Here is a 57671-nt window from a genome sequence, read left to right on the forward strand (position 1 = left end):
CGTCAAAGCAAACGGCGGCACGATCGTCGATCGTCAATTCACGAACGACAAGGCTGTGGACTTCAGCTCGCAACTCACGGCGATCAAGAGCAACAACCCCGATCTCGTGTTTTTTGGCGGCCTCGACGCCCAGGCGGCCATGCTCGTCAAGCGGATGCGCCAGCTCGGCATCAAGGCGCAGTTCCTCGCCGGGGGCGGCGTGATGGACGCCAACTTCATCAAGCTCGCGGGCGATGCGGCCAACGGCGCATCGGTGTGGGAATACGGGCAGCCGCTGGCCTCGCTGCCGAAGGGCAACCAGTTCGAAGCCAAGTTCAAGCAGAAGTTCGGCACCGACATTCTCGCGTACGCGCCTTTTGCCTATGACGCGACGTGGATTGCCATCAAGGCGGTCGAGAGCGCGAACTCCGCGGCGCCGGCCGATATCAACGCCGCGCTCAAGACGACGTCTTATGACGGCATTACCGGCAAGATTGCGTTCACGCAGACGGGGGATCTCAAGAATCCGAGTTCCACCCTGTATCAAGTGAAGAACGACGCATGGGTGCCTGTGACGACGAAGACCGGCGATTAAGCCGCAAAACGTCGCGATCGCAGGGCCCCACTTTCGAATTGGAAATATCGTAGAGGACCATCCGTGAAAGCATCGAACATTCTCTCTGAACTCGGCATTTCTCATCTCGCGGAGACGGGCGACATCGCCGTGCATTCGCCCATCGACGGCGAGCTCGTCGGCCGCGTGGCGAGCCATTCGGTTGCCGATGTCGATGCCGCGCTCGCGAAAGCGCAGGCCGCCTATAAGGTTTGGCGCAACGTGCCGGCGCCGCGCCGGGGAGAGCTGGTGCGCGTGCTGGGCAACAAGCTGCGCGAGAAGAAGCACGCGCTCGGCAGCCTCATCACGCTCGAAACCGGCAAGATTCTTCAAGAGGGCCTGGGCGAAGTGCAGGAAATGATCGACATCTGCGACTTCGCGGTGGGCCTGTCGCGTCAGTTGTACGGTCTGACGATTGCATCGGAGCGCCCGGGCCACCGCATGGCGGAATCGTGGCATCCGATGGGCGTCTGCACCGTGATCTCTGCGTTCAACTTTCCCGCTGCCGTGTGGTCGTGGAACGCAGCGCTCGCGCTCGTTTGCGGCAACGCGGTCGTGTGGAAGCCCTCGGAGAAGACGCCGCTGACGGCGTTGGCCGTGGACAAGATCCTGAAGGACGCGCTGAAAGCGTTCGGCGATGCGCCGGAAGGGCTCACGGGCCTCATCAACGGCGGTCGTGACGTCGGCGCCAAGCTGGTTGCCGATCCGCGTTCGAATATCGTGAGCGCAACCGGCAGCACCGAAATGGGCCGGGCCGTGGGCATCGAAGTCGCGCGCCGCTTCGGCCGCTCGCTTCTCGAACTCGGCGGCAACAACGCTGGCATCGTGTCCAATACGGCGGACATGGAACTGGCGCTGCGCGGCATCCTGTTTTCCGCCGTCGGAACGGCGGGTCAGCGCTGCACGACGCTGCGCCGCCTGTTTGTCCACGAGAGCGTCTACGATACGACCGTCGAGCGCCTGAAAGCGCTGTATGGCAAAGTCACCATCGGCAACCCGCTGGAGCAGGGGACGCTGATGGGTCCGCTGATCGACGAGGCATCGTTTAACCGCATGCAGGCAGCGCTCGCGCAAGCCAAGAGCGAAGGCGGCGCGGTGTTCGGCGGCGAGCGTCACACGGTGGCCGGCAACGAGAAGGGCTTCTACGTCCGTCCGGCGATCGTCGAAATGCCGTCGCAAACGGCGGTGGTGCTCAAGGAGACGTTTGCGCCGATTCTTTACGTCTTGAGGTACACCGAACTCGACGACGCCATCGGCGCCAACAACGCCGCGGCTCACGGGCTCTCGTCGTGCATCTTCACGACGGACATGCGCGAGAGCGAACGATTCCAGTCGGCGTCGGGCAGCGATTGCGGCATTGCCAACGTCAATATCGGTCCGAGCGGCGCCGAAATCGGCGGGGCGTTCGGCGGCGAGAAGGAAACCGGCGGCGGCCGCGAGTCGGGTTCGGATGCGTGGAAGGTCTACATGCGCCGCGCGACGAACACGGTCAACTACTCGTCGGCCTTGCCGCTCGCGCAAGGGATCGACTTCAACGTCGAGTAATCAACGTATCTGGAGCCAGTCGTGAGTTCTCAAGTCGTTATCGTCGGCGGCGGGGTCATCGGCAGTTCGATCGCTTACTTTTTGCGCGCGTCGGACCCGACCGTTTCAGTGACGGTCATCGAGCGTGACCCGAGCTATGCGAAATCGTCGTCGGCGCTATCGGCCGCTTCGATCCGGCAGCAGTTTTCCACGCCGCTGTCGATTCAAATGTCGCTTTACGGCATCGAATTTCTCCGCAACATCGGCGAGCTGCTCGAAGTCGACGGCAATCGACCGTCGATCGAATTGCACGAGGGCGGTTATCTGTTTCTCGCGACGCCGGCAGGTGACGCTACGCTGCGCGAGAATCACGCGTTGCAGAAGAGCCTGGGCGCCGACATCGACCTGATGTCCCAGGATGCGCTGAAGCGCAAGTTTCCGTGGCTGAACGTCGACGATCTGGTATCCGGTGCGTACGGCGTGAGCGGCGAGGGCTGGTTCGACGGCTATGGTCTGGTGCAAGCGCTGCGCAAGAAGGCTCAGTCGCTCGGCGCGCGCTATGTGCCCGCGGAGCTGACCGGCCTCGCGCGCGACGGCCGCAAGGTCACGCACGTGATGGCGAGCAACGGCGAACGGTATGCCTGCGATACCTTCGTGAATGCGGCCGGCGCTTGGACACGCAAGATATCGGAGATGATGGGGATCGAGATTCCCGTCTATGCGCGGCGCCGCAGCATCTTCAACGTGTCGTCGCCGGCGCGCCTGACGGATTGCCCGCTGCTGATCGACCCCACGGGCGTCTATTTTCGGCCGGAGGGCAAGACCTACATCACGGGTACGTCGCCGAGCCCCGATAACGACCCGGACGACCTGCCGCTCGACGACGTCGACCACGACCTCTTCGACGAGGTCATCTGGCCGACGCTCGCGCATCGCGTGCCCGAATTCGAAGCGCTGCGTGTCGAGAACTGCTGGTCGGGCTACTACGAGTACAACGTGTTCGATCACAACGCAATCATCGGCTACCACCCGGACATCGAAAATTGCGTGTTTGCAAACGGCTATAGCGGGCACGGGCTCCAACAGGGTCCGGCAACGGGGCGGGGCGTGAGCGAGTTGATTCTGCGCGGACGCTATACCTCGCTCGATCTCTCCGCATTGAACTGGGAGCGGGTACTCGAGAACCGGCCCATCGTTGAAAAGAACGTCGTGTAATTTCCGGTCGACGAAAACATGTACGCATTCACCGCCCCTTTTCAAAACCCTTCCGGTTCCCCGATTCGAGAGCTGTTCAAGTATCTGAGCGAACCGGGCATGATTTCCTTCGCAGGCGGTTACCCGGCCAGCGACCTGTTCGACGTCGAAGGCTTGCAGGCCGCTGCGGCGCGCGCGTATCGGGCGCCGAGCCGCTGCCTGCAATATGGACCGACCGATGGGCTTCCCGAACTGAAGAACGAGCTCGTGAAGCTGATGGCGAGCCGCGGCGTGACATGCGGCTCAGATGAGCTGCTGGCGACGACGGGCTCTCAGCAAGGGTTGGATTTGCTGCTGCGTGTCCTGGTCGAGCCGGGCGACGTGGTGCTCACCGAGCAACCCGCGTATCCCGCGACCTTGCAGGCGCTGAGGCTGCAGCAGGCTGACATCGTCACGGTGCCGGTCGACAGCGAAGGGCTCGACGTCGATGCATTGGCAGCGCTGCTGGCGTCGGGCGCGGTGGCTCGGCCGAAGCTGCTCTACACCGTGCCGACGTTCGCCAATCCGACCGGCGCGACCCTCACGCGCGAACGCCGCATTGCACTCCTCAAGCTGGCCACGAAGTACCGGTTCCTCATCGTGGAGGACGACCCTTACGGCGATCTTCGGTTTTCGGGCGAACCGGTCCCGTCGATGCTTGCACTGACCGCCGAGGTCGAAGGCTCGCGCGACTGGGTCGTGCATTTTGCGAGCCTGTCGAAGATCGTGGCCCCTGGATTGCGAGTGGGCTGGACGATCGCGCCCGCTGAAATCGTGCGTCGCTGCGTGATTGCCAAACAAACCGTCGACCTGTGCAGCGCGCCGTGGACGCAAGCCACCGCCGCCGAATATCTTGCCGATGGCGCGCTCGAACGGCACCTACCCGCCATTACGGCGAGGTACCGGCTCAAGTGCGAGACACTGTGCAGCGAACTTCGCGCGCAACTTGGCAACGCCATCGCGTTCCATCAGCCTGAAGGCGGCATGTTCGTGTGGGCGAGAATCGACGGCATCGACGCATCGGAACTGCTCAAGCACGCCGTGGAAAGCAAGGTCGTTTTCGTCCCGGGGAAAGCCTTTTTCGCGGACAAGCTCGATGCGGCGTCGCTGCGTCTCTCGTTTGCAGCGCCGGGTGTCGACGACATACGCGAAGGCGTGAAGCGGCTCAAGCGAGCGCATGACGCCGCGCTCGGCAGGTCCCTCATGCAGTAGCAAATTGATAGTCAGCGTCGAAAAATACGGGTTCGACAGAACCACGCACGGAGCATCTGCGCGATGCATGACGCTTACGCCGGCCTGAACCGGCTCTACCTCTCGATGCATCGTCCTGCCGCAGTCGCGGGGCAGGACATGAATGATCCGGTCATGTCGGAATGGATCGCGCGGAATGTGGGAAGCGGCGCATCGATTCTCGATGCCGGCTGCGGACTCGGTTTCGACGTGCTGGCGCTGCATAACGGTCTTCCGGCACGCGGGATGGAAAAGCAGTTCGTCGTGTACGGGGCGGACTACAGCGAGGACATGCTCGCCGACGCGCGGCGTACCGGAGCAAAGGCGGGCATTCCCGAAAGCCGGTACCGTGCCGCTTCATTCGCGGGGCTGGCCGATGTGCCGGCGTGGCGCGACAGCATGGACGTGGTAACGGTCAACTACGCGATCTATACGCAACCGTGGCGAGATGGCGATTACGACGCCTACCTCGCCGACTCCCTACAAGGGCTGAGCGCGGTACTTCGGCATGGCGGGCATCTTGCCCTGAATCTTCGCGATTGGGCCGCACTGAAAGCCGCTGATGCGGCTGGCGCAGCCCACTCAGGCGGAGCGACGCACGACGGCCGGACCTACTTCTACCGTTACACCTGGGCCTTCGGCCAAAATCGCCAGCATCGATCCACGTTGCGCATGTGGGAAGACGGCGGCCTCGAGCGGGAAACGGACATCTGGTTTGCCGAGCGCGAGCTGGCCGAGATGGTCGCTGCGTTGCAGCAGGCCGGGTTTTCGGTCGTTCACTCCGGCCGACATGGCCAAGGCGCATATGCGTTCGATACGCTGATCGCAAGGAAGGTGCGGTGAAAAAAGATTGAACCGCCCTTTGTGACAGCCACACCACGACAGCTTCCGAACCCCATCTCCTGTGCGCTCGCCGCACAAATGCGCTCATCGACGGATTGAATCCGCGGTTGACAAGCGCCCGTCACATCGCTTGTGAATTCTTGCCGAAATCGCGTGAGCGTTCTTAAATCCCTCAGTCGGCCCGAATTCAGAACGTTTCAACTCGTGTTAAGGCGCGCCTTCGCGAAAGGTGACACGATGCGAGCCGCTGCGTCGTTGACGTGTGAAAACTGATCAAGGAGAACCTTCATGGCAAGCGAAGCGAAGTGCCCGTTCAACCCTGCCGCCGGCGGCGGCACGACGAACCGCGACTGGTGGCCGAATCAGCTGCCGCTGGACCTGCTCAGCCAGCACTCGAGCAAGTCCAATCCGCTGGACTCGGCGTTCGACTACGCCAAGGCGTTCAAGAGCCTCGATCTGGCCGCGCTGAAGCAGGACCTCGCCGCGCTGATGACCGACTCGCAGGACTGGTGGCCGGCGGACTTCGGCCACTACGGCCCGCTCTTTATCCGCATGGCCTGGCACAGCGCGGGCACGTACCGCATCGGCGATGGCCGCGGCGGTGCCGGGCGCGGCCAGCAGCGTTTCGCGCCGCTCAACAGCTGGCCGGACAACGTGAGCCTCGACAAGGCGCGGCGCCTGCTCTGGCCGATCAAGCAGAAGTACGGCCAGAAGATTTCCTGGGCGGACCTGTTGATCCTCACCGGCAACGTCGCGCTCGAGACCATGGGCTTCAAGACCTTCGGCTTCGCCGGCGGCCGCGAGGACACCTGGGAGCCGGACCGCGACGTCTACTGGGGCAACGAGAAAACTTGGCTTGCCGGCGATCTCCGCTATGGCAAGGGCGCGGGCGGCAGCACGGGCGCCGAGCGCAACCTCGAGAATCCGCTCGGCGCGGTGCAGATGGGCCTGATCTACGTGAACCCGGAAGGCCCCGACGGCAATCCGGACCCGGTCGCCGCGGCCCATGACATCCGCGAAACGTTCGGGCGCATGGCGATGAACGACGAAGAGACCGTCGCGCTGATCGCCGGCGGCCACACGTTTGGCAAGACGCACGGCGCCGGCCCGGCGAGCAACGTGGGCGTCGAACCCGAAGCTGCCGAACTCGAAAACCAGGGGCTCGGCTGGAAGAACAGCTTCGGCACCGGCAAGGGCGCGGACACGATCTCGAGCGGCCTCGAGGTCACCTGGACGACCACGCCGACGAAGTGGGGCATGGGCTTCTTCGAGAACCTGTTCGGCTACGAATGGGAATTGACGAAGAGCCCGGCCGGCGCGCATCAATGGGTGGCCAAGAACGCCGACGCGACGATCCCGCACGCGCACGATCCGTCGAAAAAGATCCTGCCGACGATGCTCACGACCGACCTGTCGCTGCGCTTCGATCCCGCCTACGAGAAGATTTCGCGACACTTCATGGCGCACCCCGACCAGTTCGCGGACGCCTTCGCGCGCGCCTGGTTCAAGCTGACCCACCGCGACATGGGACCGCGTGCACGCTACCTCGGCGCGGAAGTGCCGGCCGAACAACTGATCTGGCAGGACCCGATTCCGGCGGTCGATCATCCGCTCATCGATGCGCACGACGTGGCGGCGCTCAAGGACCAGATCCTCGCGTCGGGGCTCACCGTTTCGGAACTCGTGTCGACGGCCTGGGCCTCGGCTTCGACCTTCCGCGGCTCCGACAAGCGCGGCGGCGCCAATGGCGCGCGCATTCGCCTCGCGCCGCAAAACGACTGGGCCGTCAACCAGCCCAAGCACTTGGCGAAGGTGTTGACGGTTCTCGAGGGCATCCAGAAGGCGTTCAACGGCGCGCAAGCGGGCGGCAAGAAGGTGTCGCTTGCCGACCTGATCGTATTGGCCGGCGGCGCCGGCATCGAACGCGCGGCGAAGCAGGGCGGCCACGACGTGACCGTGCCGTTCGCGCCGGGCCGCATGGACGCTTCGCAGGAACAGACCGACGTGGTGTCCGTCGCCGCGCTCGAACCGTTCGCCGATGGGTTCCGCAACTACGTCAAGGGCAAGACCGGCGTCCCGGCCGAGGCGCTCTTGATCGACAAGGCGCAATTGCTGACGCTGACCGCCCCCGAAATGACGGCGCTCGTCGGCGGCTTGCGCGTGTTGAAGGTTCACGCCGGCGAGAAAGCGCATGGCGTCTTCACCGACCGGCCCGAAACGCTGACCAACGACTTCTTCCGCAACCTGCTCGACATGGGCACGGAATGGACGCCGGTCTCGGCGGACAGGGAAGTGTTCGAGGGACGCGACCGCAAGACTGGGGCGGTGAAGTGGACCGGCACCCGCGTCGATCTCGTGTTCGGATCGCATTCGCAATTGCGGGCGCTGTCCGAAGTCTATGCAAGCGACGATGCCCAGGAGAAGTTCCTGCGCGACTTCGTCGCCGCGTGGGTCAAGGTCATGAACCTCGATCGATTCGATCTGGCCTGAGTTGCCGCATTGCCCCGCAAGCGTTGTCGGCTTGACGGGGCAATGCCTTCTCGCGCGAGACGCAACCCCTCATCACGAAATGGCGGCATGAAGCTGCTTCATGCCCCTTTCGAGCCAGGCAAGCAAGCCGAACGAGGCGCTGCCGTTTTCATCGTGCGACATCATCAGCTTCTCCTCCACCGCGCGATGTTTCGTGAGCGCCATGCACATCGACTGCCCAAGCTCCGGCTTCCGGCTGATCAGCGGCGAAAGGTCTTCGCTTTTCAACTGATAGGCCGTGACCGGCGTGAGGGCCCGCACGGTGGCGTGCAGCTTCGCTCCGGCAAGGACCACGGATTGACCGATGGCGTCGCCAGGCGCCATCCGCCGGACCTCCGCGTCGCCTGACGCGCCCGGCACGCTCACCGACGCGACGCCGGACTCCACGATGGTCAAGACACGCAGATCGGAATCGGACGCGTAGATCACTTCGCCCTTGTCGAAATGGTGTTGAGTCAACGCCGCTTCGAGCGGTGCGAGGTCCTCATCGTCGAGGTGACGGAAGAGCTCGACCGAGCCTAGCAAGCGCCGCCGATGCGAGACATGTGTCTGCGGGACGTGCGGCACGGAGAGCGAGCGCAGCCCGACTTTCGCGGCCGACAGATGTCGATGGACAAACTCGTACAGCTGATTTCGAACAGCAGTCTTCTTTTGCAGCGAATCGACGTAACAGACGAGCTCGTACTCGATCGAGTTCGGGTTGAACGCCTTGACGGCGACGATCGGCGCGGGACTGGCGAGCACATCGCTCGAACTCGCGGCGGCTCGCTCCAGCGCCTCCAGCACGATGGCCGGCCGCACTTCGGGGTCGATGTTCAGGACGAGCGTAATGCCGTGCGTGTTGGGCGGCTCGCTGAGATTGACGATGTTGGCCTTGGCGGCCGCGCTGTTCGGCACCACGACGAGATTGCCGAGACTGTTGATCAGCTTCGTTGCGCGCCAGTTGCTCTCGACGACGCGTCCTTCCAGGTCGCCGATGCTGACCCAATCGTTCAATTGGAACGGCTGCGTGGTGTTCAGAACGAGGCCCGAAAACATGTCGTTGAGCGTGTTCTGGATGGCGAGGCCGAACACGACGGCCATCGCGCCGGACGTCGCCACGAGGCCACTCACGGGAAGGCCGAGGACATAGCCCGCGGCGGCCACCGTCGCCGCGCCGAAAATCGCGCCTGCGGCGACGTCGTGGAAGAGCCGCTGCGTGTGCCACGATTTCGGCAGCAGCACGCGGTCGAGGAGCAGGGTGACGAAGCGCGCGCACTGGAACCACCACGCCACGCCGACCGCCTGGGTGGCGAAGCGTTCGAGCCGGCCGGACACCGCGGGAACGGTCAGCGGGCTGACGTCGTTGGCGAACAGCAGCCACGTCAGGGCCGCGAATACCGCGCATCGCCAAGCTGCTCGAAATGCGGAATCGCGGCGGCCGCACAGACGCCATACCGCGAAGTCCGCGAGCAGGATCGGCACGCCCCATAGGACTGCGTTGGAGAAGTTCGGCATGACTTAGGGTCCCGGTATCTGCCAGCCTCCGCCGAGCGACTTGTAGAGCGTGACGAGCGCGAGCGCCTCGTCGCGATCGGTCTGCGCGAGCTTGTCGTCGGCGGCATAGAGCGAACGCTCGGCGTCGAGCACCGATAGAAAATCGGCGAGCCCCTGTCGATAGAGCCGTGTCGCGACGTTGACCGCATCGCGATCGCTTGCGGTTTCGGCGGCGAGCCGGTCGCGGCGCACGCGCGACTGGCCGTACGAGACGAGGGCGCTCTCCACGTCGCGCAGCGCACCGAGCACGGTGCGCTGGTAGGCCGCCGCGGCTTGGTCGGTGCGGGCCTCTTCGGCGCGTACGGCGAAGCGGACCCGGCCTGCATCGAAGATCAGCCAGTCCACGCCGGGGCCGATCGAGAGGTAACGGCTCGGCGCCGTGAGAAACGTGGACGCGTGCAGGCTCTCGAGGCCCGCCGCGCCGGTGAGCGAGAAATGCGGATAGAGATCGGCCGTGGCGACGCCGATGCGCGCGTTGGCCGCCGCAAGCTGCCGCTCGGCGGCGCGGATGTCGGGGCGGCGCTGAAGCAGGTCGGACGGCAGGCCGATCGGCACGTCGGCAACCGGTGCGGGAATGGCGCCAGGCGTATCGAGCTGGGCGAGGAGGTCTTCCGGCGGGCGGCCCGCCAGCGCGCCGATCCGATAAATCGCCGCGCGCGCCTCGGCGGTGAGCGTCGGTATTTCGGCTTCGGTATCCGAGACCTGCGCTTGCGCCCGCAGCACGTCGAGGCGCGACGCGAGACCGGCATCGAACAGCGAGCGCGTGAGCGCGAGCGCATCCTGCTGGATGGCGAGGTTCTCGCGCGCGACGTCGAGCCGGCGCTGCGCGCCTCGCAGCTCGACATAGTTGCGCGCGATCTCTGCCACGAGCGTCAGCGTGACGTCGCCGCGCCCGGCTATCGCGGCCTGATACGACGCATCGGCGGATTCGATGCTGCGCCGCGTGCCGCCGAACACGTCGATTTCCCACGAGGCGTCGAAGCCTGCCTGCCAGAGATTGCCGTTGACGCCGGGTCCGAGCCCGCCGGGCGGCACGCCGACCGGCACGTTCGCGCTGCCGTGCGTGCGCTTGTATTCGGCGCCGGCGTCGACTTCGGGGAATTCGGCCGCGCCGGCAATGCCGCGCAGGGCGCGTGCTTCGCGCACGCGCGCCTCGGCTTCCCTGAGGTCCGGTGCGGATTGCAGCGCTTCGTCGATCAACTGGTCGAGCGTCGCATCGCCGAGGTTCTTCCACCAGGCGTCGAGGCTGGCCGCCGGCGCGGATGACAGGGCGCCCTTGGGTGCGCCGGACTGCTCCGAATAGCCCGTGGGCATCGCCGTTTTCGGCGCGACGTAGTCGGGTCCGACGGTGCATCCCGCCAGCATGAAGCCGGTCCACGCGAGCACGGCGGGCGCGAGAAGGTGGCGGCTCTTTCGCGGCATCGTTCCTGGCGGCGTGACGGACCTGCGGTATGCCGCTAGTTCAGGAAACCAAGCCATCGAGGCTGCTCCCTGACGAAGATTCGCGTTTCGACGGACATGCCCGGCGAGATCCATTTCAGCGCTTCGCCCGGATCGTCGAATTCGATCTTGACCGGCACGCGCTGCACGATCTTGACGAAGTTGCCGGTCGCGTTTTCCGGCGGCAGCAGCGCGAAGCGCGAGCCGGTGCCGCGCTGGATGCTATCGACGTGGCCGCGCAGCTCATGGTCCGCGAACGCGTCGACCGTAATCGTCACACGCTGGCCCGGCCTCACATGCGTGAGCTGCGTTTCCTTGTAGTTCGCGATGACGTAGAGATGCTCCGGAACGACCGACAGCAGCAGTTGTCCTGGCTGAACGTAGTTGCCCGTCTCGACGCTCTTGCGCGCCACGCTGCCCGCTTCGGTCGCGTAGATCTTCGTGTACGACAAGTTCAGCTCGGCCTGGTCCAGCGCGGCGCGCGCCAGCCCGACAGCGGCGTCGGCGGTCGCGGCCTGCGAGCGCGCCAGCTTGGCCTGCGCCTCGGCCGCCGCGATGCGGACCTGCGCTGCCTGCGTCTCTGCGTGTGTGCTCGTGGCGGCGGCTTTGCCTTCGTCGACGCGTTGGGAGGAGACGGCGCGCACGTCGGAGACGGACTGCAAGCGGCTCAAATTGATTTCGGCGAGCTTTTCGTTGGCCCGCGCGACATCGAGCTCGGCACGCTGACGCGCGACTTCCGCATCGGCCACGGGAATCTGGTCGCGGGCTTCTTGCAGCTTGCCTTCGGCGTTGGCGAGGCTCGCCTTGGCCTGCGCGAGCTGCACCGCGTAGTCGCGCGGATCGAGTTCGATCAGCAGCTGACCGGCTTGCACTTTGCTGTTGTCGTCGACGTAAAGCTTCTGCACGTAAGCGGGGACCTTGGGGATCACCGAGATGACATGGGCGTCGACATACGCGTCGTTTGTTTCCTTCGCGTAGAAGTCGGGCACGACGAAAACCAGCGCGAGGAGTAGCAGGACCGCGAGGCCCAGCGCGGCAAAGATCCATGGACGCCGGTTCGATTGAGCCCCTGCGGGCGGTGGCGGTGGCGGTGCGGCTGGCCCAGGCGCGGACGGCGTGCGCGCTTCCTGCGGCTTCGCTGCGGGCGGCGCTTCGTTCATCGTTGCCCCTGTTGGATGCTGCAAGGCAGCGCGGCAGTGCGCCGGTTACGGCGCGGCTTGTCGGTTTTTAAAGCCATTCTCTATTTGCCCTGAACGGGTTTGGGTGGAACGGGGGTAGGAGGAACGAGCGGCAGCACGCACAGCGCAAGCACGCCGACGGCCGCCATGAACGCGAACGCATCGGCGTAGGCGAGCGTCGCCGCTTGGCGTGCGGTTTCTTCGGCGAGCATCCGCATGGAGGCGTGCGCGCCCTCGAAAGGCGTTTGGCCGCCGTGACGCGTGAGCGTCCCGCCCATCGACGAAAGCCACTCGCGCGTAACCGCATTGTCGAGGCGAACGTGATCGAGGAGGCGCGACGAATGCAGCGTCTCGCGATGAGCGATCAGGATCGTGAGCAGCGCAACGCCGAGCGACGCGCCGAACTGGCGGAACGTCATATAGAGCGAGACGCCGTCGAGCAGCTTGTTCTGCTCGATTCTCGCGACGGTCCCGCTGCCTACGGCGGGCAGCAGCGGCGCGAGACAGCACGCATAGAGAACCAGCGGCAGCGCGAAGTAGGGGCCTGGCGTGCCCGTCGTGAGCAACCGGTGGAACACGAGCATCGACGCGATCAGCATGACGAGCGCGATGGCAATGGCCTTGCGCTGGCCGACGCGCGCGATGAGCCCCACCATCGCCGGACGGATCGCGGCGGCGGTGAGCGCATAGACGCACATGATCTGGCCCGTCTGCGTGGCGCTGTATGTGTGCTCGGCCAGATTGCGAAGAAATTCGGGCAGCACGAACACACTGCCCGACAGGATCATGCCGGTGAACACGCCGATCACGGCGGACGACAGCACGTTGCGGTCGCGCAGCAAGTCGAGGCACAGCAGCGGCGCGCGGTTCGCGGAGCTGGCCTGCCATGCGACGAACAGAATGAAGGCCGCGGTGCCGACGAGTGCCAGCACGCGCAGGTGCGCTGAGCCGAACCAGTCGTCGATCTCGCCGCGATTGAGGATCACCTGCAGCGAAACGAGCGCGATGGCGATCAGCGCGATACCGGGCCAGTCGGTCTCGACCACGCGTCCGGTCGGGGGCGGCAGTGTCGGAAAGTGACGCGCGAGCAGCCACAGCGCACCGGCCGCATACAGCAGGTTCGGCAGAAAGATCAGACGCCAGTGGTAGTGATCGGTGATGTAGCCGCTCGCCAGCAGGCCGGCGGCGCTGGAGAGATAGAGCACCGTCGACACCCGCATCAGCGACGGGCTGCGTTGCGGTTTCGGCATCAGCACGTAGATGCTCGCGCGCCACCAGACCACGAGGCCGGCGCCGGCAAGCCCCTGGAGCACCCGCCAGAACAACATCGAATCGAGGCCGGGCGAAAGCGCGCAGCCGATCGACGTGGCGGCGTACGCGACGATCGTCGCGAGCAGGAAGCGCTTGTAGCCGACGTGGCCGGCGAGCCAGATCGACACGGGCACGCCGAGAAAGAGCGCGCAGCTGTAGACCGTGAGCAGCCAGCTCGCTTCGTCGGACGAAACGCCGAGCGAGCCGGTCAGGTCCGGCAGCACGAGATTCATGCTGTCGAACGTATAGAACTCCATCCCCGTTGCGAGGCCGAGCCCCATCAACAGCAGGGTGGTATTCATCGGCGCCGGTGCAGCGGCCGCGGACGGCCCGCCCGGCAGCGGTGGCGCGACAGGTTTGGGCAGAAGTGATTCGTTCATTGCGGATAGCCGGAAACCCGTGCATGGAAGCGAGGGCGAGCTGGCGCGCCAGCCCGCCCGTTCGTCATCCGATGCTGTCGACCCGAGCCGGCGCCCCAACGCTGACTCGGGTCCCATGCAACGCTGGCGATCAATGACCTTCGCTTGCGCCGAACATCGTCTTCGCGTAGATCAGGCCGAGGCCGTAGGCACCGCCGTGAGCGATCGACACGGCAACCGTTTGATTGTACGTTTCCGCGCGCGCCCAGTCACGTTGCAGCTCGAGCAGATACTGGAGCGACGTCATCGGGCGTGCGCCTGCCTGGACCATGCGCTCGATTGCGCGCTCGTGCGCTTCGTCGGAGACGTCGCCGCACGCATCCGCGATCACGTAGACTTCGAAGCCCTGGTCGATCGCCGACAGCGCCGGACCGACGATGCAGACCGAAGTCCACAGGCCGGCCAGGGCGATCTTGTCTCTACCGATGGCGTTCACGCGCTCGGCGATGCGCGGATCTTCCCACGTGTTCATCGAGGTGCGATCGATGAGCTTCTCTTCCGGGAACACCGACGTGATCTCCTGGTACATCGGGCCGGAGAACGTCTTTTCCGCGACGGTGGTGAGGATCGTCGGGACGTTGAATTCCTTCGCGGCCTTCGCCACGAGCGATGTGTTGTTGCGCAGCGAGACCGCGTCGATGGACTTGGTTGCGAACGACATCTGCGACTGGAAGTCGATCATGATCAACGTGTGGTTGGTCGGATCGAGCAGGGTCTTGCCGGGTTGTGCTTTGGCGGTGGGCATCGTTGCCTCCATTGAATGGCCTGTGGGTGAAACGGTGAATCGGGTACTGCCTGGTGTTACTCCTTCCAGTTCGACCCGAGAATCAGGCCGCAGAAATTCCTGCGCCGATAGTTCGGATCGCATCGCTCGAGGATGTCGGCGTTGACCGTGCCGAACGTCGTGGCGGGACGCCACGCCATGCCCTGCGCGAACGTGTCGATGATCTGCTCCTTGAAACGCGGTCCGCGAGGGAACTCGAGCAGCACGGCCTCGCGCTCGGCCACGGTCAGCTCGTCCATGTGCATGCAGAGAAGGTCGGCCTCCATGCCCGCCGCGATCAGCGTCGCGAGCGCAGTATGCGAGGGCATGTCGGCGTGGATGCCGAAGGTCGTGTGAAGCGCCACGGCCCGCCATGCATCGGCGAGGTCCTCGCGCGGCACGTCATAGGCAGCCAGGAAGGCGTTAACCGCATTCGCGCTGTCCACTTCGAAACGCCGCGGCGAGCCGTGATAGGGCGCAGTCAAGCCGATGCAGCGAAACAGCGAAACGACGTAGAGCAGCTCCGCGTCGTACGCAAGTTTCCGGTACTGGGCGATCAGCGCCCCGAACAAAAACGTCCGTACCGAATGGCGATAGAGAATGTCGGGTTCGCCGGCGAGCACGATGGCGAGGGCGGCCCTTGCCATGGTGCTGTCCGGGATCGGGATGCCTGCGACGGTTCGGCTCATCGCATGTCCTCTTATGGGTTGATCAGCGCCGCCAGCGTGTAACGGCCGGGGCCCGCGATGGCTATCGTGCCGAACAGGATCAACAGCATCCAGGCGAACTGCCCTTGCTCGACGGTCCACTCCGGGTGCACGCGCAAGAGCGCGATGGCCGTGACGATCATCACGGGCAGCGCGGCGGGCCGCGTCGCAAAGCCGGCCAACACGAAGAGCGGGCACACGACTTCGGCGAAGATCGCGAAAGCGATGGTCAGCTTCTTGCCGAAGTGAAACGGGTCCTCGATGGCCGCCGCTTGAGCCGCGTAATGCCGGATCTTGGGCAGGCCGTGCACGATCAGCAAAAGCACGCTCGCGCCGACGCGCAAGAAGAGCAGGCCGAGGTCGGTCGAGTTCGCGGCGAGGCGGGCGAGCGTGGCGTCCATGGTCGATAGTCGGGCCGTCGGTTCAGAACGCGAAGCAGCTGCAGCCGAGCGCGCCCCAAAAGCTGTTGTCGTCGCTCACCGGCACGTTGCTGCGCCAGGCCCACATATGGCTGTGAGCATGGACGCCGCACAGGTTCGCGCAGCCGTCCACGCAGGCGCGCGCGGATGCGGCCGACGGCCGGTAGCGGCTGTAGCCGCCGAACTCCGCCACGGGCGACCACGAGGGGCTGACGGGCAGGTCGGCCGGCGCGAGCGGGCTGAACTCTTCGTCGGCATACACGACTTTGCCGTTGACGACCGTGAGCACCGAAGCCAGGTATTTGATCCGCTCTTCGTCGACGGTGAAGAAGTCGTCGGTCAGCGCGGCGAAGTCCGCGTACTGGCCGGGCATCAGCGCGCCCTTGCGGTCTTCCTCGCTGGAGAACCAGGCGCTGCCCACCGTGTAGCGGCGCAACGCTTCCATGCGGTCGAGCCGGTTGCGATCGGGGTAGAGCAGCGTGCCGCCCACCGTGCGGCCCGACACCATCCAGTACAGCGAGACGAAGGGGTTGAAGCTCGCCACGCGCGTCGCATCGGTGCCCGCGCCGACCGGCAGGCCCGCGGCCAGCATCTTCTGGATGGGTGGCGTGCGCTCGGCGGCTTCGGCGCCGTAGCGATGGATGAAGTATTCGCCCTGGTAGGCCATCCGGTGCTGCACGGCGATGCCGCCGCCGAGCGCGGCAATGCGGGCGATGTTGGCTTCGGAAATCGTCTCGCAATGGTCGAAGAACCAGCGCAACCCGTTGAACGGCACTTCGCGGTTCACCGCTTCGAACACGTTGAGGAAGCGGCCGATCGACTCGTCGTAGGTGGCGTGCAGGCGGAACGGCCAGCGGTTCTGCACGAGCAGCTTCACCACGTCGGTGAGTTCCGTTTCGAGCGTATCGGGCAGGTCGGGACGCGGCTCCAGAAAGTCTTCGAAGTCCGCGGCGGAGAACACCAGCATCTCGCCCGCGCCGTTCACGCGCAGGAATTCGTCGCCGTCGCCGGGCTTCGTCATCTTCACCCACTTCGCGAAGTCTTCGATCTCCTTCTTCGCGTTCTGTGTAAAGAGGTTGTACGCGATGCGCATCGTGAGCTCGCCGCGCTTCGCCAGTTCCATGATGACCGCGTAGTCGTCCGGGTACGCCTGGTAGCCGCCGCCCGCGTCGATCGCGCTCGTCACGCCAAGGCGGTTCAACTCGCGCATGAAGTGACGCGTGGAATTCACCTGATCGTCATAGGGCAGCTTCGGACCTTTGGCGAGCGTCGCGTATAGCAACCCGGCGTTGGGACGGGCGATCAGCATGCCGGTAGGGTTGCCGCTCCTGTCGCGCTGGATCTCGCCGCCCGGCGGGTTGGGCGTGTCCTTCGTGTAGCCGACCGCGCGTAGCGCGGCGCCGTTCAGCAGCGCGCTGTCATAAAGGTGCAGGAGGAACACCGGCGTGTCCGGCGCGATCGCGTTGATTTCTTCGAGCGTCGGGCCGCGCCGTTCCGCGAACTGCAGCTCGTTCCAGCCGCCCACCACGCGAACCCATTGCGGCGCGGGCGTGCGCGCCACCTGGCGGCGCAGCATGTCGAGCGCGTCGGCGAGCGAGGGCACGCCGTCCCAACGCAGCTCCATGTTGAAGTTCAGGCCGCCGCGAATCACGTGCAGGTGCGAGTCGTTCAGGCCAGGGATGACCGTGCGGCCTTGCAGGTCGATGCGCTTCGTATTCGCGTCGGCGCGCTGCATGACGTTGTGATCGCTGCCGGTGGCGAGGACGCGGCCGTCCTTGACTGCGATCGCCGTCACGAACGAGCGCTTGTCGTCCTGGGTTGCAATCTTGCCGTTGAAGAAAACGGTGTCCGCTGTCGCTGCTTCATTCAGTTGGGCAGTCATCGCTCTTTCCTCTCGTTTGGTGTGTGAACTGGACAACGTTGTCCATGGATGGTGCGAAGGCAGTCCATCCGCAGGCGCCTTCCTCTTCCCCCAAGTTAACCCAACCCTGCGCTTAAAGTCCTGAGCCGCGCCTTAAGCGTTCTTAAAGCGTGCAGCCGTGCACGGCTGCCAGGAGATTTCAGAACGTTTAAATGCGCGTCTTGACGCGGCGTTGCTACGATGGTTCGAACCGGCAGTGGCGTCCCGAGCGGTCATGTCGACGACGCTCGAAAGCGCCACGCTCCATCACGAGGATTGAAGTCATGTCGTATGTCTATTCGCTCTTATCAGGGCTGCTCTTCGGTATCGGGTACGGTTTGCTGGGACTGAAGTCGCCGGCGCCGCCACTGATTGCGCTGGCCGGATTGCTCGGGATGCTGGGCGGCGACCAGTTGGTCACGCAGTTGAAGGAGCATCTCGCCGCGCGCAGCGCGCCCCCGGCTGTGAGCGCACCCGCGAAGCCGGGCGCAAGTCCCTCCGGCAGCGGCGCGGACGGGGACGGCACAGGCTCGGTCTCCGGCGAGACGAAGCCATAACGGCGCGCCGGAGAACAACCATCATGACGCTCATGCCACCGGGGATGCAAGCTGAAAATCTAGGCGCAAACTCCTTGCCCCAACGGCTCATCACGGTCCTTGCGTTCCTCGCCGGATACGTCGATACCTTCGGTTTTGTCGGACTATTCGGCCTCTTCACCTCGCACGTGACAACCAACTTCGTGCTGATCGGCGCCAACATCGTCGGGCAAGGGCAGGGCGTGTTGCTCAAGCTGTCGGCGTTTCCTGCGTTCATCGCAGGCGTCGCGGTGGCGAAATGCGCCGTGGAATTCAGCGTGCGCCGCGGCGTGTCCGCGGAGCGGGCGATCTACGTGCTGCAGGCCGTCTGCCTGAGCTTCATGATGTTTGCGGGTCTTGCCGCGTTGCCCGTGCATTCGGCGGACAGCGCCGCGGTCATCGTGGCCGGACTGTTCGGCGCGATCGCCATGGGCATTCAGAACGGCCATAGCCAACTCGTGCTGGCCGGAAAACCGCTCACTACGACGATGACGCAGAACATCACGCTCGGCGTGATCGATGCAATCGAAGCGATGATGGGCCGCGGCGCCGAGACAAAGGCCGCGGCTCGCGCGCGCTTCGCCGATACGTTGCTTCCTGTCTGCGGCTTTGCCGTGGGCGCGATCGTTGCCGCCATTGCCTGGGTGCAGGCATCGTTCTGGGCCTTGCTGTTTCCGGTCACGCTGCTGGCGATACTCGCCTTGCGAGCCAGCACCGAGGCATGCGCCGTGGGCGAGTGAACCGGATCCAGGGTCTCTAATTGCGAGGACGAGCGAAGATGAACGAGTTCAATCGCTGGGAGCAAGTGCTCTCGTTGCTTGACCCGCATGCCGTAGGGTGGAAGGTGACGCAGCCGGCGACCATCGATGCGTTTAAAGCGCACAGCGGCCTGCGCACTGGCGCGAGCGGAACAGCTAACGTCGCGCTGTGCCGGACGTCGGTGGTCGCCGTGGAGAGGCAAAGCGAACGCTCGATGCTCGTGTCGTGGAGCGATTCGACGCGCTGCCGCTATATCGATCAGCGCTGGACCAGCGGGCGTTCGCGGCGCAGCGGCCACTGCGCGCTGACCGGTCGTGCGATTCGCCGCGGCGAGATGATCTACAAGCCGCAATGGCGAGGCGAGCATCCCCCGGCCAACAGCGCGGAGATGATTCTCGCGGCCGAACTCGAACGAATGGTCGTGCGAACGGAATCCGTCCACATGGAATCGGTTCGTATGGATCTGGTTGGCCTGCTGCCGGAGCTGCGAGCAGCCTCCTGATGCTCGAGCGTCGGTGTGCCTCGCGCGAGCGGCGTCTCTGCGGGGACATTCAATCGTGTGAAGCATGCGTGCCATCCGCTCGCCGACTGATGCACGCCATGCAGCGCGGCAGCTGTTCCGAATTCAATCAAAAATATCGAATAGTAGATTCGGAATATTTAAAACAACGTGCCATGCGAATGCCGTAGCATGTGCTTCCGCGCTGCGTCCCCAGCGCTTCGTTTTAGCAGAGATTGAATTCCCGAAAGACGGCTCGCAATGATCCAAATTGGACAATTAGATGTCTTTCTAGAGAACCGTGAAGTTCGCTCGAACGGCGAGTCGCTGCGCATCGGCAGCCGCGCGTTCGATATCCTCGAAGTGTTGATTCGTGCCGGAGGCGCGCTGGTTTCGAAAGACGAGATCATCCGCGCCGTTTGGCCAAACGTTGTCGTCCAGGAGAACAACCTTCAGGTTCACATCGCCGCGCTGCGCAAGGCGCTGGCCGGCGATCGCGATCTGATCCGCACCGTGCCGGGCCGCGGCTATCGGCTCGTCGCCGCCAATCCCGAGCCGGCGGTCGCACGAGAGCCGATGCGTCCGTTGCGGATGGCGCCGGCGCATGGCATGCCCTATTGTGTTTCATCCTTGGTCGGCCGCGAGGCGACGATCGCCGAAATCGTCGGCGCGCTCGATACGACGAAGGTCGTCACGCTCGTGGGAGCGGGCGGCATCGGCAAGACGCGTATCGCCATCGAAGTGGCCGCGCAAATCGGCAGCCGCTTTGCCGATGGCGTGGTGTTCGTTCCGTTTGCGTCGGTATCCGACCCGCGCTTCGCGCTCGATGCGCTGGCGGCCGCGCTCGGCCTGCCGATGCCCGTCGGGCGCCTGTCGCTCGACGATATCGCGTCGCGCGTGGCGGGCCGGCACATGCTGCTCTTGCTCGACAATTGCGAGCATCTGATCGACGAGGTGGCGCAGATCGCGAGCGCCATCAGCGAGGCCAACGAAGGGCTCTATGTCCTCGCCACGAGCCGTGAAGCCTTGCGTGTCCCGGGCGAACTGCTGTATCCGGTCCAGCCGCTCGACGTGCCCGACGAGGGCGGTACCGCCGAGGACATCCTGGCAGCGAGCGCCGTCCAGTTGTTCGTCGATCGCGCCCGGGCGGCGGACCCGCGCTTTCCGCTCGATGACCGCACGCTGCTCGTGACGGGGCTCATCTGCCGCCGGCTCGACGGCATCCCGCTCGCCGTCGAACTGGCTGCGGCACGCGCCGCGGTCCTTGGCGTGGAAGTGTTGGCCGAGCACCTCGACGACCACTTTCGGATTCTCGCCGGCGGCTTCCGCACGGCGTTGCCGCGCCATCAGACCTTGAAGGCCATGCTCGACTGGAGCTATCGCCTGCTCGACGATACCGAGCGCGCGTTGCTGCGCTCGCTGGGCGTTTTCATGAACGGCTTCTCGTTCGATGCCGCGTATCACGTGATCAAGGAACGCGGGTTTTCTTGCACCGAGGTGCTCGATGCCCTGAGCGGTCTCGTCGCGAAGTCGCTCGTGGTGCGAGAGAGCGAGGAAGCGGCGACGCGTTACCGGCTGCTCGAGATCACGCGAGCCTACGCGCTGAAGCAGCTCGAGGATCATGGGGAGCGCAAGGCCGCCGCGCTCGCGCACGCCACCTATTTCCGCGCGATCCTCTCCCGAGCGCCGACGCGGCTTGCCGCTGCGAAGACGACCCCGTGGTTCATGGCGTTCCGGCATGAGCTCGGCAATCTTCGCGCGGCGCTCGATTGGGCCTTCGCGCCCGATGGCGACCGTGCCGTCGGCATCGCCTTGGCGGCGGTCGCCGTGCCGTGCCTCTTCGATCTTTCGCTGGTCGACGAATGCTGCGAACGGGCCCGCGCCGCGCTCGATGCGATGCGCGCCCCGGAAGTCGCACCGGTTCCCGCCGAAAGCCGCTTGCCGCTTCTCGCGGCCTATGGCGCAGCGTTGCTGTTTACGCAGGGCCCGGTGCCGGCCGTGCACGAAGCGTGGTCCGAGGTGCTGTCGCTCGCGGTGGCGACCAACAACGCCGAGTTCGAGCTGCGCGCCTTGTGGGGACTGTGGAGCATCCGTCAGTACGGAGGGGACGCGCACGCCGCGCTGCAGCTGGCGCGCCGTTTCGGCGCGCTCGCGCAGATGGCCGATCATCCGGCGTTCTCCCTGGTGGCGGGGCGGCTCGAGTCTGTCGCGCTGCATTATGCGGGCGAGCCTGAGGCGGCACGCGAGCGGCTCGGGCAGTTGCTGTGCAACTACGAATGTCCTACCGACCACTGGGGCATCCCGGGGTTTCGCATCGAGCCCGGCATCGTTGCGCGCGCGACGTTGGCGCGCGTGCTGTGGACCCAGGGAGAAACGAGCGAGGCGCTGAAGACCGCGCAGTGTGCGCTCGAAGCGGCGCTGTGCTATGGGCACGACATCGTGACGTGCTACGTGCTCGTCGAAGGGCTGGTGCCGGTCGCGCTCTTGAGCGGCGAGTTCGAGCTTGCCCGCGAGGGCATCGCGCTGTTGCGCACGCGTGCGAAGCAGGGAGGCTTCATGGTCTGGCTCGCGTGCAGCGAATGCTATGACCAATATCTGAAGTCCATCGCCGAGCCCGATCCCACGCGGCTGCCGGAGTTTCGCGCGGCGCTCGATGCCGTGCGGCAGACGGGCTATCTCGCGCAGTGGACCATGCTGCTGGCGCAGTATGCGCGCGCGTTGAACGAATGCGGTCGCCGCGAAGAAGCGGAGGCCGTGCTCGATGAGGCGTTGCAGCACTGCGCGGCAACGGGCGACCGCTGGTTCTATCTGAACCTGTGCCGGCTGGGCGCCGATCTCGCGACTCGCAGCGAGATCGATTGACGGCTTTTGTTCGGAGGATTGCGCCTAGCCTGCGCCGTTAGCGTTAGATCTGCGCGATGAAGCGATCGATCAGATCGGGACGGTCCAGTTGTTCGACCCACCACGTCAAGGCGCGGCCGGCTTCGTCTTCGCGCCACGCAAGGTAGCAATAGGTCACTTCGCGCATGCCGGTCACGCGCCGCGCAACGAGCTTGCCTGCGTCGATGGCGGGCTGAGCGATGCATTCGGGCAAGGTGCCCACGGCGATGCCTTCGCATTGCGCGGCCAGCTTGGCGGCGAGCGTCGGCACGGCGATGCAGGGCTGACCGTTGTCGGTCGCAACCGAGCGCGGCTTAAGCTCGCGCGACGTGTCGCTGATGACGGCTCCGCGATAGTGGACGACGGCGTCCATCGTCAACGGCTCGGGCAGACGCGCGAGCGGATGATCGGGCGCGACGGCGAACACGTGCCGCAGCGAGCCCACCGGACGCGCGATGATGTTCGGCAGCTGCGGAGGATCGCCGGCGGCGCCCACCACCAGATCCGCGCGCCGCGTGATCAACGCATCCCAGGTGCCGCCGAGCACTTCGGTCGACAGACGCAGCCGCGTATCCATTTCGAGGTCGTAAAACCCATGCACGTAGGGCCATAGGGCGCCGAACGGCAGGATCTCGTCGATGCACAAGCGCAGCTCCGCTTCCCAGCCTTCCTGGATGCGGCGCGCTTTGCACTCGAGCTGCTCGGCCGCATGCAGCAGCCGGCGCCCTTCCTCCACGACGACGCGTCCCGCATGCGTGAGCTTCGCACGCCGGCCGCTGCGGTCGAACAGCTCCACGCCAAGATCGCTTTCGAGTTTCTGCACGAGATAGGTGAGCGAGGACGGCACGCGGTGCAGCATTTCAGCTGCTTCGGCAAACGTGCCGACGCGGTCGATGACGTCGAGCGCTTCGAGCGCTTCGAATGACAACTTCATGTGGATTTCCGGTGGTTGTGTCGCATGGGCGCGCAAACGTTCGCGGCGCATGACCGGCATCGTATCGTGAGTCGTGGCCATATGGGCGCGCTTAAGGGGAAATTAACAGCGGCGATAGGATGAAGACGCGGTGCATGGCCGTTCCCCCGGTTCGACTGGTGAAACGTTGCAGGTGCTTCGTTACAGGAGCCGCGTGCCTCGGTTCGCTTCAGAAGTTTTAAGGCGCGGCTAAGGAGTTTTCGGCTGTACCTCGTTAAGCTTCGTCGCGTGACGCATCACGCAACGACATCGAGGTACTCATGAGCAGCACGGACCCTTTCCCGCAGGCCGAAGACGCGGCGCCGGAATTGGAGGTTCCCTATACGTCGCTTGAACATCGCCGGTATCAGATGTTCCCTCGCTTGTCGCCGGCGGAGATTCTCAGCCTGCAACGCTTCGCGAAGCCGATGTCGTTCCAGGCCGGCGAGATGATTTTCGAAACCGGCCGTGTCGCCCTCGGTCTGTTCGTGCTTCTGCAAGGCAGCGTGCGGATCTCCACGCGCGATTCGCTGGGCCGCTCGACGCTCGTGACCGAGCACGAGGCGGGACACTTCATGGCGGAGATGGCCCAGCTGTCGGGCAAGCCCGCGCTCGTCGACGGTGTGGCGCTGACGCACTGCGAGACGCTCGTCGTCGAACCGGAGCAGTTGAGGGCGTTGATCGTGGCCGACGCGCAGCTCGGCGAGCACATCATGCGGGCGCTGATCCTGAGGCGCCTGGGACTGATCGAGCAGGGGCTGGGGCCGATCATCGTCGGCGACGGATCGGACGGCCGGCTCATCGGCCTGCAGGGTTTCCTGCGCCGCAATGCTTATCCCGCGTCGGTGCTCGATGTCCGTCATAACGAGGAAGCGGTCACGCTGCTGTCGGGCATGACGGCGGGGCCGGCGGATTTTCCGCTCGTGTTCTGCCCCGACGGCTCCGTGCTGCGCGCACCCGACGAAGTCCAGCTGGCCACGCGCCTAGGGCTCGTGCCGGCCTTCCAGAGCTCGTGCACCTACGACATCGCGATCGTCGGCGCAGGCCCGGCCGGGCTCGCGGCGGCCGTGTATGCGGCCACCGAAGGGCTGTCGGTGGCAGTGTTCGACCAGCGTGCGCCGGGCGGGCAAGCGGGGGCGAGCTCGCGGATCGAAAACTACCTCGGCTTTCCGACCGGAATCTCAGGTCAGGCGCTGGCGGCAAGAGCATTCCAGCAGGCGCTGAAGTTCGGCGCCCATCTGGCGATTCCAGGCAAGGTCACCGACATCGCGCGGCATGACACGCACTTCACGCTTGCGCTTGCCGACGGCCAGCAAATCTGCGCGCGTACCGTGGTGATCGCAAGCGGCGCCGCTTACCGCAAGCCGCAGGTGCCGGATTTCGATCGCTTCGATGGACGCGGCATCTACTACTGGGCGTCGCCGATCGAGGCGAAGCTCGTGAAGGGGCAGGATATCGTGTTGATCGGCGGCGGAAACTCGGCGGGCCAGGCCGTCGTGTTCCTCGCCAATTTCGCCCGCAGCATTCGCGTTCTGATCCGCGGTGAAGGACTCGACGCGAGCATGTCGAGGTATCTGATCGACCGCATCGGCGCATTGCCGAACGTATCGGTCTGCACGCGCTGCACGCTCGAAGCCCTCGAGGCGGATGCGGCCGGACTCGCTCGCGTTCACATCCGCAACGACGGCGAGGACGAAGTGATCGCGTCGCGCCATCTCTTTCTCTTCATCGGCGCCGATCCCAAGACCGACTGGCTGGCATCGAGCGGCGTCGAATTGGACCCGCGCGGTTTCGTGTTGACCGGTCTCGCCGGGGCGCGCCGCGGCTCGCCATACGAACACGAGACGTACCCGCTTCAGACGAGCGTGAGCGGCATGTTCGCGATCGGCGACGTGCGCTCCGGCTCGGCCAAGCGCGTGGCCACGGCGGTCGGCGACGGCGCGGCGGTGATCAGCCAGATCCACGCCTACCTCGCAGACCTGAGTACGGAAGTGCAGAGCGGCTAGCCACCATTCGACGTATTCCCTTCACGCCTTCGCTTCGCACCTCGCCGCGACTTCAGAACGTTTAAGCCGTCAATAAGGACTTTATCGCGGCGTGCCGACTAAGCTGTGCCCCTCATGACGCAAGGATTCCATTCGCTGTGTCTTGAACCCTCCAGGCAGCGCCGCAGCCACTCGGCGGCGCAGAAACGAACGTAACGGCTGAGAACTGAAATGGACGCTCAAAACAAAACCACCACCCTTTCTGCGTCGCGACGCAGGCTGCTCTCGGCGAGTGCCGGCATGGCCGGCGCAGCCGCGGCCTTTTCTGCGCTGTCGGCGTCTGCCGCGACCACGAGCGGCGGTGCACACGCGAGCCACTCCGCTGCCGGCGGCCGGCAAGAGGGCAGCTATGTGAAGGCGAAGGACGGCACCGAGATCTACTTCAAGGACTGGGGCACTGGCACGCCCGTGGTGTTCTCGCACGGCTGGCCGCTGTCCGCCGACGCCTGGGATCCGCAGATGCTGTTCCTCGTCAATCAAGGCTATCGCGTGATCGCGCACGACCGGCGCGGCCACGGCCGCTCGGGCCAGCCGTCGCACGGCAACGACATGGATACCTACGCCGACGACCTCGCCGCGGTGCTCGACGCGCTCGACGTGCGTAACGCCATGCTGGTCGGTCATTCGACGGGCGGCGGCGAAGTCGCGCACTACATCGGGCGTCATGGCTCGAAGCGCGTGGCCAAGGCTGTGTTGATCGGCGCGGTTCCGCCGCAGATGGTGAAGAGCGCGACCAACCCGGGCGGCCTCGACATGTCCGTGTTCGACGGTATCCGCGCACAAGTCGCGGCGAACCGCTCGCAGTTCTATCTGGATCTCGCGACGCCGTTCTACGGCTTCAACCGTCCGAACGCGAAGACCTCGCAGGGCTTGATTCAGGACTTCTGGCGTCAGGGCATGCAAGGCTCGATCAAAGGCCAGTACGAGTGCATCAAGCAGTTCTCCGAAGTCGACTACACGGAAGACCTGAAGAAGATCGACGTGCCGACGCTGATCCTGCACGGCGACGACGATCAGATCGTGCCGATCGACGATTCGGCGAAGCTCTCGGCGAAGATCGTCAAGAACGCGACGCTGAAAATCTATGCAGGCGCACCGCATGGCATGTGCAGCACCCACGCAGAGAAGGTCAACGAGGACCTGCTCGCGTTTCTGAAGCAGTAACCCAAACCGGGTGCAACGATTTCGCCGGCCCCCGCGCCGGCGAAATAGAGTGAGGGAGTATTCCGTGAGCCATATCCATGTACGCCGTGCGCTGAGCGCGGCGATCGCTTCGATGCTGGCGCTCGGCGTGGCGCTTGCCTGCACGCCGGCTTCGGCGCAACCGGTCTGCCGGGCCAAGCAGGTTGCCGCTGTGTCGGTCGGGCCGCAATACGACACGACGCACGTCTACGTCGCGAGCGCGGACTTCGACGCATTCGTGAACAGCTTCATCACCACGTTCGGCGGCAAGGCTTCGCCGCGCGCGGTGTTCACCGTCACGCCGACGCCGAGCAAGACCGCTTCGCAGTACGTAAAGACGCCCGTGGGCATGCTGTCCGTGTTTGCGTTTCAGACGCCGGTGCCGTACCCGTTCGGCAATGAGCGCACGGGGTATCTGGTCACCAATATAGACGATGCGATTCGTGCCGCGCAGGCCGCGGGTGCCGACGTGATCGTCGACAAGTTCGACGACCCGATCGGCAAGGACGCGATCATCCAGTGGCCGGGCGGGCTCACGATGCAGTTGTACTGGCACACCAAGACGCCTTCGTACGATCCGCTCGAGCGGGTGCCCGACAATCGCGTCTACGTGTCCAAGCAGAGCGCCGACAAGTTCATCGAGGACTTCCTGTGCTTCTCGCACGGCAAGGTGGTGTCGGACGAGCATGGCGCGGACGGCGCGGAGATCGGGCGGCCGGGCGAGACGATCCGGCGCGTGCGCGTGACCTCCGACTTCGGCGAGATGCTCGTGTTCGCGACGGACGGCAGGCTGCCCTATCCGTTCGGGCGTGAAGTGACCGGCTACCGGGTTGCCGATCTCGACGCGACGCTGGCGAAAGCGCAAGGCGCGGGCGTCAAGGTGCTGTCTGCGCCGAGCCGCACGGTCGAAGGGCGCACGGCGATGGTCGAGTTTCCGGGCGGCTATATCGCCGAAATCCACGAGTGGTCCAAGTAGCCGGGTGCTTGCCGATGAGACGTGTGTTGTCGAAGGCGACCGCGGGCGCGGCGCTGGTTGCGTCCGCGCTCGCGAACGGCGGCGAGGCATGGGCCGCCGATCCCGTGCAGGACCCGCCCCAAACCGCGGCGCAGGGGACGAGTCCTGCCACGGCGTGTAACGCGACGCGGCCCGCCGTCCTGTTCAATCGCTGGCAGGAGAACTGGGGGGTGCTCGCGAATCCGTGCGTGCCGAAGGAACCGCTCGACTCGCTCAAATACATCCCTCTCGGCAGCGATCCGTCCACCTATCTCTCGCTCGGTGCGAACCTGCGCGAGCGCTTCGAGCTGAACAACGCTTCGCTCTTCGGCCTCGGCAACGGGCGTGACGACAACTACGTGATCCAGCGCGCGGAAGTACACGCGGACGCACGGTTCGGCAGTCACGTCCAGGCGTTTTTCCAGCTGGAAGATGCGCGTCCTTTCGGCAAGAACACGGTGACGCCGGTCGACAAGGATCAGCTCGACATCGAGCAGGCGTTCGTGGCGTTCGTCTATGGCGTGGGCGGCGGCACGCTGAAGACCCGCATCGGCCGGCAGGAGATGGCGTTCGACTTGCAGCGTTTCGTTTCGGTGCGCGACGGTCCCAACGTGCGCCAAGCGTTCGACGCGATCTGGGCCGACTACGAAATCGGCAAATGGCGCTTGATCGGCTATCTAACGCAGCCGGTCCAGTATCGCGACGTCACGACGTTCGACGACGTGTCGAATCGCCATCTGACGTTCAGCGGCGTGCGCGTCGAGCGCTCGAAGGTGGGGCCCGGCGATCTGTCCGCCTACTGGTCGCGCTACATCAACGGCAACGCGCACTATCTCGACGCGGCCGGCGCCGAGCATCGCGACGTGTTCGACGTGCGCTACGCGGGAAAGACCGAGCACGTCGACTGGGACGCGGAAACGATGGCTCAGACCGGGCACATCGCCAACGACACGATCGGCGCATGGGCGTTCGGGCTCTTGGGCGGCTATACGTTCGCGTCCGTCACGGGCGCGCCGCGGCTCGGTCTCCAAGTGGACGGCGCGTCGGGCGACCGGCATCCCGGCGACGGCCATCTCGGGACCTTCAATCCGCTGTTTCCGAACGGCTACTACTTCACGCTCGCGGGCTATACGGGATACAGCAATCTGTATCACATCAAGCCGTCATTGACGCTCAAGGCGGCCTCCAACGTCACGATCCTCACGGCAGTCGGATTTCAGTGGCGCGCGACCACGCAGGATGCGGTCTACGGACAGGGCATGCAGGTGGTGCCCGGCACCGCGGGCAAGGGCACCGCCTGGACCGGCATGTATGAGCAGGTGCGGGTGGACTGGCTCGTCAATCCGAACGTCGCGCTCGCCGTCGAGGCGGTTCATTTCGAGGTAGGCGATTCGCTTCGCGCGCTCGGCGCGCGCAATGCGGATTATGTGGGCGTGGAAGCCAAGCTCGGCTGGTAAAGGGCACGGCTCAACTATTTTTTAACCAACCAGGAAGTCGAAAATGAAGAAATCAAGTCTCCTTACGGCAATGCTGCTGGCTCTTGCAATGGGCAGTGTTTCCTTGCATGCAACCGCGCAGGTGGCGGGCGTGCAGCCCATTGGCATCAGCGTGACGCAAGCCGATCTTATCGTTCGCGGCTGGAGCGTAAAGAAGTCGTTCCTTGGCAAGCCGGTCGTCAACGACAAGGGTGAACAGATCGGCGTCGTGCACGACATCATCATCGCGCCCGATGACTCCGCATCGTTCGTGATCGTCGCAGCCCATCAGTTCGCGGGCGTCTCGCAGCACGACGTCGCCATTCCCGTGAGCCAGCTCGACTTCGCCGACGGGAAGCTCACGCTCGCGGGCGGCACGCGCGAAGCGATCAAGGCGATGCCGACGTTCCAATACCCGCACGTGCCCGTTGTGCCTGTGGCGCGGACCGAGTACTTGCGTCACTGAGTCCGGCAGGCGCCCTGGTTTTTCAGGGCGCCGTCCTTCAGAGTCATGCGTCGATGCGTTTCCTAAGGCCGTCGCCCGCAAACGGCATTTCGCGCATGCGCTGGCCGGTCGCGTCGAAGATCGCATTCGCGAGCGCGCCGGCAGTCGGCCCCATCGAAGCCTCGGCCGCGCCGAGGAACGGTGCACCCGGACGATTGATCAGGTGGACCTTCAGGCTGCGCGGCGCCGCCGAAAAGCGCAGGATCGGATAGCTGCTCCAGTCGAAGCTGCGCACCCTCTGCGTGTCGTATTTCAGCTCTTCGTACAGCGACCAGCTCGCCGACTGAACGATGCCGCCTTCGATCTGATTGCGGATGCCGTCCGGCGAGACGATCTGCCCGGCGTCGACGGCCACGTCCGCGTGTTCGAGGATCACCTGTCCCGTTTCCGGGACGACCGTGATTTCGACCGCCATCGCGACATAGGCCATCAGGTTCTTGTATTTGCCGAACGCGAAGCCGACTCCGCGATTGCGCGCTCGCGGCGGCCGCGGCCAGCCGAACTGCTGGGCGGCGAGCTCGATCACGTGGCGCGCGCGCGGGTCTTGCATGTGGCGCAGCCGGAACGCCACCGGCTCGACGCCGGCCGCGTGCGCGAGTTCGTCCATGAAGCTCTCGATCGCCCACACGTTCGTATGCGCGCCGAGCGAACGCATTGCCGAGGTCTGCAACGGCATCGTCGGCGAGAAGTTGTTGACGATGTGCATCGCCGGAAGCGCGTAGAGCGGAATCGCGTTGCGGTCGCCGCCGCCTTCGGGCTGCAGCATCGGCGTCGACGGCGCGGAGACGAACGGCGTCTCCAGCATCCGCGCGGGCAAGAGTCTGCCGGCGTTGACGATCCGCTCATTGTGCGAGTTGCTCCACAGCTCGTACTGCCAGTCGACGATATGGCCGCTCGCGTCGAGCGACGCGCTGACCTCGGTCACCATCGCGGGCGTGAAGTGATCCCACGTGTGCTCCTGCTCGCGCATCCACTGGACCCGGATCGGCTGGCCCGGCATCGCGGCCGCGATCAGCGCCGCATGCGCGGCGACGTCGTCCGCGCCGTTGTGCCCGTAGCAGCCGGAGCCTTCGGTGTGAATGCAGCGGATGCTCGGCTTCGGCATCGACAGCATTTCGGCGAGCGCGTCGCGCAGCGGATACACGCCTTGCGAGTGGGTCCATACGGTCAGGACCCCGTTGTCGAGGTGCGCGACCGAGCACGACGGTCCGATGGAGCCGTGCAGCAGGTAGTTCTTCCGGAACGTCGCGGTCAGCGTCTTTGCCGCCGGTGCGGTGGCAGAGTGCGTGTTGGCGATCTCGATGCGTTGCGTCGAGATTCGCTTCAAGTCCTCGTGAACCTTCTCGCGATCGGGCAGCGCGCGGCCGGGCGACCATTGGCAGTTTGCTGCGAGCGCGCGCTGCGCGACGACCGCTTGCCACTCGCCATGAGCGACGACCGCGAGCATGCTGCCGTTGCGGACGATCCGCACGACGCCCGGCATCTTCAGGATCGCGGCCTCGTCGAACGACAGCAGCTTCGCGTCGTAGACCGGCGGCATCACCACGCGCGCGTGCAGCATGCCGGGCAGTTGCATGTCCTGCACGTAGCTGACGCCGCCGGTGACCTTGTTCGGAATGTCGAGCCGAGGCAACGACGTGCCGATCGTGGTGAACGTGGCCGGATCTTTCAAAGGCGACGTGGGCGTGGCCTTGCGATGCAGGTCGACGATCCCGATTGCGTCGCCATAGCTCATCGTGCGGCCGTCCGGCGCCTTGATGACGGCATCGCTGACCGTCAGCGTGCTTGCGTCGACGCCGAAGTGCTTGGCGGCGCCGTCGACCAGCAGCCCGCGCACCTGCGCCGATGCGTTCAACAGCGCGCTGCCGCTGTCGGCCATCGTATGGCTGCCGGCGGTCAACCCTTCGTCGGGCGATGCGCCCGTGTCGGCGGTCAGGAACGTGATCAGCGAGGGCTTCATGTTCAGCTCCTCGGCGGCCACCTGCAGCAGGGCGGTGCGCACGCCGGTGCCGAGCTCGACCTTGCCGGTGAACACGGTGACCAAGCCTCCCGGCGTGATCTTGATCCACGCGTCCAGGAGCGGATTGGTCTTCAGGCTGCCTGCCAGCGTTTCGGTTGCCTTCGCCACGTGGACGGCGGCGCCTTCGTCGGCGAGCACTTCCTGCGCGAGCGCGCGGGCGCCCGGAGCGAGGCTGAACGCAACGAAGAGCGCGCCCGAGAACATGAAGTGGCGGCGGCCTTGGTCGATGTCGTCGTGATCGTTCATCAGAGCGCCTTGCTGAGCGTGACGGGTTGGGATGCGCCGTCCGGTTCCGGCAGGCCGGCGACTTGGCGCACGGCCGCGAGAATCCGCATGTGCGTGCCGCAGCGGCACAGATTCGGCTCCATGTGGGTGCGCAGTTCGCCTTCGGTGGGCTTTGGGTTGCGCTCGAGCAGTGCCTGGGCGCGCATGATCATGCCGGCGATGCAGTAGCCGCACTGCGCGGCCTGATGCTCGATGAACGCTTGTTGAAGCGGCCCCGGATGGTCGGCCGTGCCGAGACTCTCGATGGTCCTCACGCGCCGCTGCCCGACCGCGGCGACCGGAATCAGGCACGAGAACATCGGCTTGTCGTCGACGATCACCGTGCATGCGCCGCATTGTCCGAGGCCGCAGCCGAACTTCGCGCCGTGCAGGTGCAAGTCGTTGCGCAGCGCGTACAGGAGCGGGGTGGACGGGTCGATGTCGAGCGCGTGCTGGACGCCGTTCACGGTCAAGGTCATCATCGCGCGCTGTCCTCCTTTCTGAGCTTCGCGGCCATCGCTTCGACGTCGGACCAGGCAGGGCGATTGGAATACGCGCCGCGGATGTAAGCGGCGAGATCCGCGATCTGCTGGTCGTCGTACTGGTCGATGAACGACGGCATGTAGTTGAGGGTGTCTTCGCCGTGCCAGCCGATCCCGTTGGACATCATCTGAATCGCGTTGCGCGGCGTATCCGCGTTGACTGCCGTGCTGAACGCGAGCGTCGGCCGTTCGCCGATCGCCTGCATCGGCGAGGCCGGGCCGTGGCATTGCGCGCACGACGCCTGGAACAGCGCCGAGCCGCGCGCTTCGCCGGGCGTCATCGTCTTGCCCGCGACGGCCGTCATCGCGGATGGCGCCGCGGTACCCGGCTTCTGGATCGACAGGATGTACGACGTGATCGCCTCGACGTCCTCGACCGGCACCGTCGCGAGATCGCGCGTGACCGGCAGCATCGGCCCGGCAGCCGCGCCGTGCTCGCTCGCGCGGCCGGTACGCAGATAGGTGACGAGCTGCGCCTGGGTCCACGGATGCACCGCGTTGCCGAGCGCATTGAGCGGCGGCGCTTCCCAGCCGTCGACGATCCCGCCGTCGAACGCTTTACCGGCTTGCTCGCCGCCGATCGCGTTCAGCGGCGAATGGCACGACGCGCAGTGTCCGAGGCCGTCGACCAGCAGCTTGCCGCGATTCCATTGCGCAGATTGCGTCGTATCGGGCTGGTACTCGCCCTTGCGCAGGAACAGGATGTTCCAGAAGGCGACGGGCGGGCGGAAGTTGAGCGGGAAGATCAGATCGTTAGCGGGCGCCGATGCGTCTACCGGTTCGCGCGTCATCAGGTACGCATAGGCGGCCGCGATGTCGTGGTCGGAGATGCGCGTGAAATGGATGTATGGGAACGCCGGATAGAGTTGATGACCGTCGCGCGAGATGCCGCGGCGCAGTGCTCGAGCGAACGCTTCTTGCGACCACCGTCCGATCCCGGTTTCGGGGTCGGGCGTGATGTTGGTCGCGTAGATCGTGCCGAACGGCGTCGCGAGCGGCAGGCCGCCCGCGAACGGCTTGCCGTCCTTCGCGGTGTGGCAGACGATGCAGTCGCCGAGCGCGACGATGCGCGCGCCCTCGCGAACGAGCTTTGGATCGAACGAAGCCGGCGCCGGCGGCCCGATCGGGTCGATCGACGGCTCGTACATGACGCCGATCGCGATCGCCAGACCGGCGAGCGCAATCCCGGCAGCGCCGAACCCTAGTCGTTTGTGTTTCATGCGTGCTCCTGACGAATCGCTGCGCGCCACGCAAGCTGCAGACGCGGCGGATTATGGAAGGAGCTTAGAGAGGTGGGGCCGTGAAGTCCTGAAGCGACGCTGAAACGTTCTGAACCCTTTGCGCATGCACGTTCGCGAGCTTGTCCGAATACGGGCGCTCAATAACTGGCGCCCGTTCGGTTGCTGCCAGGAACAGCGTCTCTTGGCGCAGGCGCGATGGTTATTTCTTGATCGGCGCCGGCACCGGCGCGAGCATTTCATGCTTCGCTTTCGCGCGCTGCGGCGCCTTGTGGACCATCGTGTAGGCGTAGTCGACGCCCATGCCGTACGCACCCGAGTGGTCGCGAACGATGTTCATCACGGCATCGTAGGTCTCGCGGCGGGCCCAGTCGCGCTGCCATTCGAGCAACACCTGCTGCCAGGTGACGGGAACGACGCCCGCCTGGATCATGCGCTGCATCGCGTAGTCGTGAGCCTCCTTCGACGTGCCGCCTGAAGCGTCGGCGACCATGTAGATCTCGTATTCGCCTTCGTCCATCGCACACAGGGCGAACGTGAGGTTGCAGACCTCCGTCCACAGACCGGCCACGACCACCTTCTTGCGACCGTTCTTCGCCAGGGCGTTGCGCACCTTTTGATCGTCCCAGGAATTCATCGACGAGCGCTCGAGCACGGGGTGATCCGGAAACACGTCGAGCAGCTCCGGAAATGCATAGCCGGAAAAACTTTCCGTCTCGACCGTGGTGATCGTGGTCGGGATGTTGAATGTCTTTGCGGCCTTCGCCAGCCCGACGGCGTTGCTCTTCAGCACCTGGCGGTCGATCGACTGCACGCCGAATGCCATCTGCGGCTGCAAGTCGATGAAAATGATCTGACTGTTTTCGGGCGTCAGAACGTCAAGTTTAGGATTACGCATGAGTTGATTCCTCTATTCACGAGAATAGCTAACAGGGGACTGCCGGCGACCCATTGGGGCCGGGCAGTATTCGGCGCGTTGGACTTGTGTGGAATGCGTGTCCGCCGCCCCGATTAGTCTAGGAGACCCGATATATCTCTTTGAATGAATTGTTCTTAATTAATATTTTTAAAGGCAGGCGCATTAAATGGATTAGACGTTCGTACATTGATTGACATTCAACATACGAGACACCTCAAAGCGGCCTGCCAAGTCCGAACGTCGCGGCCAGTTGCGGTCCTTTTTCGAGCAGCGACGTCACTTCCGCGCGGCGCTCCGCCGACCAAGCAGCGAGTCGCTGAACGACGTCGGTTGCGTCCGCAGGCAGCGATTCAGCGAGTGAAACGGCATCGCGTGCCGCCTTCGATGTGCCGGATGCCGTGTGCGGCCTCACGGTGCACGCTGCGTCGCCGATCAGGGCCACACGGCCCTCGACGAAGTCCGGGCTCAGTGCGTCGAAGATGGCCTGAATGAACGGAGCGCGGGTGGCGAGGACCAGTTGGGAGAAGACCGAAGGCAGCCGCTCGCTCGCGAGTTGCCTCAGCGTCGCGACGGAATCGTCCGAGAGTTGACCGGGGTGTATCGATGCGTGATGGACTTGTCCCGCCTGATCGGTCAGGTGGCGGCGCAGCGTGTCTGAGTCCGTTTCGTTGCGATACCAGAGCCAGTTGAAGCGCCGCGTCCCCGGCTCGAGCGACCCGTCGAGCGCGGGAATCAGAAATGCCATGAACAGTTCGCCCGGCGCCTTGTGAAGCGTCATGTTCTCGACCAGCGTGGCGATGGCCGCCGCGTCGAAGTCGGCTTCGTCGACGATGCCGCGCCAAGCGATATAGCCCGCAAACGACGGCGCGTAATCGGGAAAGAGCCGGGCGCGAAGGCTCGAGCCCGTACCGTCGGCGGCGAGCAGGACGTCGGCGCGAATGCGTTGATCGTCGATATGAACGTCGATGCCGCCGGCATCCTGCTCGAAGCCCGTTACCGAGCGACCGTAGTGGATCCGCCCTGGCGGCAGCGTGCTGCACAGCGAGCGGTAGACCGCATCCCACGACGAGAACGGCAGCATCTCCGGTTCGTCGCGCGTGACGGCTCCATCACGATCGATCCAGCGCCGGCGATGCGTCGGCACGCTGATCATGTCGCGGCAGTGATGCCCGTGCTGTTCGAGAAACGCCATCATGCGCCGCAGGACCGCCACGCCGCCGCCTTGTCCGCGCAGCGGAGTGGGCGAGCGCTCGTAGATCGCCACGTCGTGCCCTATGCAATCGAGCGTCAGTGCGGCTGCGAGGCCCGCTATCGAGCCGCCGGCAATGACTACTTTCATCGTGAACCACTCCCGTGATCGGCAGGCGCGAAGCACTGCGCGTTGAAAGTCGAATCGACGATCGCATCATGCCAGCTTCGATCTGAATTATCCTGAACGGCTCACACGGTCAGCGGGACAGCCCGCGTCGCCAGGCGCCGGGCGCGCGGCCGAAGTATTTGACGAACATGCGGTTCAGGTGGCTCTGGTCCGCGAATCCGCAAGCGACCGCGATTTCCGTGAGCGTCATGTCGGTCGCTTCGATCAACTGCCGCGCCTGCGTGACGCGGTGCTCGAGCAGCCATTGGTGCGGCGTGCGGCCCGTGGTCCGTGTGAACGCACGGATGAAATAACCGCGCGACAGGTCGCACTCGCTCGCGACTTCCGCGATCGGCACGCTTTCCATCAGCAGTTCCTTGGCGCGCGCCGCGCTCGCGTGCGACAGCATGCCCTTGCGACGAAGATCGCGCTCGGAACCATTGCCGTAGTGGCGCGCCAGATGCGAGCCGATAGCGAGACCCATCTGGTCGACGAAAAGGGTATTGAGCGTCCCTTGCGCATCCAGGTTGTCGGCCACTGACTGCGCGAGACGGCCGAGTATCGGATCGTGCGTGTCAGCCGCGCAGGTCAGGCCTCGGATCGTCATGTCGTGTTCGTCGCCGAGCCGATCGAGATACGCGCGCGACAATTCCACCAGCACTAAATCGAAATTGCCGTAAAGATCCGCATGGAAATCCTCTGAGAAATCGCGGATATAAATCGAATTGTGCTCGAATAGTCTTTCTATTTGTTTTGCGCCCCGATATATCGTGCGCCGATGTCCGCCATTCAGCGAAATGCCGATCAGAAAGCCGCGCTCGCAGGCAGGCATCGCGATGCGCTCGAAATGCTCGCCTCGCATGCATTTGCGATGAAGCGTGACGCCTCCGGCTTCCCGCTCAATATCCTTACTTAATAGGCTCGACGCGCATCCGAGCCCGTCTTTCGGCAGCGGCGCGGCGGCAGGCACGATAAGGGAAGAGGGCATAACACCAGATCCTTGTGGGGCGCTCGAGACGCGAAAATCTATTTCGAATAATTACAGCAGATGATACCTGCAAGTTAATGGGAATGAAATTCCGCTCAACAACCGCACAATTGCTCGAAGGGCGGCACTCCGCACAGACACACCGCATCGCTAGCACCGGCATGCGATTCGGGACTGCTGCGGCGCAAGATGGAACCGATTTCACCGCGACGCCGCACGTAAACAGCGCATTTTTCTTCAAGACCGCTCGTTTATATCTTGTTTACACTCTGCCCAAATTTTGAGATGCGCGTCCGGTCTGTGCAGGGAGCCGGATGCCGACTTTCGGCCCGGTGAACTTGCTGCGTTCACATGGTGGTCATCAAGGGTAGCTGGAGACAGCCATGATCCAGATCGGCATATTGACGGTGGACTTCGAGCAGCGGGACATTCGCGCCCAAGGCGAGCCGCTGCGCATCGGCGCACGCGCGTTCGATATTCTTGAAGTGCTGCATCGCGCGCATGGCGCCATCGTGTCGAAGGACGACATCATGGACGCCGTATGGCCGGGCCTGATCGTCGAGGAAAACCGGCTCCAGGTGCACATCGCAACGTTGCGCAAGATGCTCGGCGCGAGCCGGGATCTGATCAAGACCGTACCGGGCAGGGGTTACGCGCTGGTCGCCGCTCCCCTTATCAGCCCGCTTTCTACCCGTCTCGCGCCGGAGGCGAGCGAGGCGCCGTTGCCCGCCGACCGCCCGCGTTCGCATTCGGCGCCGCTCATCGGGCGGCAGGCCGAAATCGCGCACATCATCGACATGATCGACCGGACGCCGGTCGTCACGCTCGTCGGCGCCGGCGGGATCGGCAAGACGAGCCTCGCTCTTCAGGTCGCGCACGACCTGGAGAGCCAAGCGCGAAAGCGCGTTCATTTTGTCGAGCTTGCGCGCGCGTCGGCACGCGACGACGTGCTGCGCGCGTTGGCCGACGCACTGGGACAGACGCACGACGAGGCGCTCTCCATCGACGCCATCGCCGAAGCGGCTGCCGCATCGAGCTGCCTGCTCGTGCTCGATAACGCCGAGCATGTCGTCGACCTGATCGCGAGCCTCGTGGAGACGCTCGCGACGCGTGCCGATACGCTGCGCGTGCTCGTGACCAGCCGCGAGCCGCTTCATATCTCGGCCGAGTCCGTATTTCGCGTCAACCCGCTCACCGTGCCCGACGGCGATGCGTCCGCCGAGCAGATCGCCGGCAGTTCCGCCGCCGAGCTGTTCCTGTGCCGGACGCGTGCGGCGACGCCCGACTGCGCGATCGACGCAAGCGGCCTGAAGCTGATCGGCGACATCTGCCGCCGCCTCGACGGTCTTCCGCTGGCGATCGAACTCGCGGCCGCGCGCGTCGCGACGCTCGGCATCGACGGTGTCGCATCGCGTCTCGACGATCGCCTGAACCTGCTGACCGGCGGCTTGCGCTCCGCGCTGCCGCGCCATCAGGCCCTGCGGGCAACCTTCGACTGGAGCTACGTGCTGCTGGACCCCGCTGCACGGTTGCTGTTTCGCCGGATGGGATGCTTCATCGGCCCGTTCACGTTCGACGCCGCGCACGCAGTCGCGCAGGAGCCCGGCGCATCGATCGCCGACATGATCGCCGGCCTGGGCGAGCTCGTCGCGAAGTCGCTGCTGACCGTCGAGTTCAGCGGCTCCAACGCGCAATACCGGCTGACCGAATCCACCCGCGCGTATGCACTGGAAAAGCTGCGCAGCGAGGGCGAGCTCGAACGCGTCGCCGCGCGCTACGCACGCTATGAGCGCGAGCAGGCGGAAGCAAGGGCGTCGAGCATGGCGAACGAAGGGATTCCGGACCTTCAGTCGATGGCAGACAATGCGGGCGAACCGCGGGCCGGCGCGAATCAGGCACAGCAGGCGTCGCGCGCCAGCGCGCTCGCGCTCGAGTTGCAGAAGCCGTCGAGGATGAGCGAATACTGCGCGCACGCGAAACAGGCGCTCGACACCATCGATGCGGGGCCGCCGGGCACCGTCGACGCGGAAAGCGAAATGCAGTTGCGCGCCGCCTATGCCACGGCGCTGCTGCATACCACCGGCGATGTGCACGCGGCGGCCGCGATGTGGGACCGGACGCTCGGGCTGGCGCGGGATGCTGGCCATGTCGAGCTCGAGGAATACGCGCTCACCGGACAGTGGAACACGATGCTTGCGATGTCCGACGTTCACGAGTCGCTGCGCTACGCGACGCGCTTCGAGCGGGCGGCCGAGCGCCGTGGCGAGCGATCGCAACGGCTGCTCGCGACGACGATGGTCGCGACATCCCTCCATTATTTTGGCGAACATGCACAGGCGCGCGAGCGATTCGAAGCGGCAACGTCGGCGCTCGCCGATGCCGGCGAGATGGCGCGCACGGTGACTGCGTTCGCGCTCGATGCAGCGTCGCTAGGGCGCACGATGCTCACGCGGCTCGTGTGGATCCAGGGCGAGCCGGAGCATGCGATGCGGCTCGCTGCGCAGGCGATCGAATTCGCGCGGCGGGACAGGTCCGGACTGGCGCTGTGTGTCGTGCTCGGCGCCGCCGTCGTGCCGATCGCGCTGCGCTACGGCGACCATGATGCGATATCCGATTACCTGGAGACGATGCGCTCCGTGGCCGACGCGAACGGGTTCGACATCTGGCGCAGCCATGCGGAATGCCTGGCGGGGCAGTTCGATATCCAGGCCGGGCACCCCGGCGCCGGTCTCGCCAGGCTGGAACCCGCGCTGCGGCGCGTCGAGGCGAGCGGATTCCAGCGCCTGCTCGCGCCGTTGATCGTGGCGTACGCGGAAGGACTCGTGCGAACCGGACGGGCAGCCGAGGCGCGCGAGAAACTCGATACCACGCTCGCCCGCTGCCGGGCCTGCGGCGAGCATCTGTTCGTGCCGGAACTGCTGCGCGCAAAGGGGCTGGCGATGCTCGAGCAGGCGCGCAACGCCGCCGCGGACCTGGCCGTCGGGTATGAAGCGGAAGGGCGCCGCCATCTGCACGCCGCGATCGATATCGCGAATGAGCAGGGGGCCGGCATGTGGGCGCTGCGCGCGACGCTCGATCTTGCCGACCATCTGATCGAGCGGGGACGGGGCGGCCAGGCGTCGTCGATGATCGCGAATCTGTCCGGGCGCTTCGATCTTCAGTCGCGCGCGTCGGACATTCGCCGTCTGGTTCGTCTCAGGAGCTTCGTTCGCGCGGATGACACGCCGCCGGCGCGCCAGCGGCACGTGCGGTTCGAGTCGACCGCCGACGCGGCGCCCGCGTGGGACTACGTGGCGCGGCAAGTGGCGTGAGCGCCTCGCCGAGGCTTTTTTCGATATCCAAGGGAGTGTTCGATGGTCCGCGTATCGTCAACGGACGTGAGCAGGAGTCGTGTCGATGCGTAAGACGGGCGAATCTGCGCGAACCGCGGAGCTCGTCGTCTACAACGGCAAGATCGCAACACAGGATGACCAGCGATCCTTCGTCACAGCGCTCGCGGTCGCGGGCGGCCGGATTCTCGCGAGCGGCAGCGACGGGGAGGTCACGCGGCACGCGAGCGACGACACGCGGCGCATCGACTTGAACGGCCGCACCGTGATTCCGGGCCTCAACGATTCGCATTTGCCCGTGATTCGCGGCGGGTTGAACTTCAATATGGAACTGCGCTGGGACGGCGTGCCGTCGCTCGCCGAGGCGCTCGACATGCTGCGCCGTCAGGTGGCGCGCACGCCCGCGCCCCAGTGGGTGCGCGTCGTGGGGGGCTGGACCGAATTCCAGTTCGCGGAAAAGCGCGGCCCCACGGTCGCCGAGCTCAACGAGATCGCACCCGACACGCCCGTGTTCGTTCTGCACCTGTACGACAGCGCACTGCTGAACGCGGCCGCGCTGCGCGCAGCCGGCTACGACCGCGATTCGCCGAACCCGCCCGGCGGCGAGATCCAGCGCGATCGTCACGGCAGGCTGACGGGCATGCTGATCGCGCGCCCGAACGCCGCGATCCTGTACGCGACGCTCGCAAAGGGACCGAAGCTCGGCTACGACGACCAAATGAACTCGACGCGCCACTTCATGCGGGAGCTGAATCGTCTCGGCGTGACGAGCGCGATCGACGCGGGTGGCGACGATCATGCCTACCCGGATGACTACGCGGTCATCATGGATCTCGCGAAGCGCGGCGAGCTGACGATCCGCATCGCGTACAACCTGTTCGCGCAGAACGCGAAGCAGGAGCTCGACGACTTTGCGAAGTGGGTGAAGCTGACGAAGCCCGGCGACGGCGACGCATTTCTCCGCGTGAACGGCGCCGGCGAGAGGCTGGTGTTTTCCGCCGCGGACTTCGAGGATTTTCTGGAGCCGCGCCCCGATCTGCCGGCCGCGCTCGAAGCAGAGCTGACAGCCGTGATCCGGCTGCTCGTGCAGAACCGCTGGCCGTTCCGCCTGCACGCCACCTATGACGAATCGGTCGACCGCTTCCTCGACGTATTCGAGGCCGTGAACCGCGAGATTCCATTCAACGGACTGCGCTGGTTTTTCGACCATTGCGAGACGATCTCCGAAGCGAACATCGCGCGCGTCGCGGCGCTCGGCGGCGGCGTCGCCGTGCAGCACCGGATGGCCTACCAGGGCGAATACTTCATCGCGCGCTACGGCGCCGAAGCCGCGGCCCGCACGCCGCCGATCCGGGCCATGCTCGCGGCGGGACTGCCCGTGGGCGCGGGCACCGACGCGACGCGCGTGGCGAGCTACAACCCGTTCGTGTCGCTGTACTGGATGGTGTCGGGCCGCACGGTGGGCGGCACGCTCCTGTACCCCGAGCACAACCGGCTCGACCGCATGGAAGCGCTGCGCCGCTACACGGTGGGCAGCGCCTGGTTCTCGGGCGAGGAGGACTGCAAGGGCGCGCTGGTGCCCGGCCGGTATGCGGACTTCGCCGTGCTGACCGGCGACTACTTCTCCGTCGACGAAGATCGAATCAAAACCCTGGCCTCGGTGCTGACCGTCGTCGACGGCGAGGTCGTGTATGCCGACGAGGAGTTCAGCCCGCTCGCACCGGCCGACTTGCCCGTCGGCCCCTCGTGGTCGCCCGTCGCCGAATTCGGCGTCAACAGCCTGAACAGGGTGTCTTAAGCAGGATGGAAGGAGAGCAGATGAACCTTGCGTACCGGAGCTCACCGGCAGACAAGGATGAAGTGGCGGGCGTGCGCATCCCGCGCACGCCCGTCGCAATCGACGCCGCCGACGCGGCGCGCGCGTCGTTGCCGCGGGTCGTCGTCGATCACGCGAGCCGGGTGTTCGTGCTCGCGTCGCTCGCCGCGCGCCGGGCAGACTACGCATGCGACGCCGACGCGCTGTATGTCGCCGCGATGTACGCGAACATGGGATTGAGCGCCGCGTATTGCCGGTCGAGCGCGCGATACGAACTCGACAGCGCGGATGCCGCGAGTGCGCACCTGTCGCGCCATCGCGCACCCGAAGGCATGCGGGACGAGGTCTGGCGCGCGGTCGCACTGCATACGACGCCCGGCGTGCCCGCCCGCATCTCGCCGCTCGCGGGCGTGCTGGCGTCGGCCGTATCGACGGACCTGATGGCGACGGATCTCGACGCGTACACAGCGGCCGAGCGTGACGCGCTGCTTGCCGCTTATCCGCGCGTCAGCGGCTTCCGGCAAGCCATGCTGGAAGCCATCGCGCGCGGCGTCGCACACCGGCCGCGGTCGACCTTCGGCACGTGGAGCGCGGACGTGCTCGAGCGCGCCGACCCCGATTTCCAACGGTCGAATTTCTGCGGACTGGTGCTGGGCGCCGCTTGGCACGATGAGTAGCGATCAGCTAGCCAGGCTCGTTTCGTCGTGGCGCGGATAGTCGACGTAGCCCGCATGGTCGCCGCCATACCAGCCCACCGATAGCGGCGCGGCGAGCGGTGCATTCCTCGCGACGCGCTCGACGAGATCCGGATTCGCGATGTACGCGCGCGCGAACGCGATGAGATCAGCATTCGCTTTCATGGTTCGATGAGGTTTCGCGAGACGCTGCGGCGACGCGCGATTTTTCTTCGCGCCGTCTTGCATTGCATGCGCGATCGAGCGTGGCACAGAGGAGCTGAAAAATCTTTAAGCGGGTGGTTAAGCGTTCTTAACGTCGCGACGAAGCACTCAACCCTGGCGGGATATTTCACGCATAGTCGGCGCGGCTGGGTTGCGCCGATTTTTACTCACCTTAACGTTGCCTGACCGCGATAAACGGCGAGTGCATCTACGATGTCCGATCACAATGGACAAGACGCCGGGATGAGCAAATCGCGCGATTTTTCACTGGTGCGCTGGATCATACGTCTGGCGCTCAGCTACATAGTGGTAGTGGTATGCGCGGCGATACTGGGCGCAGGGGTCGGTGCGCTGGTTGCGCAATGGGTCGATTCGTTCCCTATCCCGTCAGGCACGGGTTGAAGCGGATCACGTTGCGTGACCGCTGATCAGCGAATACCGGCGACTGTCTCGCAGACCGCCGGTCGCATCCCTCTCAACGCACGCGATCGGGATCGGACATTGCCAGATTCCAAGTGAGCCGGCTACGCGCTCGCCAATGTCCGGTCTTCGGATCGATCTTTGCTGCAACCCCGAACAGACCGAGAATCGCAATCGGTGCGACTACGAAAAAAACTGTTAACACGACACTTCTCCTTAGGGGCGAGAAAACGGCAGATGAGTGAGCGAAAACATACGTTCTACGAAGGAAGATCGGATGACTCATATTGTTTTCCAGTGTGAGCCTATTCGATGAGCTGAATAGCGGGACATTTTCAGCGCGTGTTTACCGATACTTTCCCGGGCAATCACCCATACCAACGGCAAGATCATGAATGACTTCACTCGACTCATAGGGCTGGGATTAATGTCAGCCGGTTCGCTCCTGGCTGGATGCACGACCGAAGGCTCAACGGCCGCAAGTGCCTCAAGGGCTCAACCAAAGAGCGTGCCCGATATTTCGATAGTGATCGATTGCGGGAGCTGTCAGGTGCGCCCGACCGTTCCGGAGGCGATCCATAACGGCTACGCTGCGGCAGCGGCCAAAGCTGGCGTACCGATCGCCGGTGACACGAAGGTGACACTGACCATTAAGGACTACACAGAACGCGGTATTGCAGAGCGCTCGGCTATTTTGGTCGTTTCCTTGCTCGTGCCACCGGTCTCGCTCCTGCTGAAAGATGAGATCAAGGCAGACGCATTGATCGATGGAAAACAGATGCCGCTGGAGTACCACTACCGCGTACCTTTCCGTGGCATCGAGGCCGTTGCACAGAAGCTGGGCGAGCGGACGTTCGAGGCGGTCGACAGATAGCCTGCCCGTCCGTGGTCGCCGCATCCTGTCTCCCGTCAAACGTAAATTGAACCGCGCTTTAGTTCGGTGCCAGGACAAGCGCTCCGGGTGGCAGGGGTGCCAACGGCGGCCCGGGAGGAGGAGCCGGCGGAGGAGGAGGCCCCGGTGGGGGCGGCACGCAAGCGGTCAGCAGCAACGACGACACGGCGACCACGACGGCGAGCTTCAGGATGTTTAACAGGGATGTGGGCATGAAAGCCTCCTCTGATCGTTTCAATGGTGACTGCGGGATTGGGAAACCGTCACGCGATAAAACACGGCAATCGGCTTTGAGCCGGATATCGGAAGTCCAGTAGCGCGCTCTGGCGCTCAACGTTGCGCCTCATGCTCAACGCCACGCTCCGGAGAGCAGTTCACGTTGTTCGAACGCGCCCACTCGCGCGCATCGGTATCGATCCGCGCAGTCAGCGCTGCAATTGCGTGCTGTTGCGCTTTCACTAGCTCGGCGTAACTGCCGTTGGCAGGCTCATCGAAATGGCCGTGGCACAGTAGCCGGCTATCTGCGGCGTCTCCTGCGAAGCCCAGACTCCAGTTGGCGTCCAGTTGGACTCGCTCTCCGGGCCAGGCGTCGAGGCGGCGAATCTGAAGCTTGATCCTCAGAACGGGCTTGCCGGACGGCTGGGGCAGCCCCGCTATGTCTTGCGTTCCAAGCCGCCGGGTCAGCTCGGCGGATAGGGCACTGCGCACTTCGTCACCGAGCGGGCTTGCCCAGCGTTCGCGGTCGAGCGTGGTCACGCCGGTCGTGCCTTGCCGCACCACCCATTGAGCCTGATCCAGGTGGGACGGAACGCCAACCGGCAGGACGTCGATCAGAAAGTCTGCGGGCGGTTGCGGCGATGTTTCCCGTGCCGATGGTGCAAGCAGTGTGTAGTAGTGGACCGGCTCGGACGCGCAGGCAGCGAGACCCAGCAACAGTGCAACCGGGCCCAGGCGGAAAAGGGCATTCATGTCAGTTTCCCTTTGATGCCGCATTGGCGTTCGAGATGGGAGGCGCATCACTCGGCGTGCCACGCAGCAGGGCGTCGGGATGACGGCCGAGCAGGTCAATGAGGGTACGCAGCGAAGTGGCGGTGCGCTGCACCTCCTGGAGCGATTGCTGAAGGTTTTGCTGCAAGGGTGCGTCGGCGGCGAATGCGCCCTGTACCGCCCCAAGTGTCTGGTTGGTTTGCCGGAGGGTTTGCGTTGCGGCGGGCATTACCTGTCCGTTGACCTGCCGCAGCGTTTCGTCCAGATCCGCCAATGCAGTGTCGAGGTGGCGGCCAATGGAATCGAGCGGCATTTTCTCGACCTTGGCGACGATGCTGGCGATCTGGTCCTGCATGTGTTCGAAGCCTCCGCTCACGGTGGGAAGCGTCAGCGGGCGCGCAGCGATGTCGAAAGTGGCTGCCGGCGCATTGGGCACGAATTCCAGCGAAATGTAGAGCTGGCCCGTGAGCAGGTTCCCCGAGCGCGCCTGGGCACGCAGGCCGTGCTGGACCAAGCCGGCTATAAACTGGGCCGCCTGTTGCTCGGCGTCGCCGCTGTACTTCGGTAACTGTTCAGGCGGTTTCCCCAAGCGGCTCGGATACACCACGATGTCGACGACCGACGGGAAACGATGTTTAGCCGCGTCGTAATCGAGATGCAGCGACACCACTCGGCCGATGTTCAGTCCGGAGAACTCCACCGGCGCACCTACCGTGAGACCGCGCAGAGACTGTTCGAAGTGCAACCTTATGTACTGGCCGGGACCATCCGGCGGGGCCATCGCGGCTTGCTCGTCCTTTGCCAGCTCGTAGCGGGTCTGGCTGGCGGCGGGTTGCTGACCGCCGCCGACTGGTGTGGCGAACGCGACGCCGCCCGCGATGACGGTGGCCAGCGACTGGGTGTTGAGCTTCAGCCCGTCGGCGCCGAGCGACACGTCGACGCCGCTCGCGTTCCAGAAGCGCGTGCCGCTCGTGACGAAGCGGTCGTAGGGCGCGTCGACGAACACCTCGAGGTCGATGCCGCGACCGGCGGCATCGAGCCGGTACGATGCGACGCGGCCGACCTGGATGCGGTGAAAGTAGACCGGCGAGCCGATATCGAGGGAGCCGAGATCGTCGGCGTGGATCGCGAAGCTCTTGCCGGGCATTCCATTGATCACCGTTGGTGGCGTCTCCAGCCCCGTGAACACCCGGCCCGGGCGCTGCGACGTGCCCTTGTCCACGCCGATGTAGGCGCCGGAAAGCAGTGTGTCGATGCCCGACACGCCGCCCAATCCGATGCGCGGGCGCACGACCCAGAAGCGCGTATCGGCGCGCGCCACGCTCTGCGCGCTCTTGTTCAGCGCGACGGCCGCGATCACGTGCGAGCCGTCCTCGCTCAGGGCGATGGAGGTCACGGTCCCGATCGCCACGTCCTTGTACTTCACCTGCGTTTTGCCCGCTTCGAGGCCTGTCGCGCTCTGGAAGGCGATCGATATCGTCGGCCCGGCCGACAGCCACGCGTGGAGCAGCAGCGACAGCCCGATCAGCGCGGCAACCATCGGCACCAGCCAGACCGGAGAAACGCGCCGCCGACGCCGGATCACCGCGGGCAAGCCCGGCTCGGGCTGTGGTTCGGGGAGGTCGCTCATGTCTTTTTGCTGTCCCAGGTCAGACGAGGATCGAATTGCATGGCCGAGAGCATGGTCAGGATCACCATGCCGCCGAAAAAGAGAATGCCGGGGCGCGGCTCCACGACGGCGAAGGTCCGGAACTTGACGAGTGCGGCGACGAGGGCCACCACGAGGACGTCGAGCATCGACCAATAGCCGACGAGCTCGACGAGGCGATGGAGCCTCGCGCGTTCGCGGCGCGCCCAGGGGCTGCCGCGCCGGGCCGTGAACAGCAGCAGGCCGAGGATCAGGAACTTCGCGCAGGGCACAGCCACGCTCGCGACGAAGATCACGAAGGCGATCCCATAGGCGCCATGCGCCCAGAACGCGAGGACGCCTTGCAGGATGGTGCTGTCGCTGCCGCGGTTCAGCATGACGGTGTACATCACCGGCATGGTGTTGGCGGGGATGTAGAAAATGATTCCGGCCAGCAGGAACGCGAAGGCGCGCTCGATGCTGCCGGGCCGGCGGCGATGCAGCGGGGCGCCGCAGCGCGGGCATCGCGCATCGGCATGGCTGCCGTCCGATGCCTCGCTGACGAGACCGCATGCGTGGCAGCCGAGCACGCCGAGCTCATGGGCGCGGGGGTGTGGATTCATGCTTGCCCGCCGCGCTCTGCCAGGTCCCACAGTTGCTGGACGTCGCGACGGGCGATCAGCGTGATGAGGACCATCAACGCCGCAACGGCCCAGACCCCGACGCCCGGCGCGACGCTCAGATAGCCCGAGAGCTTGACGATCGACACGAGGACGCCGAGCAGCGCCACCTCGACCATGCTCCACGGCTGCAACGCGGCGAGCAGCCTGATCGCCGCGGCGAACCCGGGGGCCTTGCGGCCGGCGCGCGCGTAAGCGAGCACCCATGCGAGAAGCGCGATCTGCAAGAAGGGCACGACGATGATGAACATTGCCGCCGGCAACGCCATGGGCGCCGAAGCGCCGTGCGCCAGCGCCACGACGGACTGCCAAAGCGTCGCTTCGCTGTGCAGGCCGTGCAGATCGATCAGGATCAGCGGACAGACATTGGCGATCGCAAAGACGATGGCCGCGGCCGCCGTCAGCGCGAGCCACCCGTCGATGTCCGCTCGGTTCGCGCCATGCAGCGTGGCCTCGCAGGTTTCGCAGCGCGCCGTTTCGCCGGCTGCGAGGCGAGGGCGCCGGTAGACCGTGTCGCAATCGCGGCACACGATGAGATGTGGGAAGGTTTTCATGGCGCGGCCGTATCCTTCGCTAAAGCGGCTTCCCGCACCCCCGTGGCGTGCCTGAACCGGCGGCGCAACCACCGTTCCAGATCGTCCACGTAAGTGAAGATCACCGGAATCACGATCAGGCTCAGCAACGTGGAGGCGAGCAAGCCGCCGATCACGACGATCGCCATCGGCTGGCGGAAGCTCGGGTCCGCCCCGAGGCCGAGCGCGTTCGGCAGCATGCCGGCGCCCATGGCGATGGTCGTCATCAGGATCGGGCGAGCCCGTTTGTGGCAGGCGTCCATCAACGCCTCCATCCGGCCCAGGCCGCGTTCGTGCCGCGCGACGACGGCATACTCGACGAGCAGGATCGAATTCTTGGTCACGATGCCCATCAGCATCAAGAGGCCGATCAGCGCCGGCATCGAGAAGCTCATGCGGGCGACCAGCAGCGAGAACAGGGCCCCGCCGATCGACAACGGCAACGCGCAGAGGATCGTGGCCGGCTGCAGGAAATCGTGGAACAGGACCACGAGCACCGCGTACACGCAGAAGATGCCGATCGCCATGGCGAGGCCGAAGCTGTCGAACAGCTCGCCCATGTGCTGCACCTCGCCTTGCTGCACCTCGCGCACGCTGGCGGGCAGATGCCGGAGCGCCGGCAGCCGATGCGCTTCCTGGTTGACTTCGCCGAGCGTGCGTCCGTTCAGCTCGACCGAGAGCGTGATGTTGCGATCGCGATCCATCCGGTCGATCTGCGACGGTCCGCTGCCGATCGAGAGCGTGCCCACCGAGGCCAGCGTCACGCTTCCGTGCGTGCCGGCGACGCGCAGCTGGCCAATGGCATCGAGATCCTGACGCAGCGCCGGATCGAGACGGGCACGAATGGCAACCTGCCGATCGGGAAGATTGAGCTTGGGCAACGATGTCGAGTAGTCGCCGTAGGTGCCGATGCGCACGGCGTCGGCGGCGGCCTCGGCCGTCACGCCGAGGGCGGCGGCGCGCGCCGGGTCGATCCGGAACTGCACTTCGGGGCGCTGCAGCGCCGCGCTCGACGTGACGTTGCCGATGCCGTGCAGCGTGCGCAACTGCTTTTCCAGTTCGGCCGCCGAGGCGTCGAGCGAAGCCGTATCGCTGCCGGCCAGCGTGATTTGCAGCTTTTCGCCGTTGCCGCCGTTGTTCACCGATACGCGCACGCCGGGCAGGTCGCGCAGTTGCGCGCGAATCGCGTCTTCCACCTGCGATTGCTTCAAGCTGCGCGCGCTGCGCGGGACCAGGTCGACGATCAGCGTCGAGCTGCGCACATCGGAGGTGCTGCTGCTGCCGCCTATCGGATCGCTGCCGCCGCCGGCGCTTCCGACCGAGGCGAAGACGCCCTTCACCTCGGGCAAGCTGCCGATCAGCGTGTCGGCGCGAAGGGCAGTGGCGCGGCTCGCTTCGAGCGTGCTGCCCGGTGCCTGCTCGAGCTTGACCTGGGTCTGCGACTTGTCCTGCGACGGCAGGAAGCCGGTCTTCAGCGCGCCGATCGCCGCAAAGGAGACCAGCAGGAACAGGCCGACTACCGCCATGGTGCGGCTCCGCTTGCCGAGGCAGGCCCGCACCCAGCCCAGATAGCGCTTCATCAGCGGGCCGTCGTGATCGACGTGGCTGGCCGCCTTCATCAGGTAAGCGGCCATCATCGGCGTGAGCAGGCGCGCGACCAAGAGCGAGATCAGCACGGCCACCGACGCGGTCACCCCGAACTGCCGGAAGATCAGCCCCGGAATGCCCGCCATGAATGCCGTCGGCAGGAACACCGCCACCAGCGTGAAGGTGGTGGCGATCACCGCGAGGCCGATTTCGTCGGCGGCTTCCATCGCGGCCTGAAACGGAGACTTGCCCATGCGCAGATGGCGCTCGATGTTCTCGATCTCGACGATCGCGTCGTCGACGAGAATGCCGATCACGAGCGACAGCGCCAGCAGCGTCACCGTGTTCAGCGTGTACCCGGCGAGGTACATGAAGCCGAAGGTCGGAATGATGGACAAAGGCAGCGCCGCCGCCGACACCAGCGTGGCCCGGCCGTCGCGCAGGAACCACCAGACCACGGCGATGGCGAGCAGCGCGCCCTCGATCAGCATGCTCATCGAGCCTTCGTAGTTGTCTTCGATGGGCGTGACGGTGCTGCTCGCTTCCCTCAGCTGCACCTGCGGATGCGCCGCGGCGAACGCGGCCACGGCGCGGCGCAGGTCGTGCATCACGGTCACGTCCGAATTGCCCTTCGAGCGCGTGATCTGCACGCCGATGACGGGCTTGCCGTTCAGATAGGCATAGCTCGTGCGGTCCGCGGCGCCGTCATGGACGCGCGCGATCTGGTCGAGGCGCACGCGCCGGCCGTCGCCGGTGGCGATCGTCAAGGCCGCCACGTCCTGCACGGTGCCTACGCCGATCAGCGTGCGCGCCGACTGCCGCTGGCCGCCGATGTCGCCCTGTCCGCCCGAGCGGTCGCGCTGCATGGCCTTGAGCTGGACCGAGACCGTTTCCGCGGTCAAGTCGAGACCGGCCATCGTCGCCGGGTTCAGGTCGATCAGCACCTCGCGGTCGATGCCGCCGATCCGCTCGACCTTGGAGACGCCCTTGACCGAGAGCAGCGCCTTCGAGAGGTCGTTGTCGACGAACCAGGACAGGTCCTGCTCGTCCATCGACGTGGAAGCCGCCGTGTAGGTGACGAGCGCGGAGCCGGCCGAGTCGACTTTCGATACGGTCGGGGCTGCCATCTCGGCGGGCAGGTCGGCGCGCGCGCTGTCCACGGCGTTGCGCACTTCGCTCAACGCGGCCTGCGGGTCTTTTTCGAGCTTGAAGGTGACGCTGATGCTGACCGCGCCGTCGGTGATGGTCGTCGTGACGTGATCGAGCAGCGACAGCGAGGTCAGCTTGTCCTCGATCTTGCGGGCCACCTCGTTCTCCAATTGCGACGGCGCCGCGCCTTCGAGCGAGGCGGAGATCGTGATTGACGGCAGGTCCATGTCCGGGAAATCCTGCACCTGGAGCCGGTGGAAGCCCAGGAGGCCGAAGACGGTCAGCAGGATGAAGCAGAGCACCGCGGGTACGGGGTTGCGGATCGACCAGGAGGAGACGTTCATAGCGCGCCTCCTTGCGCCGCGCTGTTTGCCGCGGCGAGCGAGGCGAGCGCCTTCTGTTCCACCACCTTCACGCGCGAGCCGTCCGATAGAAAGCCGCCGCCGCTCGCCACGACGCGCATGTCGGCCGTGATCCCGGAGACGATTTCGCAGCGTCCGTCGCGATGGCGTCCGGCGACCACGGTGCGCCGTTCGACCGTCGCGCCATCGCGATTGAGCACGTAGACGTCGGTGCGGCCGTCGCGGGGCACGAGCGCCGCTTCGGGCAGCGTCAGCACCTGGACGTTGCCCAGTTCGATATCGCCGCTCGCGAACATGCCGGGCTGGGCGTCGTGTCCGTTCAGCGCGACGTAGACGATGGCGCGGCCGGTGTTGGTCGACAGCGTCGGCGACACCAATCGCACTTTGCCGTCGACCACCTTACCGTTCGGCAGCGTCACGCTCGCGGACTGATCTGCATGGATGCGCGCCAATTGCTGCGCATCGACCTCGGCCTGCCATTCGATGCGTCCCTGGCGGATCAGCCGGAACAGCTCCGTGCCCGTGCTCACCACGTTGCCGAGCAAGGCCGAGCGCGATGAGACGATGCCGTCGTCGACCGCGACGATGCGCGTCTGCGACAAGGCGATGCGCTTGTTCTCCAGGTCCGCCTCGGCGGAGGCCAGCACGGCGCGGTCGACAGTCGCGGTGATGCGGTACTCGTCGAGCTTCTGCGCGGACAGGGCCCCGCTGTCGGCGGCCTGTCTCGATCGCTTCAGGTCGGACTCGGCCTGCTCCAGGTTGGCGCGGGCTTGCGCGACCGAGGCTTCCTGCTTTTGCAGGTCCGCGGTCGCCGTGGCGTCGGCGAGCCGAGCGAGCAGCTGGCCGCGCTTGACCTCGCTGCCGACGTCGGCCAGCACTTCGGTGATGCGCAGGCTGCCGGTCTCGGCGCCGATCACCGCCTCCTGCCAGGCAGCCGTGCTGCCGTTGGCCTCGATGGTGTCGGGCCATTGGCGGTACTGCGGCTCGACCACGCTGACGGTCAGTGCGGCGGGCGGCGTCTGCGTCCCGGCGCTGGCTCCGGAACCGGGCATCAGCCGCCAGGCGGCGATTCCGGCAACGATGATGAAGAAGGCTGCCAAGGCGGCCTTTGGACGACTCAGCTTCACTGTGTGGTTCCTTGCGTGGTAGCGGCGGCGGGCGTGGTGGATAGGGTGGCCGTGGCGCTGGCGACCGGCGTCGCAGCGTCGTTGCTTTGCCAGCCGCCGCCCAGGGCCTTGTAAAGTGAGATCCAGCTGAGGACGCGGTCCCGCTGCAACTCGATATCGGTGATCTCGGCGCTGGTCAGCGAGCGGCGCGCCTGCTCCCGCGTCAGCAGCGTGTCGAAGCCGGTGTGCCAATTGGTTTCCATCGCGCTGTCGTAGCGGCGGTATTGCTCGACGGCGCGCTGCGCGTCGTCGCTGCGTCGCGCGGCGCCGTCGAGGTCGGTGAGCGCCACCTCGACTTCCCTGACTGCCGTGCGCACCGAGCTGCGATAGGCAGCCAGCTGCTCGTCGTAGCTGGCCTGCGCCGAATCGACGGCGGCCTTGCGCTTGCCCGCGTCGAACAACGGAATCGACAGGCTCGGCCCGAACGACCACGTCGACATCGGCGTGGTCAGGTTGGTGGCCGAGAGACCGATCGAGCCGGACAGCGACAAGCTCGGGAAACGATCGGCACGGGCTTGCCCGATGGAGGCATAGGCTTGGGCCAGTGCGCGCTCGGACGACGCCAGATCGGGCCGCTGGCGCACGAGGTCGGCAGGGGCGGACTGCACGCGGAACTCCGCGGGCCTCGGCAGCTCGGGCGCCTGCGGCCGATCGACGATGGCGCGCAGCGCCGGCTCGCCGGCGCCCGTGAGTTCGACGAGCGACTTGATCAGCTCGTCGCAGGTGACGCGCTGCTGCGTGGCCGACGCGTTGGCGCTGGCCGTGTTCGCTTGCGCGAGGTAGCCGTCGGAGGAGGGCGTCATGCCGGCGGCGACCGCCGCGAGCGTGGCTTTTTCGGTCTGCGCGTACGATGCCGCCGATTCCTCATAGGCGCGCACGAGCTGGCGGCATGCGCGGTACTGCACGTAGTCGTCGGCCACCTCGGCGGCGAGCGAGACGCGTGCGCCGTGCCAGTCGTCGATGCGCGATTGCAGCTGCGCTTGCGCCGATTCACGGCTCGAGCGCACCTTGCCGAACAAATCGAGTTCCCAGGAGGCGTCCAGCTCGCCGCTGCGCGTGGTCGCCAGGCTCGTCATCACTTCATTGCCGAACGACGCGGTGGACTTGGCCCGCGTGACCGACCCGCTGCCGGTCAGCGACGGCCACGCACCCGAGCTGTTGGAGACGAGCGTGGCGCGCGCCTCGTCGATGCGGGCCACGGCCTTCGCGAGCGTCGGGCTGTCGGTCTCGGCCGTGCGGATCAGTTCGGCAACCGCTGGGTCGTCGAAGCGGCGCCACCAGTCGACGAGGTTGTCCACGCTGCCGCCGTGCGGCAGCTCGGCCTGCCAGCCGGTGGCCTCGACCACCTTCGGCGCCTGGTAAGGCGGCTGCAATGCGCAGGCGCACAGCGCGAGGCAACTGCTCGCGATCGCAGCGGCGAGCCACGCGCGGCGGCGCCGAGGTGGCTTCCGCTGGGGTTCCATTCGGTTCAATACACGCTCCCTGGCCCATTTCGGGCCGACGAGCGTTATTGTCCGGAGCCGATGATCCAGCGCGGTATGGCGAGGTTAAGTTGGGTAAATTTCGGCCCGAAAGGCTTTCTCGCGCGCTGCCGCCTGCGCCATACTGGCCTCATGATGACCCTCGATCGATCCGCCATGACGCAGGTGCTGCTCGTCGACGACGACGCCGAACTGACCGCGATGCTGGTGCAATACCTTGCCCACGAAGGCTTTGCCGCCGAGGTCGCGCACGATGGGGAAGACGGCGTGGCCCGCGCGCTGTCGGGGCGCTTTGCGATTGTCGTGCTCGACGTGATGATGCCGCGCCTGTCGGGCATCGACGCGCTGCGCCGCATTCGCGCAACGAGCCGCGTGCCGGTGCTGATGCTGACGGCGCGCGGCGACGACATCGACCGCATCTCCGGCCTCAACCTCGGCGCCGACGACTATGTTCCGAAGCCTTGCACACCGGGCGAACTGGTCGCGCGGCTGCGGGCCATTCTGCGCCGCGCGTCCGGCACGGGAGCGGCGGGCGCCGGCGGACCGGTCCAGGCGGGACCGCTGGTGCTTTGGACGTCCAGCCGCAGCGCCACTTGGCAAGGCACGCCGCTCGAATTGACCGGCACGGAGTTCAGCCTCGTCGAAATTCTGGCGAGGCACGCCGGGCGGCTCGTCAGCAAGGAAGAGATCTCGCAGCAGGCGTTCGGCCGGCCGCTCGCGCGCTTCGACCGTCGAATCGACGTGCACATCAGCAGCATCCGGCAGAAGCTCGGCCAACGCCCCGACGGGCAGCCGTGGATCGTCAGCGTGCGCGGCATGGGCTATCAGCTCCTCACCGATTGAAGACGGACTGAACCATGCAATTTCGGCTTGGGCGTATGTTCTGGCGAATTTTCTTGATGGGCTGGCTCGCCATGGTGGCCGCATTTCTATGCGCGGGCTTCTACATGCATGTCAGCGGGCTTCAGCCGCCCGATGCACCGCGCTGGATTTTCCTGATTCCATTGCTGGCGGGCGCCACCGTTAGCGTGCCCGTCGCGTTCGGGATCGCGTGGCACATCTCCAAACCCGTGCGGCATCTCAGCCAGGCGCTGCGCGACGCGGCGCGGGCGCGCTTCGACGTGCGCGTCCTGCCCGCGCTCGGTTCACGCCGCGACGAATTTGCGTTTTTGGCGCAAGAGTTCGACGAAATGGCGGAGCGTCTCCAGCAGGCGGCGATGCAGCAGCGCCAGCTCTTTCACGACGTGTCGCACGAGTTGCGCTCGCCGTTGGCGCGTATCCAGGCTGCGATCGGGCTCATGCAGCAAGATCCTCAATCGGCGTCGGCGATGGCCGAGCGCATCGCGCGAGAAACGGAGCGGCTGGATCAGTTCATCGAGGAGCTTCTGACGCTGCACAAACTGGAGGCGGGCGCGATGAACCCGGCTCGCGAACGCGTGGACGTGATGGAACTGCTGGCCGGCATCGTGGAGGACGCTGCCTTCGAGGCGCGGGGGCGCGGGTGTGTGGTGACGTTGGATGCGCCCGATAGCTTCGTGGCGGAAGTCGCTGGAGAGCCGCTCTATCGCGCTTTTGAGAACGTCGTGCGCAATGCCGTCAAGTACACGGCGCCTAACACCACTGTCGAGGTTCGCGCGCGCGTGCTCGAGTCCTTAGCCGCGGCAGACGATGGGACAGGGTGGCTCGAAATTAGCGTGAGCGACAGAGGTCCTGGCGTACCGGCGGAATTCTGTGAGGCAATCTTTGAGCCGTTTCACCGGTTTGAGCCACATCAACGCGATGCTGCGATGGGGGCGGTGCCGGGCACCGGCCTGGGGCTCGCGATCGCGCGGCGTGCACTAGCTCTGCACGCCGGCGATATTCGCGCTATGCCGCGAGAGGGAGGGGGGCTCGTCGTGATTGCGCGGTTGCCGGGGTTGGCAGCGACAGGGAAGTCGCCGCTGCAATAAACGTAGTGCCGTGAGCGTCCCGTTGGTCTATATAAATTGGTTCCCAGGCGTCGCTCGCTCTGCGAAGCCTGCGGCGGCAGAAAGAAACAAAAAGACGCGAGCCAATGGTTGTCGGGTGCTGTGCGTGTTCCTCGCACATCCAAGCGTCCTGGAGGCATTCGATCGGTACGTTGACGATCATGTCGAGCCATATCTGGATGTATCCCAGCTAGAACTCCGTGAAGCCGTCGCAACGGTCAAACTAGGCGACTGAATGTGTTTTGCGTCGGTTCTGATCAAATTCGTTATTCGGATTTCAGATTCGGAAGAAGCTGCCGATAATGATGGGTTAGTGGGGGCGGAAAACGCCTGCCCAAGCTTCCATAAATGGGGGGCATCCAACAAACATATAAAACGGCTTTATTGGCGGGGAACTATGAAGACTTTGAGATTAAATCGCAGCGTTTGGAGCACTAGCGCTATCGTCTTCTTCTGCGGCCTGGCGGCAAGTTGCGCGGTCGACCCATCGCGGGCGATACCATCGACTCAATCGTTCACGCCGGAGATGACTGGTGTCTTCGATGTGGCCGAAATGAGCGACAATCGGGCTGGTTTTTTGCGCCTAACCACCGCGTTCAGTCCTGACGGGAAGTCCGGCACGCTTGTCTACGACTACGCGAATGGGACGCCCTCCATGTATGTGAAGCTTGACGGGTGCGAGTCGTATACCCGGCACATTCTGCCAGGCATCATGCACGACGATGCTGCCATCGAGCAGGAAATTCGAGAAGTCCGTTGCCACTCGAGTGGATCCATCTGGCGCGTTGCAATCTTCCGGAAAGGCGAATCAAGGGCTCCCGTCTCAGCGTCAATGAAAGTGGCGACGGGGTACGAATTTGTCTTTACGGTTCCTTTCACGTCGACGGTTGAGGTTCGTCCTCGCTTGAAACAATAGGGCGCTCCAGCGTATCCGACAACGGCAGGCGAGAAAACGACGGAAATGCAAAAGCGATGGAAAGTCAACCGCTCGCGAAGTTTTATCCGTACAGCTCAAACCCACATAGGGGAATCGAGCAGTCCTGGCCAGTCCCCGCAGACGTCATCAAAGTTGCAATCGAAGCGCGAGAGGCAGATCGCTGGTTTGGTGAGCGACAAGCTACCTCGCGCCTCAAGCAACTTTTCCCAAATGCCATCGAATTTCTGATTCAAGACGACTATTTAGCTGACAGGCAAAAGGCTTCGATCGAAGATGAATTGGCGCCCGCGAAGGTGACATGGGATCCTGGTTTTTGCATCGACGGTCGGCATGGTAGGTAGATGGGCTGCTTGAGATAGAGAAGGTATTGGGCGAGGCAAGGGCAACCAACCCGATGTTTGAAGACGTGCCTCTCAATTGAGGAACTCAGACATGTAGAGGGGACGCATGGGACGCGTTATTGGTTGCGTGATCTGGGGATGCGCGTTCGTCGGCGGACTCGCCTGCTTCGTGGTCTGGGGGCTGTTTATGCGCAACTTTGCCCACGGTGCTCCAGCGAGGGCCATATCCGGGGTTTGCGGATTGTTTCCTCTCCTGGCAGTCACATGGACGTGGGCGCTTCGCAACGTGGAATACAAGTATCGAGTTTTGCGGGGCACAATCAAGTGGTGCAATGCGCTGTTTGGCCTTTTTATGATGACGATGGCGGCGGCGGTACGTCTTCGAGGTTGGATTCAATGATTGCGCCTACGCTTTGTGATTCGCAGCCCTTTCTAATGCTTTAAAAGAAAACAACAATGGACCTACAAATGAACATGCCAAATAAGCCTCGCGCTGTCGGCATTGCCGTCGTCGTCTTTCTTGCTTTCACTATCGTTGCCGGCGGTTTCGTGACGGTCGGCCCGGGCCAGCGTGGTGTGCTTATGACTTGGGGGGCTGTTCAGGCCGGCGTACTCGACCCGGGCCTGCACCTCAAGATCCC

The 57671-nt window shown here is 65.1% G+C and carries 45 protein-coding genes and 2 pseudogenes (2 of these 47 running past the window's edge); 24 read left to right on the forward strand and 23 right to left on the reverse strand.

Annotated elements, in window-relative coordinates:
* The 6 genes from FAZ95_RS31830 to katG form a co-directional block, all read left to right on the forward strand.
* On the forward strand, positions 1–574 hold the 3' portion of the coding sequence (locus FAZ95_RS31830; RefSeq protein WP_137337703.1) for a branched-chain amino acid ABC transporter substrate-binding protein. It extends 578 nt beyond the left edge of the window; 574 of the gene's 1152 nt are visible here — the last part of the coding sequence; its start codon lies beyond the left edge, outside the window; its stop codon occupies positions 572–574.
* A gap of 63 nt (positions 575–637) precedes the next feature.
* Complete coding sequence (gene amaB, locus FAZ95_RS31835) at positions 638–2137, forward strand: L-piperidine-6-carboxylate dehydrogenase (protein WP_137336390.1); 1500 nt, start codon at positions 638–640, stop codon at positions 2135–2137.
* 21 nt (positions 2138–2158) lie between these two features.
* Positions 2159–3331 carry an NAD(P)/FAD-dependent oxidoreductase gene (locus tag FAZ95_RS31840; RefSeq protein ID WP_137336391.1) on the forward strand — a complete coding sequence of 391 codons (1173 nt, stop codon included), beginning with the start codon at positions 2159–2161 and terminating at the stop codon, positions 3329–3331.
* Between the two features lie 18 nt (positions 3332–3349).
* Positions 3350–4561, forward strand: a complete 1212-nt coding sequence (locus tag FAZ95_RS31845; RefSeq protein ID WP_137336392.1) for an aminotransferase-like domain-containing protein — start codon at positions 3350–3352, stop codon at positions 4559–4561.
* A 63-nt stretch (positions 4562–4624) separates the two neighbouring features.
* On the forward strand, positions 4625–5422 hold the full coding sequence (locus FAZ95_RS31850; protein WP_137336393.1) for a class I SAM-dependent methyltransferase: 798 nt from the start codon (positions 4625–4627) through the stop codon (positions 5420–5422).
* Positions 5423–5710: 288 nt separating this feature from the next.
* Positions 5711–7912, forward strand: a complete 2202-nt coding sequence (gene katG / locus FAZ95_RS31855) for a catalase/peroxidase HPI (RefSeq protein WP_137336394.1) — start codon at positions 5711–5713, stop codon at positions 7910–7912.
* A 72-nt stretch (positions 7913–7984) separates the two neighbouring features.
* Here the strand turns inward: katG and FAZ95_RS31860 are convergent, their stop codons facing one another.
* From FAZ95_RS31860 to FAZ95_RS31895, 8 genes are all read right to left on the reverse strand, one after another.
* Positions 7985–9448 (reverse strand): mechanosensitive ion channel family protein, encoded by a 1464-nt coding sequence (locus FAZ95_RS31860; RefSeq protein WP_137336395.1) that lies wholly within the window; start codon positions 9446–9448, stop codon positions 7985–7987.
* 3 nt (positions 9449–9451) lie between these two features.
* On the reverse strand, positions 9452–10966 hold the full coding sequence (locus FAZ95_RS31865; RefSeq protein WP_175425817.1) for an efflux transporter outer membrane subunit: 1515 nt from the start codon (positions 10964–10966) through the stop codon (positions 9452–9454).
* A complete protein-coding gene (locus tag FAZ95_RS31870) occupies positions 10945–12087 on the reverse strand; it encodes an HlyD family secretion protein (RefSeq protein ID WP_137336397.1) in 1143 nt (380 codons plus the stop codon). Before FAZ95_RS31870 ends, FAZ95_RS31865 begins: the two co-directional genes overlap by 22 nt.
* Before the next feature lie 80 nt (positions 12088–12167).
* Positions 12168–13796 carry an MFS transporter gene (locus FAZ95_RS31875; protein ID WP_254700024.1) on the reverse strand — a complete coding sequence of 543 codons (1629 nt, stop codon included), beginning with the start codon at positions 13794–13796 and terminating at the stop codon, positions 12168–12170.
* Between the two features lie 130 nt (positions 13797–13926).
* A complete protein-coding gene (locus FAZ95_RS31880; protein WP_137336398.1) occupies positions 13927–14580 on the reverse strand; it encodes a hydrolase in 654 nt (217 codons plus the stop codon).
* Positions 14581–14636: 56 nt separating this feature from the next.
* The gene (locus FAZ95_RS31885; protein ID WP_137336399.1) at positions 14637–15287 is read right to left on the reverse strand and encodes an HD domain-containing protein; all 651 of its coding nucleotides are present in this window, start codon (positions 15285–15287) and stop codon (positions 14637–14639) included.
* Positions 15288–15298: 11 nt separating this feature from the next.
* On the reverse strand, positions 15299–15706 hold the full coding sequence (locus FAZ95_RS31890; protein WP_137336400.1) for a DoxX family protein: 408 nt from the start codon (positions 15704–15706) through the stop codon (positions 15299–15301).
* Positions 15707–15728: 22 nt separating this feature from the next.
* Positions 15729–17606 carry an amidohydrolase gene (locus FAZ95_RS31895; RefSeq protein WP_137336401.1) on the reverse strand — a complete coding sequence of 626 codons (1878 nt, stop codon included), beginning with the start codon at positions 17604–17606 and terminating at the stop codon, positions 15729–15731.
* Between the two features lie 302 nt (positions 17607–17908).
* Here FAZ95_RS31895 and FAZ95_RS31900 point away from each other — a divergent pair, with 302 nt between their 5' ends.
* The 4 genes from FAZ95_RS31900 (at position 17909) to FAZ95_RS31915 (ending at position 22319) form a co-directional block, all read left to right on the forward strand.
* Positions 17909–18181, forward strand: coding sequence for a DUF1427 family protein (locus tag FAZ95_RS31900; RefSeq protein ID WP_137336402.1), 273 nt, complete (start codon positions 17909–17911; stop codon positions 18179–18181).
* Between the two features lie 74 nt (positions 18182–18255).
* Positions 18256–18939, forward strand: a complete 684-nt coding sequence (locus tag FAZ95_RS31905; protein ID WP_254700026.1) for a YoaK family protein — start codon at positions 18256–18258, stop codon at positions 18937–18939.
* A gap of 38 nt (positions 18940–18977) precedes the next feature.
* Positions 18978–19460, forward strand: coding sequence for a DUF3331 domain-containing protein (locus tag FAZ95_RS31910; protein WP_137336403.1), 483 nt, complete (start codon positions 18978–18980; stop codon positions 19458–19460).
* A gap of 258 nt (positions 19461–19718) precedes the next feature.
* Positions 19719–22319 carry an ATP-binding protein gene (locus FAZ95_RS31915; protein ID WP_137336404.1) on the forward strand — a complete coding sequence of 867 codons (2601 nt, stop codon included), beginning with the start codon at positions 19719–19721 and terminating at the stop codon, positions 22317–22319.
* Between the two features lie 43 nt (positions 22320–22362).
* Here FAZ95_RS31915 and FAZ95_RS31920 read toward each other — a convergent pair whose 3' ends face one another.
* A complete protein-coding gene (locus tag FAZ95_RS31920) occupies positions 22363–23271 on the reverse strand; it encodes a LysR family transcriptional regulator (RefSeq protein ID WP_137336405.1) in 909 nt (302 codons plus the stop codon).
* A gap of 299 nt (positions 23272–23570) precedes the next feature.
* On the opposite strand from FAZ95_RS31920, the gene FAZ95_RS31925 reads away from it, so the two are divergent.
* From FAZ95_RS31925 to FAZ95_RS31945, 5 genes are all read left to right on the forward strand, one after another.
* A complete protein-coding gene (locus tag FAZ95_RS31925; RefSeq protein ID WP_137336406.1) occupies positions 23571–25295 on the forward strand; it encodes an FAD-dependent oxidoreductase in 1725 nt (574 codons plus the stop codon).
* A gap of 210 nt (positions 25296–25505) precedes the next feature.
* Positions 25506–26498, forward strand: a complete 993-nt coding sequence (locus FAZ95_RS31930; protein WP_137336407.1) for an alpha/beta fold hydrolase — start codon at positions 25506–25508, stop codon at positions 26496–26498.
* Between the two features lie 112 nt (positions 26499–26610).
* The gene (locus tag FAZ95_RS31935; protein ID WP_175425898.1) at positions 26611–27492 is read left to right on the forward strand and encodes a VOC family protein; all 882 of its coding nucleotides are present in this window, start codon (positions 26611–26613) and stop codon (positions 27490–27492) included.
* A 14-nt stretch (positions 27493–27506) separates the two neighbouring features.
* Positions 27507–28967 (forward strand): alginate export family protein, encoded by a 1461-nt coding sequence (locus FAZ95_RS31940; RefSeq protein WP_137336409.1) that lies wholly within the window; start codon positions 27507–27509, stop codon positions 28965–28967.
* A gap of 70 nt (positions 28968–29037) precedes the next feature.
* Complete coding sequence (locus tag FAZ95_RS31945; RefSeq protein WP_437437795.1) at positions 29038–29451, forward strand: PRC-barrel domain-containing protein; 414 nt, start codon at positions 29038–29040, stop codon at positions 29449–29451.
* A 43-nt stretch (positions 29452–29494) separates the two neighbouring features.
* On the opposite strand, the gene FAZ95_RS31950 is transcribed toward FAZ95_RS31945, so the two are convergent.
* The 6 genes from FAZ95_RS31950 to FAZ95_RS31975 form a co-directional block, all read right to left on the reverse strand.
* Positions 29495–31756, reverse strand: a complete 2262-nt coding sequence (locus FAZ95_RS31950) for a xanthine dehydrogenase family protein molybdopterin-binding subunit (RefSeq protein WP_137336411.1) — start codon at positions 31754–31756, stop codon at positions 29495–29497.
* The gene (locus FAZ95_RS31955; RefSeq protein WP_137336412.1) at positions 31756–32256 is read right to left on the reverse strand and encodes a (2Fe-2S)-binding protein; all 501 of its coding nucleotides are present in this window, start codon (positions 32254–32256) and stop codon (positions 31756–31758) included. The genes FAZ95_RS31950 and FAZ95_RS31955 overlap by 1 nt, the downstream gene beginning before the upstream one ends.
* Entirely contained in the window at positions 32253–33536 is a 1284-nt protein-coding gene (locus tag FAZ95_RS31960) for a c-type cytochrome (RefSeq protein WP_137336413.1), read from the reverse strand. The genes FAZ95_RS31955 and FAZ95_RS31960 overlap by 4 nt, the downstream gene beginning before the upstream one ends.
* A gap of 220 nt (positions 33537–33756) precedes the next feature.
* A complete protein-coding gene (locus tag FAZ95_RS31965) occupies positions 33757–34452 on the reverse strand; it encodes a hydrolase (RefSeq protein ID WP_137336414.1) in 696 nt (231 codons plus the stop codon).
* Between the two features lie 235 nt (positions 34453–34687).
* A complete protein-coding gene (locus FAZ95_RS31970) occupies positions 34688–35812 on the reverse strand; it encodes an FAD binding domain-containing protein (RefSeq protein WP_137336415.1) in 1125 nt (374 codons plus the stop codon).
* A gap of 109 nt (positions 35813–35921) precedes the next feature.
* Positions 35922–36818 carry a helix-turn-helix domain-containing protein gene (locus FAZ95_RS31975; protein WP_137336416.1) on the reverse strand — a complete coding sequence of 299 codons (897 nt, stop codon included), beginning with the start codon at positions 36816–36818 and terminating at the stop codon, positions 35922–35924.
* A gap of 383 nt (positions 36819–37201) precedes the next feature.
* On the opposite strand from FAZ95_RS31975, the gene FAZ95_RS31980 reads away from it, so the two are divergent.
* From FAZ95_RS31980 to FAZ95_RS31990, 3 genes and pseudogenes are all read left to right on the forward strand, one after another.
* On the forward strand, positions 37202–40129 hold the full coding sequence (locus FAZ95_RS31980; RefSeq protein ID WP_137336417.1) for an ATP-binding protein: 2928 nt from the start codon (positions 37202–37204) through the stop codon (positions 40127–40129).
* Positions 40130–40214: 85 nt separating this feature from the next.
* A pseudogene (locus tag FAZ95_RS31985) lies at positions 40215–41918 on the forward strand (amidohydrolase); the annotation flags it as partial.
* A gap of 47 nt (positions 41919–41965) precedes the next feature.
* Complete coding sequence (locus tag FAZ95_RS31990) at positions 41966–42640, forward strand: phosphohydrolase (protein ID WP_137336419.1); 675 nt, start codon at positions 41966–41968, stop codon at positions 42638–42640.
* A gap of 3 nt (positions 42641–42643) precedes the next feature.
* On the opposite strand, the pseudogene FAZ95_RS31995 reads toward FAZ95_RS31990, so the two are convergent.
* Positions 42644–42814 (reverse strand): annotated as a pseudogene (locus tag FAZ95_RS31995) (alkene reductase); the annotation flags it as partial.
* 859 nt (positions 42815–43673) lie between these two features.
* Here FAZ95_RS31995 and FAZ95_RS32000 point away from each other — a divergent pair.
* Positions 43674–44156, forward strand: coding sequence for a hypothetical protein (locus FAZ95_RS32000; protein ID WP_254700028.1), 483 nt, complete (start codon positions 43674–43676; stop codon positions 44154–44156).
* A gap of 348 nt (positions 44157–44504) precedes the next feature.
* On the opposite strand, the gene FAZ95_RS32005 is transcribed toward FAZ95_RS32000, so the two are convergent.
* The 7 genes from FAZ95_RS32005 to FAZ95_RS32035 are packed head-to-tail and all read right to left on the reverse strand — an operon-like array spanning position 44505 to position 53767.
* Entirely contained in the window at positions 44505–45143 is a 639-nt protein-coding gene (locus FAZ95_RS32005) for a PqiC family protein (RefSeq protein WP_137336420.1), read from the reverse strand.
* A gap of 1 nt (position 45144) precedes the next feature.
* Positions 45145–46791 (reverse strand): PqiB family protein, encoded by a 1647-nt coding sequence (locus FAZ95_RS32010; protein ID WP_137336421.1) that lies wholly within the window; start codon positions 46789–46791, stop codon positions 45145–45147.
* On the reverse strand, positions 46788–47378 hold the full coding sequence (locus tag FAZ95_RS32015) for a paraquat-inducible protein A (protein WP_367872768.1): 591 nt from the start codon (positions 47376–47378) through the stop codon (positions 46788–46790). Before FAZ95_RS32015 ends, FAZ95_RS32010 begins: the two co-directional genes overlap by 4 nt.
* Positions 47379–47407: 29 nt before the next feature.
* On the reverse strand, positions 47408–48022 hold the full coding sequence (locus tag FAZ95_RS32020; RefSeq protein WP_137336423.1) for a paraquat-inducible protein A: 615 nt from the start codon (positions 48020–48022) through the stop codon (positions 47408–47410).
* A complete protein-coding gene (locus FAZ95_RS32025) occupies positions 48019–51120 on the reverse strand; it encodes an efflux RND transporter permease subunit (protein ID WP_137336424.1) in 3102 nt (1033 codons plus the stop codon). The genes FAZ95_RS32020 and FAZ95_RS32025 overlap by 4 nt, the downstream gene beginning before the upstream one ends.
* Positions 51117–52265, reverse strand: a complete 1149-nt coding sequence (locus FAZ95_RS32030; protein ID WP_137336425.1) for an efflux RND transporter periplasmic adaptor subunit — start codon at positions 52263–52265, stop codon at positions 51117–51119. Before FAZ95_RS32030 ends, FAZ95_RS32025 begins: the two co-directional genes overlap by 4 nt.
* Positions 52262–53767, reverse strand: coding sequence for an efflux transporter outer membrane subunit (locus FAZ95_RS32035; RefSeq protein ID WP_137336426.1), 1506 nt, complete (start codon positions 53765–53767; stop codon positions 52262–52264). Before FAZ95_RS32035 ends, FAZ95_RS32030 begins: the two co-directional genes overlap by 4 nt.
* Positions 53768–53941: 174 nt before the next feature.
* Between FAZ95_RS32035 and FAZ95_RS32040 the strand changes: the two genes are divergently transcribed.
* The 5 genes from FAZ95_RS32040 to FAZ95_RS32060 form a co-directional block, all read left to right on the forward strand.
* Positions 53942–54628: a response regulator transcription factor gene (locus tag FAZ95_RS32040; RefSeq protein WP_137337707.1), complete on the forward strand. Its 687-nt coding sequence runs from the start codon at positions 53942–53944 to the stop codon at positions 54626–54628.
* A gap of 14 nt (positions 54629–54642) precedes the next feature.
* On the forward strand, positions 54643–55734 hold the full coding sequence (locus FAZ95_RS32045) for a HAMP domain-containing sensor histidine kinase (RefSeq protein ID WP_137336427.1): 1092 nt from the start codon (positions 54643–54645) through the stop codon (positions 55732–55734).
* Positions 55735–55987: 253 nt separating this feature from the next.
* Entirely contained in the window at positions 55988–56668 is a 681-nt protein-coding gene (locus tag FAZ95_RS32050; RefSeq protein WP_137336428.1) for a hypothetical protein, read from the forward strand.
* Positions 56669–56724: 56 nt separating this feature from the next.
* Positions 56725–57030, forward strand: a complete 306-nt coding sequence (locus FAZ95_RS39625; RefSeq protein WP_175425818.1) for a hypothetical protein — start codon at positions 56725–56727, stop codon at positions 57028–57030.
* A 468-nt stretch (positions 57031–57498) separates the two neighbouring features.
* A protein-coding gene (locus FAZ95_RS32060) for a prohibitin family protein (protein ID WP_175425819.1) crosses the window boundary here: on the forward strand, positions 57499–57671 show its start. It continues 637 nt past the right edge of the window; 173 of the gene's 810 nt are visible here — the first part of the coding sequence; the start codon lies at positions 57499–57501; the stop codon falls past the right edge of the window.

Source organism: Trinickia violacea, assembly GCF_005280735.1.
Classification (GTDB): Bacteria; Pseudomonadota; Gammaproteobacteria; order Burkholderiales; family Burkholderiaceae; genus Trinickia_A; species Trinickia_A violacea.

Excerpts from the sequence above, each read along its gene's own strand:
- FAZ95_RS31970 (WP_137336415.1), bottom strand. The coding sequence starts at position 35,812 with ATGAAAGTAGTCATTGCCGGCGGCTCGATAGCGGGCCTCGCAGCCGCA.
- FAZ95_RS32000 (WP_254700028.1), top strand. The coding sequence starts at position 43,674 with ATGAATGACTTCACTCGACTCATAGGGCTGGGATTAATGTCAGCCGGT.
- FAZ95_RS31945 (WP_437437795.1), top strand. The coding sequence starts at position 29,038 with ATGCTGCTGGCTCTTGCAATGGGCAGTGTTTCCTTGCATGCAACCGCG.
- FAZ95_RS31890 (WP_137336400.1), bottom strand. The coding sequence starts at position 15,706 with ATGGACGCCACGCTCGCCCGCCTCGCCGCGAACTCGACCGACCTCGGC.
- FAZ95_RS32040 (WP_137337707.1), top strand. The coding sequence starts at position 53,942 with ATGACGCAGGTGCTGCTCGTCGACGACGACGCCGAACTGACCGCGATG.
- FAZ95_RS31965 (WP_137336414.1), bottom strand. The coding sequence starts at position 34,452 with ATGCGTAATCCTAAACTTGACGTTCTGACGCCCGAAAACAGTCAGATC.
- FAZ95_RS32025 (WP_137336424.1), bottom strand. The coding sequence starts at position 51,120 with ATGAACGTCTCCTCCTGGTCGATCCGCAACCCCGTACCCGCGGTGCTC.
- FAZ95_RS32050 (WP_137336428.1), top strand. The coding sequence starts at position 55,988 with ATGTGTTTTGCGTCGGTTCTGATCAAATTCGTTATTCGGATTTCAGAT.
- FAZ95_RS31950 (WP_137336411.1), bottom strand. The coding sequence starts at position 31,756 with ATGAACGATCACGACGACATCGACCAAGGCCGCCGCCACTTCATGTTC.
- FAZ95_RS31925 (WP_137336406.1), top strand. The coding sequence starts at position 23,571 with ATGAGCAGCACGGACCCTTTCCCGCAGGCCGAAGACGCGGCGCCGGAA.
- FAZ95_RS31870 (WP_137336397.1), bottom strand. The coding sequence starts at position 12,087 with ATGAACGAAGCGCCGCCCGCAGCGAAGCCGCAGGAAGCGCGCACGCCG.
- FAZ95_RS31940 (WP_137336409.1), top strand. The coding sequence starts at position 27,507 with ATGAGACGTGTGTTGTCGAAGGCGACCGCGGGCGCGGCGCTGGTTGCG.
- FAZ95_RS31875 (WP_254700024.1), bottom strand. The coding sequence starts at position 13,796 with ATGAACGAATCACTTCTGCCCAAACCTGTCGCGCCACCGCTGCCGGGC.
- FAZ95_RS31930 (WP_137336407.1), top strand. The coding sequence starts at position 25,506 with ATGGACGCTCAAAACAAAACCACCACCCTTTCTGCGTCGCGACGCAGG.
- FAZ95_RS31900 (WP_137336402.1), top strand. The coding sequence starts at position 17,909 with ATGTCGTATGTCTATTCGCTCTTATCAGGGCTGCTCTTCGGTATCGGG.
- katG (WP_137336394.1), top strand. The coding sequence starts at position 5,711 with ATGGCAAGCGAAGCGAAGTGCCCGTTCAACCCTGCCGCCGGCGGCGGC.
- FAZ95_RS32005 (WP_137336420.1), bottom strand. The coding sequence starts at position 45,143 with ATGAATGCCCTTTTCCGCCTGGGCCCGGTTGCACTGTTGCTGGGTCTC.
- FAZ95_RS31960 (WP_137336413.1), bottom strand. The coding sequence starts at position 33,536 with ATGAAACACAAACGACTAGGGTTCGGCGCTGCCGGGATTGCGCTCGCC.
- FAZ95_RS31975 (WP_137336416.1), bottom strand. The coding sequence starts at position 36,818 with ATGCCCTCTTCCCTTATCGTGCCTGCCGCCGCGCCGCTGCCGAAAGAC.
- FAZ95_RS31880 (WP_137336398.1), bottom strand. The coding sequence starts at position 14,580 with ATGCCCACCGCCAAAGCACAACCCGGCAAGACCCTGCTCGATCCGACC.
- FAZ95_RS32045 (WP_137336427.1), top strand. The coding sequence starts at position 54,643 with ATGCAATTTCGGCTTGGGCGTATGTTCTGGCGAATTTTCTTGATGGGC.
- FAZ95_RS31935 (WP_175425898.1), top strand. The coding sequence starts at position 26,611 with ATGCTGGCGCTCGGCGTGGCGCTTGCCTGCACGCCGGCTTCGGCGCAA.
- FAZ95_RS31920 (WP_137336405.1), bottom strand. The coding sequence starts at position 23,271 with ATGAAGTTGTCATTCGAAGCGCTCGAAGCGCTCGACGTCATCGACCGC.
- FAZ95_RS39625 (WP_175425818.1), top strand. The coding sequence starts at position 56,725 with ATGGAAAGTCAACCGCTCGCGAAGTTTTATCCGTACAGCTCAAACCCA.
- FAZ95_RS31850 (WP_137336393.1), top strand. The coding sequence starts at position 4,625 with ATGCATGACGCTTACGCCGGCCTGAACCGGCTCTACCTCTCGATGCAT.
- FAZ95_RS31895 (WP_137336401.1), bottom strand. The coding sequence starts at position 17,606 with ATGACTGCCCAACTGAATGAAGCAGCGACAGCGGACACCGTTTTCTTC.
- FAZ95_RS31885 (WP_137336399.1), bottom strand. The coding sequence starts at position 15,287 with ATGAGCCGAACCGTCGCAGGCATCCCGATCCCGGACAGCACCATGGCA.
- FAZ95_RS32010 (WP_137336421.1), bottom strand. The coding sequence starts at position 46,791 with ATGAGCGACCTCCCCGAACCACAGCCCGAGCCGGGCTTGCCCGCGGTG.
- FAZ95_RS31990 (WP_137336419.1), top strand. The coding sequence starts at position 41,966 with ATGAACCTTGCGTACCGGAGCTCACCGGCAGACAAGGATGAAGTGGCG.
- FAZ95_RS31955 (WP_137336412.1), bottom strand. The coding sequence starts at position 32,256 with ATGATGACCTTGACCGTGAACGGCGTCCAGCACGCGCTCGACATCGAC.
- FAZ95_RS31910 (WP_137336403.1), top strand. The coding sequence starts at position 18,978 with ATGAACGAGTTCAATCGCTGGGAGCAAGTGCTCTCGTTGCTTGACCCG.
- FAZ95_RS31865 (WP_175425817.1), bottom strand. The coding sequence starts at position 10,966 with ATGGCTTGGTTTCCTGAACTAGCGGCATACCGCAGGTCCGTCACGCCG.
- FAZ95_RS31860 (WP_137336395.1), bottom strand. The coding sequence starts at position 9,448 with ATGCCGAACTTCTCCAACGCAGTCCTATGGGGCGTGCCGATCCTGCTC.
- FAZ95_RS31980 (WP_137336417.1), top strand. The coding sequence starts at position 37,202 with ATGATCCAGATCGGCATATTGACGGTGGACTTCGAGCAGCGGGACATT.
- FAZ95_RS32035 (WP_137336426.1), bottom strand. The coding sequence starts at position 53,767 with ATGGAACCCCAGCGGAAGCCACCTCGGCGCCGCCGCGCGTGGCTCGCC.
- FAZ95_RS32020 (WP_137336423.1), bottom strand. The coding sequence starts at position 48,022 with ATGAAAACCTTCCCACATCTCATCGTGTGCCGCGATTGCGACACGGTC.
- FAZ95_RS31915 (WP_137336404.1), top strand. The coding sequence starts at position 19,719 with ATGATCCAAATTGGACAATTAGATGTCTTTCTAGAGAACCGTGAAGTT.
- FAZ95_RS31845 (WP_137336392.1), top strand. The coding sequence starts at position 3,350 with ATGTACGCATTCACCGCCCCTTTTCAAAACCCTTCCGGTTCCCCGATT.